56 protein-coding genes, 1 tRNA gene and 2 pseudogenes (2 of these 59 only partly in view) are annotated in these 57671 nt (G+C 59.3%); 34 read left to right on the top strand and 25 right to left on the bottom strand.

The window, feature by feature from the left end:
- From hslV to BST95_RS03800, 12 genes are all read left to right on the top strand, one after another.
- A protein-coding gene (gene hslV, locus BST95_RS03855; RefSeq protein WP_084198233.1) for an ATP-dependent protease subunit HslV crosses the window boundary here: on the top strand, positions 1-379 show its 3' portion. The gene continues 179 nt to the left of window position 1, outside the view; the window shows 379 of its 558 coding nt (coding positions 180-558); its start codon lies beyond the left edge, outside the window; it ends in the stop codon at positions 377-379.
- Positions 380-382: 3 nt separating this feature from the next.
- On the top strand, positions 383-1705 hold the full coding sequence (hslU, locus tag BST95_RS03850) for an ATP-dependent protease ATPase subunit HslU (RefSeq protein WP_084198232.1): 1323 nt from the start codon (positions 383-385) through the stop codon (positions 1703-1705).
- Positions 1706-1707: 2 nt separating this feature from the next.
- Complete coding sequence (locus BST95_RS03845) at positions 1708-2097, top strand: gamma-butyrobetaine hydroxylase family protein (RefSeq protein WP_084198231.1); 390 nt, start codon at positions 1708-1710, stop codon at positions 2095-2097.
- 57 nt (positions 2098-2154) lie between these two features.
- Positions 2155-2904, top strand: a complete 750-nt coding sequence (gene ubiE / locus BST95_RS03840) for a bifunctional demethylmenaquinone methyltransferase/2-methoxy-6-polyprenyl-1,4-benzoquinol methylase UbiE (protein ID WP_084198230.1) — start codon at positions 2155-2157, stop codon at positions 2902-2904.
- A 1-nt stretch (position 2905) separates the two neighbouring features.
- Positions 2906-3556: a ubiquinone biosynthesis accessory factor UbiJ gene (locus BST95_RS03835; protein WP_084198229.1), complete on the top strand. Its 651-nt coding sequence runs from the start codon at positions 2906-2908 to the stop codon at positions 3554-3556.
- Position 3557: 1 nt separating this feature from the next.
- A complete protein-coding gene (ubiB, locus tag BST95_RS03830; RefSeq protein ID WP_084198228.1) occupies positions 3558-5201 on the top strand; it encodes a ubiquinone biosynthesis regulatory protein kinase UbiB in 1644 nt (547 codons plus the stop codon).
- Positions 5202-5338: 137 nt separating this feature from the next.
- Positions 5339-5677 carry a phosphoribosyl-ATP diphosphatase gene (locus BST95_RS03825; protein ID WP_084198227.1) on the top strand — a complete coding sequence of 113 codons (339 nt, stop codon included), beginning with the start codon at positions 5339-5341 and terminating at the stop codon, positions 5675-5677.
- A gap of 22 nt (positions 5678-5699) precedes the next feature.
- Complete coding sequence (gene tatA, locus BST95_RS03820; RefSeq protein ID WP_084198226.1) at positions 5700-5900, top strand: twin-arginine translocase TatA/TatE family subunit; 201 nt, start codon at positions 5700-5702, stop codon at positions 5898-5900.
- A gap of 6 nt (positions 5901-5906) precedes the next feature.
- On the top strand, positions 5907-6212 hold the full coding sequence (gene tatB, locus BST95_RS03815; RefSeq protein ID WP_084198225.1) for a Sec-independent protein translocase protein TatB: 306 nt from the start codon (positions 5907-5909) through the stop codon (positions 6210-6212).
- Positions 6209-6961, top strand: a complete 753-nt coding sequence (tatC, locus tag BST95_RS03810) for a twin-arginine translocase subunit TatC (protein WP_066057165.1) — start codon at positions 6209-6211, stop codon at positions 6959-6961. Before tatB ends, tatC begins: the two co-directional genes overlap by 4 nt.
- A gap of 59 nt (positions 6962-7020) precedes the next feature.
- Positions 7021-8667, top strand: coding sequence for a mechanosensitive ion channel family protein (locus BST95_RS03805; RefSeq protein WP_229801742.1), 1647 nt, complete (start codon positions 7021-7023; stop codon positions 8665-8667).
- The gene (locus tag BST95_RS03800; protein WP_084198224.1) at positions 8664-10424 is read left to right on the top strand and encodes an ABC transporter transmembrane domain-containing protein; all 1761 of its coding nucleotides are present in this window, start codon (positions 8664-8666) and stop codon (positions 10422-10424) included. Before BST95_RS03805 ends, BST95_RS03800 begins: the two co-directional genes overlap by 4 nt.
- Positions 10425-11006: 582 nt before the next feature.
- Here BST95_RS03800 and BST95_RS03795 read toward each other — a convergent pair.
- The 6 genes from BST95_RS03795 to BST95_RS03770 form a co-directional block, all read right to left on the bottom strand.
- Positions 11007-12359 (bottom strand): NAD(P)(+) transhydrogenase (Re/Si-specific) subunit beta, encoded by a 1353-nt coding sequence (locus BST95_RS03795; RefSeq protein ID WP_084198223.1) that lies wholly within the window; start codon positions 12357-12359, stop codon positions 11007-11009.
- Positions 12360-12365: 6 nt separating this feature from the next.
- Positions 12366-12656, bottom strand: a complete 291-nt coding sequence (locus BST95_RS03790; RefSeq protein ID WP_066057156.1) for an NAD(P) transhydrogenase subunit alpha part 2 — start codon at positions 12654-12656, stop codon at positions 12366-12368.
- A gap of 2 nt (positions 12657-12658) precedes the next feature.
- The gene (locus tag BST95_RS03785; RefSeq protein WP_084198222.1) at positions 12659-13801 is read right to left on the bottom strand and encodes a Re/Si-specific NAD(P)(+) transhydrogenase subunit alpha; all 1143 of its coding nucleotides are present in this window, start codon (positions 13799-13801) and stop codon (positions 12659-12661) included.
- Positions 13802-14134: 333 nt separating this feature from the next.
- A complete protein-coding gene (locus tag BST95_RS03780) occupies positions 14135-16408 on the bottom strand; it encodes an ATP-dependent DNA helicase (RefSeq protein WP_084198221.1) in 2274 nt (757 codons plus the stop codon).
- Positions 16401-18041: a VRR-NUC domain-containing protein gene (locus BST95_RS03775; RefSeq protein WP_084198220.1), complete on the bottom strand. Its 1641-nt coding sequence runs from the start codon at positions 18039-18041 to the stop codon at positions 16401-16403. The genes BST95_RS03780 and BST95_RS03775 overlap by 8 nt, the downstream gene beginning before the upstream one ends.
- Positions 18042-18049: 8 nt before the next feature.
- Positions 18050-19216 (bottom strand): PQQ-dependent sugar dehydrogenase, encoded by a 1167-nt coding sequence (locus BST95_RS03770; RefSeq protein ID WP_084198219.1) that lies wholly within the window; start codon positions 19214-19216, stop codon positions 18050-18052.
- 173 nt (positions 19217-19389) lie between these two features.
- Between BST95_RS03770 and nhaC the strand changes: the two genes are divergently transcribed.
- The gene (gene nhaC, locus BST95_RS03765) at positions 19390-20847 is read left to right on the top strand and encodes a Na+/H+ antiporter NhaC (protein WP_082850167.1); all 1458 of its coding nucleotides are present in this window, start codon (positions 19390-19392) and stop codon (positions 20845-20847) included.
- Complete coding sequence (locus BST95_RS03760) at positions 20840-21289, top strand: acyl-CoA thioesterase (RefSeq protein WP_084198218.1); 450 nt, start codon at positions 20840-20842, stop codon at positions 21287-21289. Before nhaC ends, BST95_RS03760 begins: the two co-directional genes overlap by 8 nt.
- 4 nt (positions 21290-21293) lie before the next feature.
- Here BST95_RS03760 and epmA read toward each other — a convergent pair whose 3' ends face one another.
- Together epmA and efp are read right to left on the bottom strand one after the other, a co-directional pair.
- On the bottom strand, positions 21294-22247 hold the full coding sequence (gene epmA / locus BST95_RS03755) for an EF-P lysine aminoacylase EpmA (RefSeq protein WP_084198217.1): 954 nt from the start codon (positions 22245-22247) through the stop codon (positions 21294-21296).
- A gap of 7 nt (positions 22248-22254) precedes the next feature.
- Positions 22255-22827: an elongation factor P gene (gene efp, locus BST95_RS03750; protein ID WP_084198216.1), complete on the bottom strand. Its 573-nt coding sequence runs from the start codon at positions 22825-22827 to the stop codon at positions 22255-22257.
- 148 nt (positions 22828-22975) lie between these two features.
- Here efp and BST95_RS03745 point away from each other — a divergent pair, with 148 nt between their 5' ends.
- Complete coding sequence (locus BST95_RS03745; RefSeq protein WP_084198215.1) at positions 22976-24790, top strand: hypothetical protein; 1815 nt, start codon at positions 22976-22978, stop codon at positions 24788-24790.
- 5 nt (positions 24791-24795) lie between these two features.
- On the opposite strand, the gene serB is transcribed toward BST95_RS03745, so the two are convergent.
- Positions 24796-26013 carry a phosphoserine phosphatase SerB gene (serB, locus tag BST95_RS03740; RefSeq protein ID WP_066057134.1) on the bottom strand — a complete coding sequence of 406 codons (1218 nt, stop codon included), beginning with the start codon at positions 26011-26013 and terminating at the stop codon, positions 24796-24798.
- Positions 26014-26148: 135 nt separating this feature from the next.
- Between serB and BST95_RS03735 the strand changes: the two genes are divergently transcribed.
- Complete coding sequence (locus BST95_RS03735) at positions 26149-27369, top strand: hypothetical protein (protein ID WP_084198213.1); 1221 nt, start codon at positions 26149-26151, stop codon at positions 27367-27369.
- Between the two features lie 343 nt (positions 27370-27712).
- On the opposite strand, the gene parC is transcribed toward BST95_RS03735, so the two are convergent.
- Positions 27713-29965 carry a DNA topoisomerase IV subunit A gene (parC, locus tag BST95_RS03730; RefSeq protein WP_084198212.1) on the bottom strand — a complete coding sequence of 751 codons (2253 nt, stop codon included), beginning with the start codon at positions 29963-29965 and terminating at the stop codon, positions 27713-27715.
- Positions 29966-30011: 46 nt separating this feature from the next.
- Positions 30012-30809, bottom strand: coding sequence for a cyclic nucleotide-binding domain-containing protein (locus tag BST95_RS03725; RefSeq protein ID WP_066057128.1), 798 nt, complete (start codon positions 30807-30809; stop codon positions 30012-30014).
- A gap of 140 nt (positions 30810-30949) precedes the next feature.
- On the opposite strand from BST95_RS03725, the gene BST95_RS03720 reads away from it, so the two are divergent.
- Positions 30950-31423, top strand: coding sequence for a GNAT family N-acetyltransferase (locus BST95_RS03720; RefSeq protein ID WP_102106322.1), 474 nt, complete (start codon positions 30950-30952; stop codon positions 31421-31423).
- Here the strand turns inward: BST95_RS03720 and dtd are convergent.
- The 3 genes from dtd to thiI form a co-directional block, all read right to left on the bottom strand.
- Positions 31401-31838, bottom strand: a complete 438-nt coding sequence (dtd, locus tag BST95_RS03715; protein WP_084198211.1) for a D-aminoacyl-tRNA deacylase — start codon at positions 31836-31838, stop codon at positions 31401-31403. The two genes, BST95_RS03720 and dtd, sit on opposite strands and share 23 nt — an antisense overlap.
- A 5-nt stretch (positions 31839-31843) precedes the next feature.
- On the bottom strand, positions 31844-33655 hold the full coding sequence (gene typA / locus BST95_RS03710) for a translational GTPase TypA (RefSeq protein ID WP_084198210.1): 1812 nt from the start codon (positions 33653-33655) through the stop codon (positions 31844-31846).
- A 132-nt stretch (positions 33656-33787) separates the two neighbouring features.
- Complete coding sequence (gene thiI, locus BST95_RS03705) at positions 33788-35236, bottom strand: tRNA uracil 4-sulfurtransferase ThiI (protein ID WP_084198209.1); 1449 nt, start codon at positions 35234-35236, stop codon at positions 33788-33790.
- 249 nt (positions 35237-35485) lie between these two features.
- On the opposite strand from thiI, the gene BST95_RS03700 reads away from it, so the two are divergent.
- The 9 genes and pseudogenes from BST95_RS03700 to trmL all read left to right on the top strand — a co-directional run bounded on the left by BST95_RS03700 (position 35486) and on the right by trmL (position 44069).
- Positions 35486-36433 (top strand): serine/threonine-protein kinase, encoded by a 948-nt coding sequence (locus BST95_RS03700; RefSeq protein ID WP_084198208.1) that lies wholly within the window; start codon positions 35486-35488, stop codon positions 36431-36433.
- Between the two features lie 4 nt (positions 36434-36437).
- Positions 36438-37259, top strand: a complete 822-nt coding sequence (locus BST95_RS03695; RefSeq protein ID WP_169843842.1) for a PP2C family protein-serine/threonine phosphatase — start codon at positions 36438-36440, stop codon at positions 37257-37259.
- A gap of 247 nt (positions 37260-37506) precedes the next feature.
- A complete protein-coding gene (locus BST95_RS20310; RefSeq protein ID WP_240500259.1) occupies positions 37507-37998 on the top strand; it encodes a glutamine synthetase beta-grasp domain-containing protein in 492 nt (163 codons plus the stop codon).
- Positions 37926-38522 carry a glutamine synthetase gene (locus tag BST95_RS20305; protein ID WP_240500287.1) on the top strand — a complete coding sequence of 199 codons (597 nt, stop codon included), beginning with the start codon at positions 37926-37928 and terminating at the stop codon, positions 38520-38522. Before BST95_RS20310 ends, BST95_RS20305 begins: the two co-directional genes overlap by 73 nt.
- A gap of 278 nt (positions 38523-38800) precedes the next feature.
- Complete coding sequence (gene glnA / locus BST95_RS03685) at positions 38801-40207, top strand: glutamate--ammonia ligase (protein ID WP_084198206.1); 1407 nt, start codon at positions 38801-38803, stop codon at positions 40205-40207.
- A gap of 95 nt (positions 40208-40302) precedes the next feature.
- Entirely contained in the window at positions 40303-40830 is a 528-nt protein-coding gene (locus BST95_RS03680; RefSeq protein ID WP_084198205.1) for a DUF4124 domain-containing protein, read from the top strand.
- A 282-nt stretch (positions 40831-41112) separates the two neighbouring features.
- Positions 41113-42174 carry a nitrogen regulation protein NR(II) gene (gene glnL, locus BST95_RS03675; protein WP_084198204.1) on the top strand — a complete coding sequence of 354 codons (1062 nt, stop codon included), beginning with the start codon at positions 41113-41115 and terminating at the stop codon, positions 42172-42174.
- Positions 42167-43572 (top strand): annotated as a pseudogene (ntrC, locus tag BST95_RS03670) (nitrogen regulation protein NR(I)). Before glnL ends, ntrC begins: the two are co-directional and overlap by 8 nt.
- 32 nt (positions 43573-43604) lie before the next feature.
- Positions 43605-44069 carry a tRNA (uridine(34)/cytosine(34)/5-carboxymethylaminomethyluridine(34)-2'-O)-methyltransferase TrmL gene (gene trmL, locus BST95_RS03665; protein WP_084198203.1) on the top strand — a complete coding sequence of 155 codons (465 nt, stop codon included), beginning with the start codon at positions 43605-43607 and terminating at the stop codon, positions 44067-44069.
- Between the two features lie 56 nt (positions 44070-44125).
- On the opposite strand, the gene secB is transcribed toward trmL, so the two are convergent.
- From secB to BST95_RS03650, 3 genes are all read right to left on the bottom strand, one after another.
- The gene (secB, locus tag BST95_RS03660; RefSeq protein ID WP_066057092.1) at positions 44126-44593 is read right to left on the bottom strand and encodes a protein-export chaperone SecB; all 468 of its coding nucleotides are present in this window, start codon (positions 44591-44593) and stop codon (positions 44126-44128) included.
- A 37-nt stretch (positions 44594-44630) separates the two neighbouring features.
- Positions 44631-44813 (bottom strand): glutaredoxin domain-containing protein, encoded by a 183-nt coding sequence (locus tag BST95_RS03655; protein WP_477190173.1) that lies wholly within the window; start codon positions 44811-44813, stop codon positions 44631-44633.
- Positions 44814-44898: 85 nt separating this feature from the next.
- On the bottom strand, positions 44899-45318 hold the full coding sequence (locus BST95_RS03650) for a rhodanese-like domain-containing protein (RefSeq protein ID WP_066057086.1): 420 nt from the start codon (positions 45316-45318) through the stop codon (positions 44899-44901).
- A 208-nt stretch (positions 45319-45526) separates the two neighbouring features.
- On the opposite strand from BST95_RS03650, the gene gpmI reads away from it, so the two are divergent.
- The 4 genes and pseudogenes from gpmI to BST95_RS20300 form a co-directional block, all read left to right on the top strand.
- Positions 45527-47086, top strand: a complete 1560-nt coding sequence (gene gpmI / locus BST95_RS03645; protein WP_084198202.1) for a 2,3-bisphosphoglycerate-independent phosphoglycerate mutase — start codon at positions 45527-45529, stop codon at positions 47084-47086.
- 107 nt (positions 47087-47193) lie between these two features.
- Positions 47194-48243 (top strand): murein hydrolase activator EnvC family protein, encoded by a 1050-nt coding sequence (locus BST95_RS03640; RefSeq protein ID WP_084198201.1) that lies wholly within the window; start codon positions 47194-47196, stop codon positions 48241-48243.
- Positions 48244-48303: 60 nt separating this feature from the next.
- Positions 48304-49620 (top strand): S41 family peptidase, encoded by a 1317-nt coding sequence (locus tag BST95_RS03635; protein WP_066057452.1) that lies wholly within the window; start codon positions 48304-48306, stop codon positions 49618-49620.
- Positions 49610-50377: pseudogene (locus BST95_RS20300) on the top strand (divergent polysaccharide deacetylase family protein); the annotation flags it as partial. The gene BST95_RS03635 and the pseudogene BST95_RS20300, both read left to right, overlap by 11 nt.
- 72 nt (positions 50378-50449) lie before the next feature.
- On the opposite strand, the gene hisF reads toward BST95_RS20300, so the two are convergent.
- From hisF to hisB, 3 genes are read right to left on the bottom strand one after another with little or no spacing between them, the layout of a single operon-like run.
- Positions 50450-51223 carry an imidazole glycerol phosphate synthase subunit HisF gene (hisF, locus tag BST95_RS03625; protein ID WP_066057076.1) on the bottom strand — a complete coding sequence of 258 codons (774 nt, stop codon included), beginning with the start codon at positions 51221-51223 and terminating at the stop codon, positions 50450-50452.
- A 9-nt stretch (positions 51224-51232) separates the two neighbouring features.
- Positions 51233-51883 carry an imidazole glycerol phosphate synthase subunit HisH gene (gene hisH, locus BST95_RS03620; RefSeq protein WP_084198199.1) on the bottom strand — a complete coding sequence of 217 codons (651 nt, stop codon included), beginning with the start codon at positions 51881-51883 and terminating at the stop codon, positions 51233-51235.
- Positions 51884-51892: 9 nt separating this feature from the next.
- Positions 51893-52486: an imidazoleglycerol-phosphate dehydratase HisB gene (hisB, locus tag BST95_RS03615; RefSeq protein ID WP_084198198.1), complete on the bottom strand. Its 594-nt coding sequence runs from the start codon at positions 52484-52486 to the stop codon at positions 51893-51895.
- A 118-nt stretch (positions 52487-52604) separates the two neighbouring features.
- On the opposite strand from hisB, the gene mutY reads away from it, so the two are divergent.
- From mutY to BST95_RS03600, 3 genes are all read left to right on the top strand, one after another.
- Positions 52605-53657: an A/G-specific adenine glycosylase gene (mutY, locus tag BST95_RS03610; RefSeq protein ID WP_084198197.1), complete on the top strand. Its 1053-nt coding sequence runs from the start codon at positions 52605-52607 to the stop codon at positions 53655-53657.
- A 3-nt stretch (positions 53658-53660) separates the two neighbouring features.
- Positions 53661-53933, top strand: coding sequence for an oxidative damage protection protein (locus BST95_RS03605; protein WP_066057065.1), 273 nt, complete (start codon positions 53661-53663; stop codon positions 53931-53933).
- 78 nt (positions 53934-54011) lie between these two features.
- Positions 54012-54087: transfer RNA gene (locus tag BST95_RS03600), tRNA-Phe, on the top strand.
- A gap of 61 nt (positions 54088-54148) precedes the next feature.
- Here the strand turns inward: BST95_RS03600 and BST95_RS03595 are convergent.
- The 5 genes from BST95_RS03595 to BST95_RS03570 form a co-directional block, all read right to left on the bottom strand.
- The gene (locus tag BST95_RS03595) at positions 54149-54556 is read right to left on the bottom strand and encodes a GFA family protein (RefSeq protein ID WP_084198196.1); all 408 of its coding nucleotides are present in this window, start codon (positions 54554-54556) and stop codon (positions 54149-54151) included.
- Between the two features lie 187 nt (positions 54557-54743).
- Entirely contained in the window at positions 54744-55136 is a 393-nt protein-coding gene (locus BST95_RS03590; RefSeq protein ID WP_084198195.1) for an MAPEG family protein, read from the bottom strand.
- 370 nt (positions 55137-55506) lie between these two features.
- Positions 55507-55830 carry a hypothetical protein gene (locus BST95_RS03580; RefSeq protein ID WP_084198193.1) on the bottom strand — a complete coding sequence of 108 codons (324 nt, stop codon included), beginning with the start codon at positions 55828-55830 and terminating at the stop codon, positions 55507-55509.
- A gap of 101 nt (positions 55831-55931) precedes the next feature.
- Positions 55932-56384: a hypothetical protein gene (locus BST95_RS03575; protein ID WP_084198192.1), complete on the bottom strand. Its 453-nt coding sequence runs from the start codon at positions 56382-56384 to the stop codon at positions 55932-55934.
- Between the two features lie 154 nt (positions 56385-56538).
- A complete protein-coding gene (locus tag BST95_RS03570; RefSeq protein WP_084198191.1) occupies positions 56539-57399 on the bottom strand; it encodes an alpha/beta fold hydrolase in 861 nt (286 codons plus the stop codon).
- Positions 57400-57575: 176 nt separating this feature from the next.
- Between BST95_RS03570 and BST95_RS03565 the strand changes: the two genes are divergently transcribed.
- A protein-coding gene (locus BST95_RS03565) for a M20 metallopeptidase family protein (RefSeq protein WP_084198190.1) crosses the window boundary here: on the top strand, positions 57576-57671 show its 5' portion. The gene runs 1200 nt beyond the window's last position; the window shows 96 of its 1296 coding nt (coding positions 1-96); it begins with the start codon at positions 57576-57578; its stop codon lies beyond the right edge, outside the window.

Here is a 57671-nt window from a genome sequence, read left to right as displayed (position 1 = left end):
CACCCTGTTTGAGTTGTTTGAAGCGCAGCTCGAGAAACACCAAGGCCACCTGGTACGGGCGGCTGTCGAACTGGCCAAGGCCTGGCGCACAGAGCGCTCTCTGCGCCAACTGGAAGCACTGCTGGCAGTCGCCGACAAGGAAACATCGCTCATTATCACCGGCAATGGCGACGTCATCGAACCCGAGGACAACCTCATTGCCATCGGCTCGGGCGGTCCGTTCGCCCAGTCAGCCGCCCGTGCGCTACTCGACAACACCGAGCTCGAGGCCCGGGAAATCGTGGAAAAAGCGCTGGCGATTGCCGGCGACATCTGTATTTACACCAATCACAACCGCACCGTCGAAGAGCTCGACTGCGGCGATTCCAACCAGGCGTAACCCATGTCCAATATGACCCCCCGGGAAATTGTCTCGGAACTCGATCAACACATTATCGGCCAGGATGAGGCCAAACGGGCAGTGGCCATTGCCCTGCGCAACCGCTGGCGCCGCATGCAGCTGCCGGAAGAGCTGCGGGCAGAAATCACCCCCAAGAATATTCTGATGATCGGCCCCACCGGTGTTGGCAAAACCGAAATCGCTCGCCGCCTGGCCAAGCTGGCCAACGCGCCCTTTGTCAAAGTCGAAGCCACCAAGTTTACCGAGGTGGGCTACGTGGGCCGCGACGTGGAATCCATCGTTCGCGACCTGGTGGACGTCTCCATCAAGATGTTGCGGGAGCAGGAAATGACCCGGGTACGGTTCCGCGCCGAAGAAGCCGCCGAGGAACGCATTCTCGATATCCTCCTGCCACCCGCCAGGGACAAGGAAGGCAGCACCGGGGAAACTGCCCGGCAGTTACTGCGTAAAAAGCTGCGCGAGGGCGATCTGGATGAGAAAGAAATCGAAGTAAACGTCAATACTCCGTCCATGGGCATGGAAATCATGGCGCCTCCCGGCATGGAAGAGATGACCAACCAGCTGCAGAGCATGTTCTCCAATATGTCCAAGGGCCAGAGCAAAACTCAGAGGATGCCGGTGAAAGCCGCCTTTGCCGCCCTGTGCGACGAGGAAGCGGCCAAAATGGTTAACGAGGACGAGCTCAAGCAAAAGGCTGTTGATGCAGCCGAACAGAACGGCATCGTATTCATCGATGAGCTCGACAAGGTCGCCAAGCGCAGCGAAGGCGCCGGCGCAGATGTCTCTCGCGAGGGCGTCCAGCGCGATCTGCTGCCGCTGATCGAAGGCTCAACCGTCAGCACCAAGCACGGCATGATTAAAACAGATCACATCCTGTTCATTGCCTCGGGCGCTTTCCATCTGGCCAAACCATCGGACCTGATTCCCGAACTTCAGGGTCGCCTGCCAATACGCGTGGAACTGAACGCACTGACACCTGAGGACTTCGAACGCATCCTCACCGAACCCAGCGCCTCGCTGACCGAGCAGTATCAGGCACTCCTGCAAACTGAAGGCATGCACATTGAGTTCACCGCGGACGGCCTGCGCCAGATTGCCGAGACAGCCTGGCATGTCAATGAGAAGACCGAAAACATCGGCGCAAGACGCCTGCATACCGTTATGGAGCGCCTACTCGACGAAGCATCGTTTGGCGCGGCGGATGCCGGCTTGTCAGGCGAACCGCTGATCATCGACGCGCAGTACGTCAGCGACAAACTCGAAGTTCTGAGCGCCGACGAAGATTTGTCGCGCTTTATCCTCTAAACATGAACGACGCGACGCGCCCTGAGGGCATTCAACTGCACACCCGCTCCCGGGAACTGGAACTTTCCTACCCCGGGGGTGAAAGCTTTCGCCTGAGTTGTGAGTTCCTGCGGGTAATGTCGCCCTCTGCCGAAGTAAAAGGCCACGGCCCCGGCCAGGAAGTGTTGCAGGTCGGCAAGCTCAATGTGGCCATTACGGCTATCCGCCCGGTCGGCAACTACGCGCTCCAACTGGTCTTCGATGACGGTCACGACAGCGGTCTCTACTCCTGGGATTACCTGCACACACTGTGCCGCGATCGCGACCAGTTATGGCAGACCTACCTGGACGAGTTGAGTGAGGCCGGCGCCAGCCGCGACCCCGATGTACAGGTGGTCAAGCTCGAACTCTAGTGACCACTGACGGCGCCGGTGCTATCGAGGTACAATGCCCGGCCCTCAGGAGGATTCATGAGCGAGAAACAGAAAACCCACTTCGGCTACCGCGAAGTCGACACCGATGCCAAGGCCGGCATGGTGGCAAACGTATTCCACTCCGTGGCGTCGCGCTACGATTTGATGAACGACCTGATGTCAGGTGGCGTTCACCGTATCTGGAAACGCTTCACCATCGAGTTATCCGGGGTGCGCAAAGGCCACAGCGTGCTGGACATTGCTGGCGGTACCGGCGACCTGGCGGCGAAATTTTCCCGCATTGTTGGCGACGAAGGCCGCGTGGTACTGGCCGACATCAACGACTCCATGCTCAAAGTAGGTCGCGACAAACTGCTGGATACCGGCCACCAGGGCAATATCGAATTTGTCCAGGCAGACGCACAGTTCCTACCCTTCCCGGACGACAGCTTCGACTGCATTACCATTGCCTTTGGCCTGCGCAACGTGACCGCCAAGGAAACCGCCCTGCGCTCCATGCTGCGAGTCCTCAAGCCCGGCGGACGCCTGCTGGTACTGGAATTCTCCAAGCCGGACAACGAACTGCTCAGCAAGGCCTATGACACCTATTCATTCCGGGTACTGCCGCTCATGGGCAAACTGGTCGCCGGAGATTCCGACAGCTACCAGTACCTGGCCGAATCAATCCGCATGCACCCAGACCAGGACACGCTCAAGGACATGATGGAAGACGCCGGTTTCGCCAAGGTCGAATACCACAATATGACGGGGGGCATCGTCGCCCTGCACAAGGGTATTAAGGCCTGAGATGACCGGGGAAATTAATCCCACGATTCACACAGCGAGCATGGCCGCGCTGGAAGCCGCAGCCAATCGGGCGCTCGCGCTCGCACCGGAGGCGGCGGCGACGCTTGCGCCACTGGAAGACGCTGTCTTTGCCTTGCACTGCACGGCGCCACTGGTCGACGTCTACCTGCAGCCGCGCGCCGGCGAACTGCAGTTTATGGGCATCTACGATGGCCCGGTCACCACCAGCATCACCGGCGAGGCCAGTGACTTTGCTGAACTGGCCACCTCCGCCGACCCGGCAGCCACGCTGATCAACAGCAAGCTCGAACTGCACGGCGACAGCGCCCCGCTCATTGCGCTGCAAACCGCACTCGCCAGCCTCGACCTGGACTGGGAAGCGCCCCTGGTAGATGCCATGGGCGATGTCGCCGGTCACCAGTTAGCCGAGCTGCTGCGCGCCGGATTTACCTGGGGAAAACAGGCCGGCACCAGCTTCGAACGCCAGCTGGGCGAATTTATTCACGAGGAAGCGCGGCTGGCACCACCACGACTTGAGCTGGAAGATTTTTATGGCGATGTACAGGAGCTCGCGCTCCAGGTAGAGCGTCTGGAATCTCGCATCGCGCGTGCTAAGCGCAAACTGGCAACCGCGGCCAGGGAGCGCAACTGACATGTCCCGCGTCCTGCGCCTGACCAAAATTATCCGCACGGTCGGACGCTATCGGCTCGACGAACTCATCGATACCGAGCGCCTGCCCCGGGCGCTGCGCTGGGGCCTGAAACTATCACCCTGGCGATTAACCCCCAGCCCGGCCATGTCGCGGGGAGAGCGCCTGCGCAAGGCCCTGGAAGAACTCGGCCCGGTATTTATCAAGTTCGGCCAGATGCTATCGACCCGTCGGGATTTACTCCCGGAAGATATTGCCGATGAACTGGCGCGCCTTCAGGACAATGTGCCGCCCTTCCCCCAGGAGCAGTCCCTGGCCATTATCGAATCCGCACTGGGACGCTCCATCGATACGCTTTACGCAAGCTTCGAAGCGGCCCCAATGGCCTCCGCCTCCGTCGCCCAGGTACACGCGGCCACCTTGCACAGCGGCGAAGAGGTAGTGGTCAAGGTGGTCCGCCCCGATATTGAGCCGGTGATTCGCCAGGACATTGCGCTGTTGTATACCCTGGCCCGGCTCGTTGAACGCCATGTCCCGGATGGTCGCAGGCTTCGGCCGGTAGAGGTGGTCAACGACTATGAACTGGTCATTCTCGATGAACTCGACCTCGGACGCGAGGCCGCCAATGCCTCCCAGCTTAGGCGCAATTTCGAGGGCAGCAACCTGGTTTATGTGCCGAAGGTTTACTGGGATTACAGCTGTCGTGACGTCTTCACTATGGAGCGCATCTCGGGCATTCCTGTCACTGACATGGCCGCACTGCGCGAGCGCGGCGTCGACCTGAAAGTGCTGGCCGAGCGCGGCGTCGAGATATTCTTCACCCAGGTGCTGCGCGACAGCTTTTTCCACGCCGACATGCACCCGGGAAACATTTTCGTTGACGCTACCGACCCGGCCAATCCCAGCTACATCGCCGTGGACTGTGCCATTATCGGTGCGCTGTCGGAGTCAGATCAGTACTACCTCGCTCGCAATCTACTGGCCATTTTCCGCCGCGATTACCACGAAGTGGCCCAGTTGCACGTGGAGTGCGGTTGGGTACCGCCACACACCCGGGTACAGGATTTCGAATCCGCCATGCGCGCGGTATGTGAACCCATCTTTGAGCGCCCGATCAGCGAAATTTCCTTCGGAGAACTACTGATTTACCTGTTCCGCACCGCCCGTCGCTTCGACATGGAAGTGCAACCTTCACTGGTACTGCTGCAGAAGACACTGCTGAATATCGAGGGGCTGGGCCGCCAGCTCTACCCCGAACTCAATCTGTGGGATACCGCCATGCCATTCCTCGAGGAATGGGTGGCACAGCGCTATTCCCCCCAGTCGGTCATCCGCCGACTGCAGCGCCACGCACCGTCCTGGCTGGAGCAACTCCCGCAGTTACCCGATGTCGTCATCGACAACCTGCAGCACACCCGGGAGCTCGAGCAACGCTTCGACGCACAGCAGCAACACGTTCAGCAAATTCAGCAGGCCGCCCACAAATCCGTCCAGCGCCAGCGCCGCTACATCGTTGCTGGCCTTGCCGCTGGCGCCGCCGCATTAATGGCTGTGCCAGGCGCCTGGACTCAGCTTCAGCAGGCCCCGCTGGCCACCTGGTTACTGGCGGCCCTGGGCCTGGCTCTGCTGTGGCCGCGGGAGTCGTGACAAAGCGCACCCTGTGCCATAATGTTGCACCGTCTCCGGAAGGGGTGACATCAGCCTCCGGAAATTCGACGTGATACGAGAAACATGGACCGCTGCTAACGGCAAACACCAGCGGCAGCAAAGGTAGGAAAGCAGGCATGAGCGATGTACTGGCTGAATTGGCCACCACCCTGGAGCAACGCAAGAATGCCGCACCGGAAGAATCATACGTTTCCAGCCTGTACCACAAAGGCCTGAACAAGATTCTCGAAAAGGTGGGCGAAGAGGCCACCGAAGTCATTCTCGCGGCCAAGGACCTGGAAGCGGGTGGCAGCCGCAGCGAATTTGTCGGAGAAGTGGCCGACCTGTGGTTTCACAGCATGGTCGCCATGGCCCAGCTGGACGTCGATCACAGCGAAGTTATGGATTGCCTGGCACAACGATTCGGTATCTCAGGCCTGGACGAAAAGGCCGCGAGATCCGAGCAACAAGATTGACACAAGATAACGGGAGTTAGTCATGGGTTTAGGTGGTATCAGTGTATGGCAGTTGCTCATTATCCTCGCCATTCTAGTGATGTTGTTTGGCACCAAGCGCCTGCGGACGCTGGGTTCAGACCTGGGCAGTGCCGTCAAAGGCTTCCGCAGCAGCATGTCTGAGGACGACAAGGCGGACCCGCAGGAGCAGGCCGCGACCGAAGAAGAAGCCAAGGACAAGTAAGCCCCGATGTTCGACATCGGTTTTACCGAACTGGTCATCGTGGCCGTTGTCGGCCTGCTGGTGATCGGCCCCGAGCGGTTGCCGGGGGCTATCCGCACCGGCAGTGCCTGGCTGGCACGGATTAAACGTGGCTTCACCGACATCAAGCGTGAAGTCGAACAGGAACTGCACAACGACGCCGTCATGCAGGAGCTCAAGAAAACCCAGCAGCAACTGAGCGACGAGGCGACCAACATCAACGCTGACGTGCAGCGGGCAAGTCACGACCTGAACCCACTGGGCAGCGAAAAACCAACAGACAAAGCCGAATGAGCGAAGCGGATATCGACGACCAGCCCCTGCCGCTGGTAGCCCACCTTACCGAACTGCGCGACCGTATTCTTCGCGCGCTGCTGGCAGTACTCATAGTGTTTATCTGCCTGTTCCCCTTTGCCAACGAGATCTATGCCTTCGTGTCGGAGCCGCTGCGCGCGCTGCTGCCGGAAGGCGCAACCATGATTGCTACCGAAGTGGCATCGCCTTTTCTGACGCCGTTCAAGCTCACTCTGGTCACCGCCGTCTTTATCGCCATCCCCTACGTGCTCTACCAGATCTGGAGCTTTGTTGCGCCGGGCATGTACAAACATGAAAAGCGTTTCGCCATTCCCATGTTGGTGTCGAGCATTCTGCTCTTCTATGCAGGCGCGGCCTTTGCCTATTTCGTCGTGTTCCCCCTGATCTTCGCGTTTTTTACCAGCGTGGGGCCCGAGGGCATTACCATCATGACCGACATCAATAGCTACCTGAACTTTGTGCTCAAGCTGTTTTTCGCCTTCGGTATTGCCTTTGAGATTCCCATCGCCGCCGTCATCCTGATCTGGGCGGGCATTACCGACGCCGATAGCCTGGCCCGCAAACGGCCCTATATCATCGTCGGCTGCTTTATTTTCGGCATGCTGCTGACACCGCCAGATGTGATCTCCCAGTCACTGCTGGCAATCCCCATGTGGATTCTGTTTGAGTTCGGTGTGTTCTTTGGACGCTTTATCCAACAGCGCAATCAACAGCCGGACCCGACCTGACACAACACAAGCTCGCGCTTTGCGCTAACATGGGGCCTCAGGGAACAGGACCAAACCTCATGTGGAATATCAGCAAGTGCATGGCGATGCTCGCCATACTCATTTTCCCCGCCACACTCAGCTGGGCGCAGGGCGATGAGCCAGCGCCGGATGTCTCTGCTCGCGAGCTGATCGAGACCGCGCAGAAGTCTGAACAACTGGTAGAAGAGATCTCCTCGACCGACCCAAACGCCCTGGAAGATCAGGCCTCACCCCTCGCCGCCATGCTGGGCCTGCGCGAGGCCATGCGTAAACACGATTACGAAGCCGCGGGTAAATTCCTGGACCGCCGCTATATCGAGGACGAAATTGGCGATTTCACGGACGAGCAACTCCTGAGGGCACTCAGCTACGTCTGGAACCGCCAGAATATTCTCGACATCACCGCCATTAGCGACGCGCCGGAAGGCAAGCTCAACGACGGTCTGCCCAACTACCGCGACCAGATTGGCCTGGTGACCCTTAGCGATGAGGAGGTACCGATTTATCTCCAACGGGTACCGGACGGCAAAGGTGGTCGCATCTGGAAGCTGTCGAACGCGACCGTCGCCAAGATCCCCTTGATGTGGGACGAACTGGGCTTTAACGAAGCGGCCATCAAAGTGTCCAACTTCCTGCCCGAGTTCACTTTCATGGGAATGCAGAACTGGCAGGTCCTGGGCGCGGTGATCGCCTTTATACTCGCCTGGCCGGCCGCCGCCATCATCAGCTATGTACTGATGCGCATCGCACTGCTCATTCCCAACCGGTTCCCCCTGGGCATCAAGCGCTTCTTCAAGGGCTCCTTCCGGTTCTTCCTGTTTCTGCACCTGGTGCGCTATTTCATCGGCGAACTGGGCCTGTCGCTCACCGCACGCATTCTGATCGAATCCGCCGGCTTCGACTACATCGCCTGGACCGTGCTCATCATGGGGCTGCTGTCCCTCTTGCGCGACTACCAGATCCGCAAAATGCAGTATGCTGGCAATACCCACTACGTCGCCCTGCTCAAGCCCTTCACGACCATCGTCAAAGTTATGGTGGTCACCATTATTGCCCTGTACTGGGCCAAGCAGGCCGGCTATGACATGTCGACGATTCTCGCCGGCCTCGGCGTGGGCTCACTGGCAGTGGCCCTGGCAGCCCAGAAGACTCTCGAGAATGTGATTGGCGCAATCACCCTCTATACCGCCCGCCCGGTGAGCGCAGGAGATTTCTGCCGCTTCGGCGATGTCACTGGAACGGTAGAGGAAATCGGTTTGCGCTCTACCCTCATCCGCACCCTGGATCGCTCCATGGTGGTCATCCCCAACTCGGTATTCTCCTCGGTCGAAATCGAGAACTTCACCCAGCGTGATCGCATCCGCTTCTTCCGCCGTTACCAGATGATTCTGCCCTCGCGGGAACAGTTGGAGCACGTGCTCGAGGCCGTGCGGGAGATGATGAGCAAACACGAAAAGGTGCTGGCAGACACGGTCAGCGTGCGCTTTGAGAATATCCAGGCAGGCACAGCCATACTGCGCCTCGACGCCGGCGTAGACACGGTAATCTTCCAGGAGTTTCTCGTCGTGGCCGAAGAGCTCAACCTCGGCATCGTCGAAATCGGCGACGCATCCGGCGCCCGCTTCGACGGGCCGCGCCAGTTGATCGAGTTCGAACATCCCGAAGAGCAAGCCAGCGCCTCATGAATCGACCCAAGGGAGCCTTGAGCTCGCTGTTCCCCGTATTCCGACTGCTGTGGCCCTATAAAATTCGCCTGGTGGCCGCCAGCTTAGCGCTGTTGTTCACCGCCGGCGCGACACTCGCGCTGGGTCGCGGACTGCAGGTACTCATCGACGAGGGCATAGGTGGCGGCACCAGCGAGGACCTGCGAGCGGCGATTACCCTCATACTCACGATTGCCGTCGCCATTGCCGCGGGCACCTTCGTACGTTTCTACCTGGTGTCATGGCTTGGCGAGCGTGTCAGTGCCGACCTGCGCAAGGGGGTTTTCAATAATATCGTGCGCCTGCACCCGGGATACTTTGAAACCAATCGCTCCGGCGAAATCATGTCGCGCCTCACCACGGACACCACGCTGCTGCAGACCATTATCGGTTCCTCCTTCAGCATGGCGCTGCGCAGTGCCCTCACCACCTCGGGTGCGCTGGTGATGATGTTCATCACCAATCTCAAGCTCAGCCTATACATTGCCCTGGGCGTGCCGCTAGTACTCCTGCCCATTATTTTCTTTGGCCGACGAGTGCGACGCCTGTCAAACCAGAGTCAGGACAGTATCGCCAACGTGGGCAGCTACGCCGGCGAAGTCATTCAGCACATTCGCGTGGTACAGAGCTACACCCGCGAGCAGTTCGAAAGCGATGCCTTTGCCGGTGAGGTCGAAGACGCTTTCAAGGTTGCCCGGCGACGCATCCGCCAGCGCGCCCTGCTCATTGGCGGCGCCATCTTCATGCTGTTTGCGAGCATGTCTGCGATGATGTGGGAGGGCGGCCAGGATGTGATCAGCGGCCGCATGACCGGCGGTGAACTTGGCGCCTTCGTATTCTACGCGGTAATGGTCGGCTCGGGCTTTGGCACCCTCTCGGAAGTATGGGGTGAACTGCAGCGCGCCGCAGGCGCCGCAGAGCGGCTGGTAGAACTACTCAACACCCGCAGCCTGATTGCCGACCCGGGCGAGCAAGCTGTCCCGGACAACAATCGTCGGCCTGCGCTGACGCTCAACAATGTCTCTTTCAGCTACCCGACCCGCCCGGAAGTGTTGGCCCTCACGGACTTCAGCCTCGACATTCGCGCCGGCCAAAGCTTGGCGCTGGTGGGGCCATCCGGCGCCGGTAAATCGACGGTCATTGACTTACTGCAACGCTTCTACGACCCACAGCAGGGTCAGATCAGCCTGGACGGCAGAGACATCCGGGAACTGGGCCTGCAGCAATTGCGGTCCCATATAGCCCTGGTGCCCCAGCAACCGGCCCTGTTTACGGGCGATGTCCGCTACAACATTGCCTACGGCCGCCCCGACGCCAGTGACGAAGACATTTATGCCGCAGCCCGCGCCGCTCACGCCCACGAATTTATCAGCCAGTTACCCGAGGGCTACCAAAGTCACCTTGGCGAACAGGGCGTGCGCCTCTCGGGCGGCCAGCGCCAGCGCATCGCCATCGCCCGCGCCATTCTCAATGACCCGCAAATCCTGCTGCTGGACGAGGCCACCAGTGCTCTCGACACGGAAAGCGAGTACCAGGTGCAGAAGGCCCTTGAAGAGCTGATGCAGAACCGCACTACGGTCATCATCGCCCACCGGCTATCCACCATCCTCCATGCGGATCGGATTGCTGTGCTGGATCAGGGCAGGATTGTCGCTACTGGGCGACATGAGGAGTTGTTGGAATCCAGTGAGCTGTATGCACGGTTGGCCAGCTTGCAGTTTCGGGAGGCGACGGAGTAATTGTGATTCGCTGTGGGTTGGGTGAGGTCCGCTGCCGGGCGGCCTGCGAGCAGCTTACTCGTTTTGAGTTGGTTCAGGTGCAGGGCGGTCTGAGAACTGATAGCTTGGTTTGAATCCGCTGCAAGGCCATCCATGGCGCGCTTCGGCGTCCGCCATCCATGCCTGCCGACGATTTCAAACCAAACTATCAGCCCTCAGAGCTCGATTCACATCACCATCTCCAGAGCTTTTTTAGGCAGGAGGTATGAAGGGAGCAACCAAAGACAATGGCTCTGGTCTCCTACACCAAATTTGCGAATTAACCGCCGACAGTACGGTCATAGATCGCTCGCCAAGCGCTAACGCAACTCAAGTCACTGAGATGCCCAATACGGAGATTACGAACTATCGAGGTTTGGAGGCTGTTTAGCCTTTTGAAATCGTCGGGAGGCAGGGATGCCGGACGCCGAAGCGACCCCATGGATGGGCTCGTAGCTGTTTCAAAAGGCTTAAACAGTCTCCATGCCGGCGCGTAAAGAACACCACCAAAAAAAACGCCGACCAACAGGCCGGCGTTTTCATCAAAGAGTAGCGATTCGCAACTTAACCAAACTCGCGAACCAGCCCTCCGATAGACTCTTTCGCATCGCCAAACAGCATCCGCGTATTGTCCTTATAGAACAGAGGGTTCTCGATGCCGGCAAAACCAGAGGCCATGGAGCGCTTGAGGACGAAGACCGTGCGGGCCTGGTCCACGTTGATCACCGGCATGCCATAAATCGGGCTGCCTTCGCTCTCGCGTGCCGCCGGGTTCACCACGTCGTTGGCGCCGATCACGATGGCGACATCGACCGATTCCATCCGCGGGTTGATGTCGTCCATCTCCAGCAGTTGATCGTAAGGAACGTCGGCTTCCGCCAGCAACACATTCATGTGTCCTGGCATACGACCGGCCACAGGGTGAATACCGAAGTTCACTTCTGCGCCATTGGCTTCCATGATCTCAGTCAGTTCTTTCACCACGTGTTGTGCCTGGGCAACCGCCATGCCGTAGCCGGGGATGATGGCCACGCTGGAGGCAGCTTCGAGCACGTAGTAAGCGTCTTCGACAGAGATCGGCTTGATCTCACCTTCCACCTCGGTGGTGTCCTGCTTGCCAGAGCCGAAGCCGGAGAACAGCACGTTCGAGAGGGAGCGGTTCATCGCCTTACACATGATCTGGGTCAGGATGATACCCGCCGCGCCCACCAGGGAGCCGGCTACGATCAGGATGTTGTTGTTCACCGCGAAACCCGCCGCACAGGCCGCGAGGCCGGAGTAGGAGTTCAGCAGGGAAATCACAACAGGCATGTCGGCACCACCAATGGGGATAACCGCCATGATGCCGAACAGCAGCGACAGACCGATAACCACATACAGCCAGGTAGGATCGGCTGGGTTCATGCAGAACATCACTGCACTGCCAAGAATACCGACCACGATAGCGCCGTTCACGACCTGCTGGCCAACAAACATCAGCGGGGCCGAGGAGATTTTCTCACTCAGCTTGCCGTAGGCCACCAGTGAGCCAGTAAAGGTCAGGCCACCAATCAGGATGGACAGAACAATGGTCACCAGAGTGAAGGTACCGTTGTTCTCGGGATCCAGCGCAGCGGCGCCGACCAACAGGCTGGCGATACCGCCTGAGCCGTTGAAGAGGGCGACCATTTCCGGCATGGAGGTCATCTCAACCAGGCGTGCGGCGAGCGCGCCAACCACACCACCGATGGCAACGCCGATCAGGATCCAGGTGTAGTCGATGCCCTGGGACAGCAGCGCGGCGACAACCGCCACCAGCATACCGATGGAGGAGATCATGTTGCCGCGGCGGGCGGTGTCCGGTGAGCCGAGTTGCTTCAGGCCAAAGATGAACAGCGCTGCCGATACCACGTAGGCAAATTGGATTGCATTTTCCATGACCGCTTAGCCCTCCTTTTTCTTAAACATGGCGAGCATTCGGTCGGTTACCAGGTAACCGCCCACCACGTTAATGGAGGCAAAGGCCACGGCGGCAACGCCAAGCCATTTGGACAGGTCAGGATCGTCGACCGCGCCTACCAGGCCAACCGCGCCCACCAGGGTAATGCCGGAGATCGCGTTCGCGCCGGACATGAGTGGTGTGTGCAGGGTGGCCGGCACTTTGTTGATCAGTTCAAAGCCCAGGAAAATAGACAGCAACAGGATGAACGTCAGGAATACTTCTGCGGGAACCATGCTCAGCCCTCCCCTTCAATGATGTTCTTAATGGTCTCGTTAGTGATCTCACCACCATGGGTGATGATACAACCGGGCAGAATGTCGTCTTCGAAATCGACCTCGAACGCTTTCTGCTCTTCGCTCCAGTTGTCCTCGACGAGGTTAAACAGGTTGGAGGAGTACATCTGGCTGGCATCCCGGGCGACGTCGCTGGCCCAGTTACCGGTGCCGATAAGGGTGACGCCATCGCAATCCACGGTTTCGCCGGGCACGGAGCCCTCGACATTACCGCCGGTTTCCGCCGCCATGTCGACAATCACGGAGCCGGGCATCATGCCATCGACCATATCTTTGGTGACCAGTACCGGAGGCTTGCGACCGAAGACCTGGGCCGTGGTAATCACCACGTCGGACTTGGCGATCACGTCTTTCTGCGCCTGGCGCTGCATTTCCACCTGCTCTGGGGTCAGTTCCTTGGCGTAGCCACCGGCGGTCTCGCCGGTCTCGCCCAGGTCGATCTCCAGGAATTTTGCGCCCAGGGACTGCACCTGCTCGGCCACCACGGGACGGGTGTCGAAGGCAGTAACCTTGGCGCCCAGACGTTTGGCGGTCGCAATGGCCTGCAGGCCCGCCACGCCGGCGCCAATGACAAAAACATTGGCCGGCTTCAAGGTGCCTGCCGGTGTCATCATCATCGGGAAAATGCGCGGCAGGGCAGCCGCGGCTTTCATGACCATCACATAGCCGGCCAGGTTGGCCTGGGAACTGAGGGCATCCATTTTCTGGCTGCGCGTGGTACGGGGGATCATCTCCATGGAGATGGCGGTTATTCCCGCGTCCTTGAACGCATTCACAAGCGCGTGCTCGTTGAAGGGGTCCAGGTAGCTGATGTGAATGGCACCGCGCTTCATCAGCGCGATTTCTTCTGCGGTGGGTTTGTTCAATCGCAGCAACATGTCTGCATTAGCAAACAATTCACTGCGGTCAGCGGCAATGCTTGCCCCTACCTCGGTGTACTGCTCGTCTGTGAATCCTGAAGTGGTGCCCATTCCGGACTCCACGTGCAGGTCTGCCCCCATACGGACCAATTTCTTGGCCACGTCTGGCGTGATGGGAACCCGGTTTTCGCCCGGTTGAGTTTCCCTGGGTATCGCGATGCGCATAACGGTGTTTACCCCCGTTGCCTGTTTCTGTTTATGCACCGCGGCCTGATCTGGCCGACGGCACTTTCGGAGCGAGCCTCTTTGAGCCCTTGTCCCTACAACTTAATCACCCTCAATCAAGAGGGGGCGACCACTCTAGCACAGGGCAAATACCGCCGGAATAATGACCATTATTCACGACCTGAATTGACTTGCCCTAAACCATTGGCGAGACGCACCCTATCGCAGCCACGCAGGGAGTGGCCAATCTACCCGAGCTATTCGCTCAAACAATGACCTCGGGCCCAAATTAATAGACCGGAGAAATACTTGGAGAGAGGCTAACGGCGCCAATCAGCTGGGCTGGTGACGGTACTCCCACCAGGGTGGCAAAAGCTCGCGGTACTGCGACCAGGCATAGCGGGTATCAATTAACAGGGCGTGACCGCGATCGTCGGCGGTGCGCACGACCCGGCCAAGGGCCTGATCCACCTTCTGCATGCCGGGATAGAGATAGGCGTACTCAAAACCGCTGCCATAGTGGGCCTCATACCAGGACCGCAACAGCTCCCGCTCACGTCCCACCTGAGGCAACCCTACCCCGACAATAGCCACGCCCCGCAGTTGGTCACCGGGCAGGTCGATGCCTTCACCGAACGCACCCCCGAGAATACAGAACGCAGCGAGATTGCGCCGGGCGACAAACGCTGCAAGTAATTCCTCCCTGGCAGTGAGGTCCTGTCCGGGCTCCTGTTGCCACAGGGTTCGCTCACCCAGGTCGATGTGGCCCAGTGCATCGCGCATATAGGCATAGGAGGGAAAGTAGATCATGCAGTTCCCTTCGGTATTGGCCAGCCATTCCTGCAGAACCTGCACCAGCCGATCGAGGCTGTCAGCCCGGGCCCGGAAACGGGTATCCACCGCTGTCTCCAGCCGCACCTCCAGTTGTTCACTGGCAAAGGGGGAGTCCAGTCGCCGGCACACCGAATTCTCGGTAAGACCCAGAGTCTGGCGCATCCAGTGGGCCGGCGAGAGGGTGGCGGAGAAAGCCACCGCCGCGTGAGTGCGGGCGTGGCCGGCACTGAGTATGCGCGACGCATCCAGACAATTCAGCGCCAGCGCCAGGTTGCGGCCATCGGCATCACACTGCAGCTCGAACACAAAGTCCTCTCCCCAATAATCTGCCACGCGCAGCCAATGCAGCACATTGAAGTAGAAGTCACCAAGGGCTGATTCGCGCTGAAACAAGGTCGGCTGCTCGGCGAGCTGCTCACCCACGGCGGCGGTGAAATTCAGCAGCGCGAATTGCAACTTGTCTGACAGCTCCGGCCGGCAGTAGTAGTCCGGCTCTGGCCAGGGTTCTTTTTGCAGCACGAGAAACTGCCGATTAATCCGCTCCAAGGGACGCTTCAGCGACTTTGGCACGCCACGCTTAACGCGCATCAGCTGGGGCTTGGAGAGCGTCGCACTATACATACCGCGAGCTCGCTCGGGCAAATTGTGAGCCTCGTCCAACAACACTGTGAATCGCCTGCCACTGTGCTCAGCGAGTCGTCCGAGGCGCGGATAGAGGCTGTAGAGATAATGGAGGTCGGCAATCACCGCATCTACCCAGGGCAACAGATCGTCCGCCAACTGGTAGGGGCAGACCCTGTGCTCCCGGGCCACTTCCTCAATCGCCGCCCGGGACAGCGCGCCGCGCGCTATTGCGTCCTGGAGCGCGCCGGACAGACGATCGTAATACCCCTCCGCATAGGGGCAATCCTGTGCATGACATGCCTTACCCGGCGAGAAACAAATGCTGTCCTTGGCCGTCAGGCTCAGCCACGGCATGCTCAGGCCCGCACCTGCCATCAAAGTCAGACACTCCTCAGCCGCGCGGCGCCCTACCGTGCGTGCCGTCGCAAAAATAAGGCCGTCATGCTTACCCCGCTCCAGCGCGCGCAGGGCGGGATAGAGCACCGCCGCTGTTTTGCCAATGCCCGTGGGAGCCTCAACCATTAACTCACCACCGCGGTCGATGCACTTGTAGACCAATTCAGCGATATCGCGCTGGCCGGGGCGAAAGTCACCGTGGGGAAATGGCAGGTTGGTCAGTGAGGCGTCGCGTTGCCGGCGAATATCGGCCAGGGTTGCCAACCAGCCGCCGAAGGCCGCCAGGGTTTCTTCCAGAAAACTCGCCAGTTCGGCGGCGCTGTATTCCCGATCGACATACGTCTCCTCGTCGCGCTCTATATTCAGCCAGGTCAGGCGCACCTGCAGGCTATCGTGCCCCTCACTGCGGGCAATCAACGCCGCATAGATTGTAGCCTGGGCGATATGCAACCGGGTGACCGCCTCCGGAATGTCCGCCGGATCCACCCGGCAGGTTTTGATCTCCTCCACCTGCGCCGCCTGGGCGTCAAAACCATCGGCACGCCCTCGCACCAGCAGATTGAATCCAGGGAAAGCCTCGCGCATTTCCACGGCGTATTCAGGTTGATAAGACGCCGGGCGACGCCGGTAAATTCGCTGATGACCCTCGATACCCTGGGCCGCTGTAGGTGAAGGGGTAAAGCGATGATCGATATCACCCCGCCGGTGGCAAAACGCCGCCAGGTCACGCACGCTGACTGCGATTTCAATCATGGTTCCAGGTCACCCAGGCCACCTGCGCCGGAATATCGTGGCTCGCAAAAAAGCGCAGCCAACGCTTCTGGCTATCCTGCAGCGTATCCCCCGGCGCCTTTACCTCAATCATGCAGTACTGGCCCGGACTCTCACCTAATGCCAGTAAATCAGGGAAGCCCCGGCGGTTTTCGCCGGGATCGAACAGCATCCGCCGCCAGATCGCCAGCAAGTGCTCTCGCGGGATAATGCTTGCTGCCCGGGTTATCAGCTGCTCGTCGACATAGCGCCAATTCACCCAGCGACACTGATAACCCTGATAGCGGCACCAGGCCGCGGACAATTCAGCCGAGAGATCCGTGGTGGCCAGCTCATCGAGTCGTGCCGCCAATAACGCCTCGCGACGCTCGGCAAATCCCTGCTCATACATATCTGCCGGCACGGATTGGAACGGATGATGAAATGCGCCGGGTAATGGCGCGAAAATCTGCTCCCAGAATGCGAGCCCGAACAGGCTGTTCATCAGCTGGTTTTCCACGTAGTACACATCGGGCCAATTCGCCGCCAGCGCATTGGCTGCCAGCAACTCGACGCTCTGGTTGTCGCGCGTCAGCGCCAGCTCAATACGGGCGAAATTGTCGCGGGGTCGGCGCTGACTCGCCCCCGTCAGGGCACGCTGCAAACGCGGCATAATGCGCTGCGCTGCATCGCGCTCCTCCTCACCCCAGGGTTGTTCAATAATCGTCTCGCAGATTTCTGCGGCCTGCCCATAGCGCTCTGCGCGCTCGTGAATACGGGCACTGCGTTCTCTGGCAGGATGCAGATCGCTACGTGCGTATAGGGCCAGCGCCGCCTCGCCCTCGCCGGCCCGTTCCAGGTCGCGCGCCAGGCTGTTACAAAGCCGGGCATATCGCCTTAACGAGCTCGAGTAGCTCGGTGAAAAATCCAGCGCAAGCGCGGCCAGCGACGGCAGGTCGATTGCGTCGATCGCGCCCTCGCGCAACGCCCACCAGGCGTCGGCAATGGCAGCACAGCCGAGGTATTCATCCAGTGCACCGCGGTCACAGAACAGACGCTGGCTGCGATCGACGGTATACGGGTAGTGGCGCGCAACCCCAAGATCACTGAGCACAAAATCCGTCAGGCCCTGATGGCGATTGCCAAAGAACAGTAGCGAGAGCACCTCAACGATGTCTGCCCCGACCGGGCCAATCACCCGACCCGCGGTGAACAACGCCACCGGTATAGGCTCATCTTCAGGCAGCGCCGCCAGCAATTCTGCTTTGCGCAGTTTGTGGTCAAGCCCCATTGCTTGCGCCAGCGACTGGCGCGAGAACAGCGAGCCCGTTTCCGCAACCGACAACACGTTTGTCTCGACCAACAGGCCTGCACTGAGCAATGCTTCCACTGCCGCCGGCAGCGCATTCAGCTCTGGGTAATCGAGCTGTTCCTCGCGGAACCAGGGACCAACTCGCGAGATCAGCCGCACATAGAGGCATTGGGCATCGAAGGCCAATGCCCGGTAGGCGCTGACAAATGCCTGCTCGGCGGGCGCGAGCAGGTCCTCGTAGTTGCGCTCAACCGTATCCAGCAGGCGCAGGAAGTTGTCCCGATAGTAATGTGGCGCCAGTTCAACCGGGGCAGTAGCGTCCATACCCGCTGCTAGTCGATCTCCACTCGGATCAGGCGGCTGCGGTCTGCCAACAGGTAAATCAGGCCGTCGGGGCCCACCTGTACATCGCGAATCCGCATGTCGGAATTGCCCAGCAAGCGGGTCTCACGCCCCACCCCCTCGCCGTCAAGTTCGAGACGATTGAGGCGCTTCAGGCGCAGGCCTGAAACCAGCAGTGAAGGCTGCCACTGGGGGTAGTGGTCGCCGACGTAGAAGTCTATGCCACCTACACCAAGGGACGGCGTGTAGTAGACCAGTGGCTGCTCCAAGCCTTCTTTGTGGGTGCCCTCACCAATTTTGCCGCCGCCATATTCCTCGCCATAGGTGATCACCGGCCAACCATAATTGGCGCCGGCCTTGAGGATATTGATTTCGTCGCCACCCTGGGGGCCGTGCTCGGCCACCCAGATCGCACCGGTGACAGGGTTCTTGGCAATACCCTGGGGGTTGCGATGGCCGTAGCTGTATATTTCCTGACGAGCACCTGCCTGGCCGACGAAGGGGTTATCCTCCGGGGTTCCGCCACTCTCGGTAAGCCGCATGACCTTGCCGTTGTGGGTAGACAGGTCCTGGGCCAATTTGCGATTGCCGCGATCGCCAACGGTGATATAGAGGTAGCCGTCATCTAGCAGTAACCGGGAGCCATAGTGGCGGCGTTCGTTGTATGCGGGCAGCGCAGTGAACAACACCTCAAGTCCTTCCAACTGCTCGCCGGCCAGGCGGGCGCGGGCAACCCGGGTGGTGGAGCCGCCGTCCAGGGCAATGCTGTAGCTCAGGTAGATCAGGCCGTTGTCACTGAAATCAGGGTGTACGAGGACATCCAGCAGCCCCCCCTGGCCCTCAGAGAAGACCTCGGGCAGACCGCCGACGTCAACGGTGCTCCAGTCAGCGGGGGTGACGATCTTCAACACCCCCTCTTTTTCTGTGAGTAGCAGCCGGCCGTCGGGCAGGAAATCCATACCCCAGGGCTCACGCAGCCAGGTGAGCAACGTCTTGGCCTGCAACCCGGTCGGCTGTCCCGGCCCGGATTGCTCCGCCGCCCCCTCCAACAGGGGCTCGGACTCGCCCGCACCGCCTTCAGTGGCAGTGCATGCAGAAATGAAGAACAGACACGAGAACGTTGCCAGGACAACAAAAACGCGGCGCAAATAACTCATAGTTGACTTCCAAAGGCGGTACATTTGGTGCAGCCGCCAATGGTACGTGATCACATCGCCAATGTCAGAACCCTGTCAGCAAACTGTACCAACCGGCTCAATTAGGGCATTCTGCGCTACTTCACCCGTTCAGGTACAACACATTGACAGACAGCAGCCCCGATCGCATACAAATGAAGGCATGGATGGCCCTCACGCCCATTGTTTTCCTGGTGGTATTACTGGCCTGTTCGGTCTACCTGTTCGGCGCGGATTCGTCCTATGGCGCCAACCAGATCGCCCTGGTGCTGGCGACCTGCGTCGCCGCGCTGGTCGCCAAATTTAACGGCCAGGGCTGGAAGGAAGCCCAGGAGGGCATTGTTAACGGCATTGGGGTAGGCCTGGGTCCGACCCTGATTTTGCTGTCGGTAGGCATGCTGATCGGCACCTGGATTCTGTCTGGCACTGTGCCGGCGATGATTTACTACGGTGTGCAGATTCTTAACCCGTCGGTGTTCTACGCCGCCAGTGCGGCCATCTGCGCTATCGTGGCGATCAGCATCGGCAGTTCCTGGACCGTCGCCGGCACCCTGGGCATTGGCCTGATGGGCATTGCCGGCAGCTTCGATCTCTCCCCCGCCATTACCGCCGGTGCAATTATTTCCGGTGCCTACTTCGGCGATAAACTGTCGCCCATGTCGGACACCACCAACCTGGCGGCGGCGGCAACCGGGGTGGACCTGTTCGACCATATCCGCCATATGCTTTGGACCACAGTGCCCGCCTTCACACTGGCACTGGTGCTGTTCGCGTTAATCGGCAGTGGCAGCGGCGGCGCCACGCCGGAAGAGATCGCCGCGCTGCAATTGGCGCTGAGCGAACAGTTTTCGATTGGCCTGCACCTGCTCCTGCCGCTGGTGCTGATGCTGGCGCTGGTGTTCAAACGCTTCCCCGCCTACCCCGCGGTGGTCATCAGTGCGCTGGTTGGCGCGCTGTTTGCCATCGTATTCCAACCGGAGCAGGTCGCGCGCCTGGCGGGCGATACCGCGGGCCTCTCAGCATTTTTTGTCCAGTTCAAAGGAGTCTGGATCGCGCTCTTCCAGGGGTATGAGTCCGCCAGCGGCAATGAGTTTCTCGACGCGCTACTCAGCAAGGGCGGCATGAGCAGCATGCTCAACACGGTGTGGCTGATCATCAGTGCCCTCGGATTCGGCGGCGTTCTCGAACGCACCGGCATTCTCGCCTATCTGCTCGACCTGGCCCTGCGCGGCGTCAAGAGTGTGGGCTCGCTCATTACCACCACGGTGCTGACCTGTATTGGCACCAACATCCTCGCGGCAGACCAGTTCATCGCTGTCGCCCTGCCGGGACGCATGTACAAGGATGAGTTCGCCAACAAAAACCTGTCCCGATTGAACCTGTCCCGCACCCTGGAAGACTCGGCCACGCTGACATCGGCCCTGATCCCCTGGAATACCTGTGGCGCCTATATGTCTGCCACCTTGGGGGTCGCCACATTTACCTACGCACCCTACGCGTTCTTCAATCTCGCCTGCCCCATCATCGCCATCATCTACGGCTACCTGCACTTCGCCCTGAAACCTGCAAGCTACGATGAGGAGATCCGCGAGCCTGAAGGTGCCCATGGCTGATTTTCCCTGGGATCACCCCAATCCCCATACGCTGGAACTCACCGTCGGCCCGGACCATATAGATGGACTAAAGCACACCAACAATGCGGTCTACGTGCAGTGGTGTGAACAGACGGCCTGGTCACACTCCGCCGCGCTGGGGCTGGATCTGGCCTGCTATCAACAGCTGGATCGTGCCATGGCCGTCATCCGCGGCGAATACGACTACCTACAGGCCTCAAGGGAGGGCGATGAACTGGTGGTAGGCACCTGGATTGTGTCCTGGGACGGGCGCTTGAGTATGGAGCGCAACTTTCAAATCCTGCGCAAGGGCGACGCACAAACGTTGCTGCGAGGCGTTGTGCGCTTCGCGTGCATTGAGCTCAGCACCGGCCGACCGCGACGCCTGCCCCGCGAATTCATAGAGGGCTACGGACCGGCGGTACTCGAGAGTACTCCCTGAACGCCTAACTGCGCTGCCAGTCGAAACACAGGACCTGGCGAATATCATCGATGCCGGTGGCGAGCATTAACAACCGATCCAATCCCAGAGCCACACCGGCACACGCCGGCATTCCCCGCTCCAATGCCTGCAGCAGGTATTCATCGAGGGGCCGCTCAGTCAGCCCCAGCCCCCTGCGCCGGGCATTGTCAGCCTGAAAACGCCGCCGCTGTTCTGCAGGGTCGGTCAGCTCCCAGTAACCATTGGCCAGCTCTACACCATCGACATAGGCCTCGAAGCGATGACCTACATTAACGCTGTCGACACGGCCAATCCGCGCCAGCGCGGCCTGGCTGGCGGGGTAGTCATAGACGAAACACATTCCGCGATCGGCGAGATCAGGTTCAACCAGGTGACTCATTAACACGTCCAGCCACATATCCCGGTCACCACTGAGATCGCCGAGGTCGAGCGTCTCCCTGGCCCTGCTCTCAAGTTCGGCATCGGTCGCGGTAAAGGGGTCGAGCGACAGCGTTTCCAGGAACAACGCCCGGTAACTGAAGTAGTGAGCTGCACGACCCGGCAGGCAGTGATGCAGGAACGCCTCCACCTCAGCCATAAGCTGGTGGTGATCCATGCCGGGCCGGTACCACTCCAACATTGAGAACTCGGGATTGTGGCGCGAGCCCGCCTCGCCGTCGCGAAAGGCCCGGGCAATCTGGAAGATCGCACCGCTCCCCGCCGCCAGCAGGCGTTTCATGGCGTATTCAGGTGAGGTCTGCAGGTAGCGCGGCGCGCTCAGCGACTGGCCACGCTCAACCATAAGGGGTTCTATCGAGGGGTCGGTCACACCACTGGAACAGAGCAGCGGTGTCTCCACTTCGAGTACCTGGCGGTGCTCGAAAAATTCGCGAATCTGACGGTACAACCCTGCCCGGGCGCGCAGGACCTCCGTCAGGGCTGCATCAGATTCGCTCAAGCGCAGATCAGGACTTGCTAGCCCGGCCCTGGTATTCACCGGTGCGGGTGTCCACGCGAACAACCTCACCTTCGCTGAGGAACAGCGGTACCTTCACCACCGCACCCGTGCTGAGTTTGGCGGGCTTATTGCCGCCCTGGGCGGTGTCGCCCTTGAGACCAGGATCGGTTTCAACAATTTCCAGCTCGACAAAGTTGGGCGGAGCAACAGACAGCGGCGCGCCGTTGTACAGAGTGACCTCACACTTGTCCTGTTCCTTCAGCCACAGGTGTGAATCACCCACGGCTTTGGCATCGGCCTGGAACTGCTCAAAGGTGTCGGGCTCCATAAAGTGCCAGAATTCGCCGTCGGTGTAGAGATACTCCATCGTGCGGTCCATCACGTCGGCGCCTTCGAGGGATTCACCGGATTTAAACGTCCGCTCCCAGACCCGACCGGTGTTCAGGTTACGCAGCTTGACCCGGTTGAATGCCTGACCCTTACCGGGCTTTACAAACTCGTTATCGAGGATAGAGCAAGGTTCGCCATCGAGCATGACCTTCAGACCCGAGCGGAATTCGTTGGTGGAATAGTTCCCCATGGTGCTTGTCCATTACGGTTAAAAAAAGGGCGCTAATAATACCGCAACGGGCGCCCCTTGGGGAGCATCCCCGGTCAGCTGGCGAGGACCGTGGTTTACGACCATAATGGTTACTCAGGTGGCAATCTGCAGTGGGCAAGGAGGGCCTATGGCCAGCGAGACACCAATTCGTCTGCAACTGCCTGCGCAGGACCTGGCAGAATTATCTGTGTTCGCCGCCCGGGAGGAAAGCGCACACCAATGGGCAGCACAACTGCCCGTGGCCAACCCGGAAGTAGTCGCCAACAGACTCGCCTCTGCACTGGAACAACTGTGCCGCTGTCGGCTGCAACCGGAGCTGCGCTTCAGCCTGCTGGAAGCACTGCAATCCAATTTGCAAATCGCCTGTACCAGCCTCTCCCGCCGCTTTCTCAACCAGCCGCTGGTCATGCCCGAAGAACCGAGACGCGTGGCGGCCTTGATCGACCGCTTATACGCCCTCTCGATTTCCGCCTATAACTGCACCGCTGTAGAGGCACTGCAGCAGCGCGACAGCGTCCGCGGCATCAACCCGGCGCGGCTGGTCTGCGAAGCCCTGCTACGAGCCCTGCAGTACTGCGGCAGGAAAAGATTGCTGGAGTTCCAGCTGCACAAACCTATGGAGCCCCATGGCTGGCTAACCATGCACCAGCTGTACGCCCTCGGCGAGCGCCAGGAGCTGGCGGAGATTGCACTGCCGGGCCCGGGTGACACCCAGATCAGTATTCGCCAGTGTTATCTGGTGGCCATGCTTACCGGTTGCTGCAAACCCAATCAATTGCGCCAGGCCGATCTGGCGATTGTGCACCAGGCACTATTGCAGTGGTCGGACCTGGTCGAGATTGGCGGTGAGGACGGCCTGTTCCTGGTCGATCTGGACCACGACCAGCCACCGCTCTACGCCTCACTATTTCGCGACACCATCCCCGCCACAGCGCGCAAGGTCAACACCGCGCCGCTGGTGGCGCACATGAAAAACCTGCAGGCATCCAGTCAACGCTCAGGCGTCACCCTCGATGACGGCACCAACCTTACCCAGGGTCTAATCTCGCACATGATCGACGCACTGGGCTCAGTCAGTGTGCGCAATTTCGTCCGCAAACCGGCCAAGGGGCCACTGGCCGTCAGCATTGGCTTGAGCGCGGCCCACTATCACGCCGCAGGCGATCGCAGTTTTCCCGAAGCGGTGTATGGAAGCGAGTATCTAAACCATCCCACCGAGCGCCGGGAGACCACGCCCTTTGGCGAGCAAAGTGGTAGTGATGTCTGGAGCAGGGCCAACCCGGAGACTGATTTCGAGCGACAACATAGCGACTCCGAAGCCGAGGCCTATCTCGACCACCAGGTGCAATTGGACGCCCGCTCTGCCGCCGCCATCCTCAGTGGCGACGACGACCCGCAGCTGGAGCGCAACTACCCGCTGTATATGCCCATGATGGTCAACGCCAGCCCCGGCGGCTATTGCCTCGATTGGCAAGAGGAACTTCCAGCGGAGCTGAAAGTGGGCGATCTGGTCTCCGCCCAGGAAGGTCAGCATGACCAGTGGGTGCTCGCGGTCATACGCTGGATCAGCCAGCTTGAAAATAAGCGCACCCTCATGGGCATCGAGTTGCTGAGCCCACAGGTCAAAGCCTATGGCGCAGTGACCCGCAGCAAAACTGGCGAAGAAACTGAGCCTCAACGCGCCCTGCTATTGCCTGAAATCAACCTGGTCGGGCAACCGCAAACCCTGATCACGCCGCGCACGAGCTTTCGGGAAAACCAGAAGATCACTCTGCAGCGCCCCGGTGAGGAACTGCACCTGCAGCTCAACCGGCAATTGGCCGCCACAGGCAGTTTCTCGCAATTTGATTTTCGCTACGTGCGCATGCTTGGTGACGTCATCGCCGATGACACCAGCGGCCTGGTGGACTCAGCCTACGACTCTGTGTGGAGTAATATCTGAGCGACTCAGTGATCGCTCTGGTAGCGATCGCTAAAGCCCAGCAAATAGAGAATGGCGTCAAGGCCAAGCGTGGAAATGGATTGCTCGGCCGATTGCTTCACCAGTGGCTTGGCCCTGAATGCGATGCCCAGGCCCGCAGCACTGAGCATGGGCAAATCGTTGGCGCCATCACCGACCGCGATTACCTGCTGCAAATCCAGGCCTTCCTGTTCCGCCAGCTGACGCAATAAAAACGCTTTGCGCTCGCCATCGACAATTGTGCCGGTGACCTTGCCGGTGACCTGACCATTCTCGATATCCAGTTCATTGGCATGCACATAGTCAATGCCGAGGCGTTGCTGCAGGTAACGGGCAAAATACGTGAAGCCGCCTGAAAGAATGGCGGTCTTATAGCCCAGCTTGCGCAGTGTGCTGATCAGGTGTTCGGCACCCTCGGTAATGCGCAGCTCTCCCGCAATCCGCTCGAGGGCCTCTTCGCCTAAACCCTCGAGCAAGGCAACCCGAGCCCGGAAACTCTCAGAGAAATCCAGCTCACCGCGCATCGCCCGTTCAGTGATTTCACTGACCTGATCACCCACACCGGCGTGAACAGCCAGCTCGTCAATCACTTCGGCCTCGATCAGGGTTGAGTCCATATCAAACGCGACCAGGCGCCGATTGCGACGGAACATATTGTCTTCCTGGAACGCCAGGTCGACATCCAGCGCCCCGGCGACCTCCAACAAATCGCGCCGGAAAGCACTGGAATCAGCGAGCGGACCACGCACCGAGAATTCCACACAGGCCTTACTCAGGGCGGGCAACTCACCCAGCGGAATACGCCCGGACAGGCGGTTAATGCTGTCTATATTCAGGTTGTGCCGCGATACAACCTCGGTCACTCGGGCCAATTGATCCGCAGTAATCTTGCGCGCCAGCAGCGTAATGATATAGCGCGCTCTACCCTGGGCCTGGATCCACTCGTCGTAGGCCACGCTCGCCACAGGGCTTACTTTCACCCGCATGCCCTGGGCTTCAGCCTGGGCATCCACGGCAGCGGTAACCGCCTCGCGATCAACGCCAGCGGGAAGTTCAATCAATATGCCCATGGACAAGGTGGCGTGAATCACTGCCTGGCCAATATCCAGAATATTAACCCGGTGTTGCGCCAGAATGGCAGTAACGCCAGCAGTGACGCCGGGGTGATCTTCGCCGGAGATGGTAATCAGCAGGATTTCGCTCAAGGGACTGTCCAGGGTCTGTGAAAGCGCCGCTATTCTAACCGTTTGCCCGCAGCACTGAAAACTTCCACGACAACCCGGACACATCCGGGCGGGCTGGTTTATACTGGTCCGCGACCATTAGCAGACAGCGACGCCGTGATAGAACGCCTCAATAACGCACCCCTCGGCCAACAGCTCGCCACCTTTACCGCTGGCCTCTGTCTGGCGGTCAGCCTTGCCCTCGTCGCCCTGGGGAGCATTTCCAGCAAACACCTGCAGAGACAGCAGCAGGCAGAGTTCGGCAATGCCCTGGCTCACCAGATTGCGCGCCGAATCAGCACCTCCCTGGAAACCGGCGACCTGCTCAGCGTCTCCGCCTCACTGCAGCGTTTCGTAGAGACCTCGTCTGCCGCACGGGTCGCTATCTTCGACGTGGAGGGCAAAGCCCTCGGGCAGGCAGGCGATGCTGCCGGCCAGAACCTGTTCGAGTATCGCGCACCTCTGCGCATCGAATCCGACATTGCCGGTGAAGTAGTCATTACGGTTAACACCGACTCCGCCAGCGCCGCCCACCTGCGCTTCGTGCTGAGCCTGCTGGGGCTCGCCATTCTGCTGAGCCTGACCCTATACGGCGTTGGCCTGCACCTGGGCAAGCGTGTCGGCGCCCGGGTATCGTCACTGTCCAAACAGATTGCCCTGGAAGGCCAGGGCCCCACTCCACCCAATACCAATGAGCTGGACCTCCTCGCGCGCCGGGTGGACGACCTGCCCATGGAATTGCTGCGCACCAACAGCGAGCCGGTGGCCAGCGACGAGAACTACCGCACTACGGCGGTGTTGTATCTGCAGCTGGACAGCCTGATGGCCTATGTGGATACCCTCGACGAACAATCTCTGCACCGCTATACGGATCGCCTCCATCAGGTCGTCTATGCCTCGGCAGGCTTTTACGGCGGCGAAATCCAGGTCACCCGCCAGTTTGCCCTGGCAGTGTATTTCTCGGGCCGGGGCAATGCGGGCAGCGCTCCTTTCCGCGCCGCCTCCTGCGCCTGGCTGATACACGCGGTGGCCGCGGAGCTCGAAAAACACATGCCACTGTCCCTGAATATTTCCATCGCCGCATCCCTGAGCGAGCTGGGCGTGGGCGACCACAAGGACATCTACCCGGGGCTGTATATGCAATCGACCCTGGATGAACTGCAGCAGGTCTGCGCCAGCAAGCCCCAAAAATTCTGCTGTCACCGGCGGTGTGTGAAGATACTGACGTTGCGGGCCGCATTCAGCAGCAGGCAACTGAGGTCATGGACTACACGATGGTGGAAGGGTTTGCTGGGCCTTATGACGATCTGCTCGAGCGGCAGCTACAACTCATTCTGAAGCGACTGCTCAATCCTGCCTTGTTGTAGTGCTCCTGCAATCCGGTCTGGAAGTCGGTTGAAGCTTCCTGAAACCGCTGCAAGGCCATCCATGGCGCGCTTCGGCGTGCGGCATCCATGCCTCTCGACGATTTCAGGAAGCTTCAACCGACTTCCAAACCTCGACTCAGTTCTCAACTGGGATATCCAAAACTGTCACTCCTGGTGATAACGGAATCGAGCGCCGGGGCTGGGCTGAAAGGGTTTTCGCACCATCAGGTCGTGCTTATGATTTGTGGAGACGGCGGAGGGCTTTCAGCCCAGCCCTGGCGCGGGTAGCCAAAGCCTACCCGCAATTGGGGGGGTCAGCCCTCAACCACCATGGCATCCACCTTCTGGAACCCACGCGGCAGCTTGTTACCGCGCCGCCCGCGCTCACCTCGGTAGTGCTCGAGGTCAGAGAACTTCAGCTTGTGGTGACGTTTGCCGGCGTGAACCACCAGCGTATCGCCTGCCCTCAACACCTGCACCGAGACCACCCATTCCTCACGGGCCTGTACCCGGGCCGGCGGAATACCAATGATCTTGTTGCCCTTGCCGCGTGCCATCTGCGGCAGATCGGCCAACGGGAACACCAGCAGGCGGCCCTCATTGGACACTGCGGCCACCCAGGCACCCTCAGTCTCACCAATGGCAGCCGGTTGCATGACCTTGCCACCTTTGGGCAGAGACAGGGCGGCTTTACCGGCCTTGTTCTTGGTCTGAAGATCGCTGAGCTTGCCGACAAAGCCATAGCCCGCGTCGGAAGCGAGCAGATACAGCTGTTCGTCACCGCCGGTCATCATGCCCTCGAACGTGGCACCGGACGGTGGGTTAATGCGCCCGGTCACCGGTTCGCCCTGGCCTCGGGCCGAGGGTAGATTGTGGGACGGGACGGTATAGGCCCGGCCGGTGGAATCCAGTATGACGGTGGGCTGGTTACTGCGGCCTCGCACCGACATCTTGTAGCCGTCGCCAGACTTGTAGGAGAGTGTGGTCGGGTCGATTTCATGACCCTTCGCCGCACGAATCCAGCCCATTTGCGACATAACCACGGTAATCGGGTCGGAGCTCATCAGCTCCAGTTCGCTGAAGGCCTTGGCCTCGTCGCGGGTTACCAGCGGCGAGCGACGGTCATCACCGTATTGTTCTGCCACGGCCAGCAGTTCTTTCTTAATCAGCGTCTTGAGGCGCGCCGCGCTGCCGAGAATCTTCTCGAGGTTATCGCGCTCTTTTTCGAGCTCATCCTGCTCGCCGCGAATTTTCATTTCCTCGAGCTTGGCGAGGTTGCGCAGCTTCAGTTCGAGGATGGCTTCTGCCTGGATGTCGCTGATGCCAAAGCGATCCATCAGGGCCTGCTTGGGCTTTTCCTCGGTGCGAATAATGTGGATGACTTCGTCAATGTTTAGGAAGGCCACCAGATAGCCTTCCAGAATGTGCAGGCGACGCAGCACTTTCTCGAGGCGGAATTCGAGCCGGCGGCGAACCGTGTCGGTGCGGAAAGACAGCCACTCCTTGAGGATACGGTCCAGGCCTTTTACCCCGGGACGACCATCGATGCCAATCACATTCAGATTGACCCGGTAGCTGCGCTCCAGATCCGTGGTGGCAAACAGGTGATTCATCACCCCTTCAATGTCCACCCGATTAGAGCGCGGCACAATCACCAGGCGCGTGGGGTTCTCGTGGTCGGATTCATCGCGCAAGTCAGCCACCATGGGCAGCTTCTTGGCCTGCATTTGCTGGGCAATCTGCTCCAGCACCTTGGAACCGGACACCTGATGCGGCAGGGCACTGACGACAATGTCGCCGTCTTCCTTCTCCCAGCGGGCACGCATTTTTAACGCACCGCGACCGCTCTCGTACATGGCCAGAATATCTTCACGAGGCGTTATGATTTCCGCTTCGGTGGGGAAGTCCGGTGCCTGCACGAATTCGCACAGCTCACTGACAGTGGCCTTGGGATTTTCCAGCAGGTGTACGGTGGCAGAGACTACTTCATTAAGGTTGTGCGGAGGCACATCGGTCGCCATACCTACAGCGATGCCGGTGGTGCCATTGAGCAGCACATTCGGCACCTGGGCCGGCAACACCGAGGGTTCCTCGAGGGTGCCGTCAAAGTTGGGAACCCAGTCGACGGTGCCCTGGCCCAGTTCGCCCAGCAGAACATCGGCATAGGCGGTGAGGCGCGATTCGGTATAGCGCATGGCCGCAAAGGACTTGGGATCGTCCGGCGAGCCCCAGTTACCCTGGCCATCTACCAGCGGGTAGCGGTAACTGAAGTCCTGCGCCATGAGCACCATGGCCTCATAGGCAGCGCTGTCTCCGTGGGGATGGAATTTACCGATAACGTCGCCCACGGTGCGGGCTGACTTCTTGAATTTCGCCGAGGCCTTCAGGCCCAGCTCGCTCATGGCGTAGACGATGCGCCGCTGTACCGGTTTCAGGCCATCGCCCACATGGGGCAAGGCCCGGTCGAGAATCACATACATGGAGTAATCCAGGTAGGCCTTCTCGGTATAGCTCTTGAGCGACACCTGTTCGATGCCGTCGTCGTCGATTTCTATTATGTCTGACATGATGTTCCGTTTGTTGCTTGGGTTCGCCCGCGCTGCGGGCGATGGGTCAGCCCCGTAATCCGACCAACTGCTCGTTGAGATTAACGATGGAGTTGGCCATATCGATCAGGAGGCTGTGAATAGTGGCCGGGTTGCGCTGAATCAGCTCCGTGAATTGCTCTTTGGGTACTTTCACCACTGAACAGGTCGTTTTGGCCCGCACGGTGGCACTGCGGTCTGCTTGAGTCAGCGCCGCCATGGCGCCAAATATTTCACCGTCGACAATCCGCCCTACCGGCACATCGTCGACGATGACTTCTGCCGTACCGACAGACATGTTGAATACATAGTCGGCACGATCGCCCTGGCGAATAATGATTTCACCCGGCTCATAAATCTCGAAACCCGGTGTCGCACCGGCGTCGGCTTCGACGCTGCCTGAGGTGATTCTCAGCATCAATCCAGAGTAGGTAATCAGCAGGCGTGTCCACAGCCGGATGGCCGCCGGGTCTTCAAACACCTGGCGCATGAACTCGAGGGCGGAGTAGGCCGTCAGACGGGCACCGGCGTCACTGCCAAAGTACACCGCGGCCTCTTCTTCCTGGTTGCCAGCGATATCCGGGAGGAGAATTTCGCCCTGTTCCATCACGTAAATCAGCTTGCCCTGATAGCGAGCGGTGAGCGAACCGCGCTCGATGACATAGAACTGGTTGCCGTCGAATCCGCGGAAGTTGCCGCGGTCAGTCGGGCCCACTTCCATAGGAATGCCCGGCATATTCACCGCTTCGAGTAAGGCGGCGACCAACTGCTTGTACTGACGGCCGAGAATGGTGAAATCCTGGGAGAGCTCTGCTTTCGCCAGCATCTAATAACCTCTTGCGGAGGGGGCGTGGTATACCCCGGATATTGTGTTGTTCTAAGGTGACCGGGCTATGCCTGCCACGCGATGAGGCCTATAGTAGCAACTTCTCAGCGCGGCGAGAACTTCACCGGGCGACTATTGCAATGGATACGAACGTGACCCCCGACTGGCAGACTGTGGGCTTTGACGAGCTCAATACCCGGCAACTCTACGAGATTCTGAAACTGCGGCAGGAAGTGTTTGCCGTGGAGCAGACCAGTATTTACCTGGATGTCGACGGCCTGGACCAGGAGGCCATGCATATCAGCTTGTGGGAGGGGGATGAGCTGCTGGCCTACGAGCGCTGCCTGCCCCCTGGCCTGCAGGAAACCGAGAGCACCATCGGTCGGATTGTGGTGGCCCCGGCCGCCCGGGGGCGGAATCTCGGGCGTGAGCTGGTACGCCGCGGGGTCGAGCACAATCTGGCCCGCTGGCCCGGTCACAATATCCGCATGCACGCCCAGGCCCACCTGGAGAAGTTTTATAACGCCTTTGAGTTTTACACCGAGGGAGAGGAGTACATCCTCGACGGTATCCCGCACCTGGAAATGGTGTTCAAAGCTCCAGCAGGAACGTGACCGGTCCGTCGTTGGTAAGGCTCACCTGCATATCGGCCCCAAAGGAACCGGCCGCCACGTCGGCATGCTTGTCCCGCAGCATCTGCAGCGTCAGGTTATAGAGGCCTTCAGCCTCTGCCGGCGGCATGGCCGAGGAAAAGCTCGGGCGGGTACCCTTGCGTGTATCGGCGGAGAGTGTGAACTGGGAGACGAGTAATATCCCTCCACCGGTATCTGCCACCGAGCGGTTCATGCGGCCTTCATCGTCTGCAAACACCCGATAGCCGAGCAGCTTATCCAGCAGACGCTGGGCCTTGGCCTCGTCGTCGCCTTTGTCGAGGCCGAGCAACACCAGTAGCCCGGCCCCGATTTCGCCTACTGTCTCACCGCCGACCTCGACCTTGGCCGTGGACACACGCTGTAGCAGGGCTTTCAAGCGGATCAGCCGCGAGAGGCGCGCTTGCGCTCGTGCTCCTGCAACAGCTTCTTGCGCAGGCGAATACTCTCAGGCGTCACTTCCACCAGCTCATCGTCTTCGATGAATTCCAGCGCCTGCTCCAGAGTGTGCTTAACAGGCGGGGTAAGGGTAAGGGCTTCGTCAGAACCGGATGCGCGCACGTTGGTCAGCTGCTTGGCCTTGGTGGGGTTAACCACCAGGTCATTGCTGCGGCTGTGCAAGCCAACAATCTGGCCTTCATATACCTCGATATTGGGATCGATGAACAGGCGACCGCGGTCCTGCAGGTTGAACAGGCCATAGGCCAGGGTCTTACCCTTCACCATGGACACGAGAACACCATTGGTGCGGTGGATGATCTCGGCATTCTTCACCGGCCCATAGTGATCGAACACGTGGGTCATGATGCCGCTGCCGGAGGTCATAGTCAGGAACTGGGAGCGGAAGCCAATCAGGCCGCGCGCCGGGATTATAAATTCCAGCCGCACTCGACCCTTGCCGTCCGGAACCATGTTTTCGAGCTCCGCGCGGCGCAGGCCCAGCTCTTCCATCAGTGAGCCCTGGTGCTCCTCTTCACAGTCGATGACCAACTGCTCGTAGGGCTCCTGCAACTCGCCGTCGATTTCTTTCTGAATCACTTCAGGGCGGGATACGCCCATCTCAAAGCCTTCGCGGCGCATGGATTCAATCAGTACCGACAGGTGCAGTTCGCCGCGGCCGGATACCTTGAACTTATCGGGGCTGTCACCCTGCTCGACACGCAGGGCAACGTTGTGAATCAACTCGCGATCAAGGCGCTCCTTGATGTTGCGCGAAGTGACGTACTTGCCTTCCTTTCCGGCGAAAGGTGAATCGTTCACCTGGAAGGTCATGCTCACAGTGGGCTCATCCACGGTCAGCGCAGGCAGAGCCTCAACCGCGTCCTGATCACACAGGGTGTCAGAGATATTGAGGCCATCGATACCGGTAATACAGACGATATCGCCCGCTTCAGCGCTGTCGACATCGACCCGCTCCAGGCCCAGGTAACCCATCACCTGCAGCACCTTGCCCTTGCGATACTCACCGTCAGCACCGGCGATTACCACCTGGGTGTTGGGGGTCAGCTTGCCGCGGGTAATGCGGCCCACGCCGATAACGCCGACGTAGCTGGAGTAGTCCAGGGCACTGATCTGCATCTGCAGGGGGCCCTCGGTATCGACTTCCGGTGAAGGTACCTTTTCAACAATGGTCTCGAACAGAGGCTGCATATCAGCCGACATGTCCTCGTGATCCAGGCCCGCAATACCTTCGATGGCAGAGGCATAGATCACTGGGAAGTCGAGCTGCTCTTCGGTGGCACCGAGGCGGTCAAACAGGTCGAACACCTGATCGATCACCCAGTCGGGGCGCGCGCCGGGGCGGTCAACCTTGTTGACGACCACAATCGGATTCAGGCCCTGCTCAAATGCTTTGGATGTCACAAAGCGGGTCTGCGGCATGGGGCCATCAACGGCGTCCACGAGCAGCAAAACGGAGTCCACCATAGACAGCACCCGCTCAACTTCGCCGCCAAAGTCGGCGTGCCCGGGAGTGTCCACAATATTGATGTGGTAGTCGTTCCACTCAATGGCCGTATTTTTGGCCAGAATGGTAATACCGCGCTCTTTCTCCTGGTCATTGGAGTCCATGATGCGCTCAGCGCCTTCATTGCGGCGGTCCAGGGTGCCTGATTGCTGCAATAGGCAATCCACCAGGGTGGTTTTACCGTGGTCAACGTGGGCAATGATCGCGATATTACGTAGTTTATCTCTCAAGGGTCTCACCTTTAGCCCGCACTTCAGCGACCGCAGCGCACGTGTTTGTGTCGCTTGGCCCTGCAGAGGGGGAATCAGCTAGGAAATCGGCGGCGGATTATACACCAGCGCCGCCAATAAATGCTGGTAGTTTTACGGGGCGTAAACCTTGACGTTCAAACACCCTGATTCCACCAGATGGCTGGCATGCAGGCGACTCATGACGCCCTTGCCACAGTACAGCATGTAGGTCTTGTCCGGATGAAGGCTATCGCCCTTGCTGTGCAGCTCGTAAAACGGGATCTTCTCCACCGGTACATGGACAGCCAGCGGCGCGAGCTCTTCCTCGTCCGGGTGGCGAATATCGATGATGACGCTTTCAGCCAACGGTACGGACAACACCTCAACCTCGGTGCGCTCCAGTTCTTCCTCGGCGAGCCGATCGATGCGCGTGCGGCTGGCGTTCGTCACCGCCCGCTCGAGAATCGACATGTCGAAGCACTCCTCTTCCGCGCGAACCCGCTCCAGGCGTGCACGCGTGGTCGGATTCACCGAAATAACGCCACAGTACTCCGGCATACTGGCAGCGAACTCGCCGGTGCCAATGTCATTCGCCGTGCGCACAATATCTCCCTTGTCCGTAGCCACCAGCGGTCGCAGGACCAGGCGCTCACTCACCTCGTCGATCACCGACAAGTTGCGCAGGGTCTGGCTGCTCACCTGTGCCACAGCCTCACCTGTCACCAGCGCATCAATTTCCAGCTCTTCGGCAATCTGGTTAGCCACACGCAGCATCATGCGCTTGAGAATCACGCCCATCTGGCTGTCTTCGACACGGGTCAACAGTTCTGCAACCACCTCTTCAAAGGGCACACTGATGAACAACACGCGCTGGTTGCACCCGAACTTCTGCCACAGGTACAGGGCCACTTCCTTCACGCCGATCTCGTGATCGCGCCCACCCAGGTTAAAGAACAGGAAATGACTGCGCATGCCGCGCTTCATGGTCAGGTAGGTCGCCACGGGGGAGTCAAAGCCACCGGAAATCAGTGAGATCACCGGGTCGGTACTGCCCACCGGGAAGCCGCCAAGCCCACGATGCCGCTCTTTAATCACAAATAAGGTCTTGCGGCTGATCTCAAGCTCAACCGGCACCTCAGGCTGTTTGAGCTTCACCCCCGCGGCCTCGGTGCGGGCCAAAAGCGCCCCACCGACCTTGCGCTCTACCTCCACGGATTTGAAGGGGTGGTCGCCATTGCGTTTGCAGCGCACGGCAAAGTTTTTGCCTTTCAGCCGGTCTGCATAAATGGGCAGCACGTAGTCGACGATGTTATCGAGCTCCGGCAAGGGGAATTCAGCCACTTCGAGAATGTAGGAGATGCCTGCTACATTGCGCATGGCACCCACCATTGCCGCAATCTGCTGGGGGTCCTGTAGCTCGGTGTGAACCTGCAGCTTGTCCCAGCCGTGCTTGATAACTACATCCGGATCATATTCGCGCACGACCGCATTCAGATTGTAATGAAGCTTGGCCACCAGGCGCTTGCGCACGGGCCTGCTCTTGATCGTAATTTCAGAGAAGAATTTGACGACGAATTTCATGGGATCGGTATGGCCATACGGCGCTGCTGGGTCGGGCCAACCCCTATGGGGCGGGCAAAATGGGCGCCGATTATAGCGCCAAAGGGTACCCGCTGCAGCGAGTGTAAACGCCAACAATTGCCGATTTTTTGCACAGTCGGAACCGGGCTAAATTCCTCGTGATCGCGATGCTTGATCCGCCGGGATATGGGTATACTGCCAAAGCCATGAACCGGCCAGAGTAAAACACGCTGTTACACGGAGTGACTAATGCCTGAATTTCAGCAGCAGAGGAATGCTGAGCACGCGCTTTATGCGGAGGAGATGGATGCCCCTCTGCCGACCACACTCAACCCCAAGACCCGCTACGCCTATTTCTCGACTATTGCCAAGGGCGGTAAGTCGCTGATCAAGTCCTGTCGCGACCTGCACCTGCGGCGCACCGTCTGCTACAAGACCCTGCGGCCGGAGTTCATCGACGATCCCATCGAGAATAAACGTCTATTGCGTGAGGCGCGAATATCCGCCGCCCTGCAGCACCCCAATACGATGCCGACTTACGAACTGGGTCGAGACAACCGGGGCAACCTCTACTTCACCATGAAGCTCGTTCACGGGTATACCCTGCGCGAGGTACTGGAGTACCGCGAACGCTACGACCTCACTCAGCTGATGGATGTACTTGTTCAGGTAGCACAGGCACTGGGTTACGCCCATTCCATGGGCGTTCTGCACCGCGATATCAAGCCCGACAATATTCTTATCGGGCCCTACGGCGAAGTGCTATTGCTCGACTGGGGGCTGGCCAAGGTCTGGCACCAGGGCGCGCTCCGGGCCGATGACGAGGATAACGAGGAGGCTGAAGGCGACCCCGGCATGACCGGCGAAGGCAAACTCCAGGGTACCGTGATGTATATGTCACCGGAACAAATTGCGCGCGACCCGGGCATTGGCTTCAGCTCCGACGTATACAGTCTTGGCGCCCTGCTGTACGAAACCTTGACGGGCACAACGCCTTTTCAGGGCGATGTCGTCCACAAGCTCCTGGACCAGATTCGCGACGATATTCCCCCCGACCCGCGCAGTGTCTGTAAGCACCCCATCCCCGACGTGCTCGCCGAGCTGGCCATGCAATGCCTGCAAAAAGACCCCAATGATCGCCCCGAATCCGCCGACCGAATGGTCAGGGTGCTGCGCGACGATTGGCTCAAGGATTGAACGCTTGCGGATTGCCTCTGACGTGACCGATACCCAATTACAAGACATCGCCCAACTCGCCGACCTCGAGGAAGCCAAAGCCAGAGCCGGGGGAGCAGCCGCAGCCTCTCTGCGCTGGGAGAGTGCCAGCCACACGGATATTGGCCGCGTCCGCCCGGTGAACGAGGACGCCTTTCTCGATTCGCCGGAGCAGCGCCTGTGGGTCGTAGCCGACGGCATCGGCGGGCAGAGCCGCGGCGACTATGCCAGCAGCAAGGTAGTCGCAGAACTACGTGCTTTCCCACACCAGCACGCCGCACTTGCCAATCTCCAGGATTTGGAAACACGGCTGCAATCTGCCCACGAAAAGTGCCGCACCGCCTTCCGCCAGCACCGCCCCGGTACCACGGTGGCGGCAATGCTCGCTCATGGCAATCACTGCTTTTTCCTGTGGGCAGGTGACAGCAGAGCCTATCGCCTGCGCAATAACGAACTTGAACAATTGACGTGCGATCACAGCCTGGCCCAGGAAAAATTCAGCCGCGGCGAACTCACCGAGGAAGAACTGGCCACCGACAAGTCTGCCCACGTGCTGACCCGCACCGTTGGCGCCCACAAAACGCTGTCACTGGATATGCTCTTCACCGCGGTCGAACCAGGGGATCGCTATTTGCTATGTAGCGACGGTCTGTACAACCCCATCGATGCCGAACAACTGGGCGGTCAGCTGGGCCAAGGGTCGCCGGAGGCGGCCTGTATCTCCCTTGTCGACCTGGCCCTGGCAGGCGGCGGGCCCGACAATATCACGGTGATTGTCATTGACGCGCAAGCCTCTGAATCAGACTAATGCACTAAAATGGTGCAATAGCGGTCCTCAATGCATTTAAATGGTGCGAATATGTCATAGAACTGCCCTGCCTCTTCCCCACAAAGAAGCAACACCCATCGTAAGCCGCTCTTTTTAGGGGCATTTCTTCCGATTGGTGCAGGCGGACAAAAGTTGGAATGGAATTTGCTTTCTCAGGGGCTGCGAGAGTCGAGCAGCCGCTAAGGCGCTCTTCAAAGATCAATCCTTAGTACAAGAGATACGCAAGATGAAAAGTAAGTTGGAATACATTTGGCTCGATGGCTACACCCCCACTCAGAGCCTGCGCAGCAAGACCATGGTTCGCGAAAACTTTGGAGGCACCCTGGAAGAATGCCCCATGTGGTCTTTCGATGGCAGCTCCACTGAACAGGCCGACGGCAGCGACTCCGATTGCCTGCTGAAGCCGGTTGCCATCATCCCCGATCCGGATCGCAACAACTCCTTCCTGGTTATGACCGAAGTACTGAACGCTGATGGCTCTGCCCACGTATCCAACGGCCGCGCCACCATTGATGAAGCAGATGACGACGACGAGTACTGGTTCGGCTTCGAGCAGGAATACTTCCTGTGGGACACCGAAACCAACCGCCCCCCGGCTTCCCCGCCGGCGGTTTCCCTGACCCTCAGGGCCCCTACTACTGCTCCGTGGGAGGCAAAAACGCTTTTGGTCGCGCCATCATCGAAGAGCACCTGGACCTGTGCCTGGAAGCCGGCCTGAACGTTGAAGGCATCAACGCTGAAGTAGCCGCTGGTCAGTGGGAATTCCAGATCTTCGCCAAGGGCGCCAAGCGTGCCGGCGACGAAATCTGGCTGGGCCGCTACCTGCTCGAGCGCACCGCCGAAAAATACGGCTACGCTATCGAGTGGCATCCCAAGCCCCTGGGCGACACCGACTGGAACGGTTCCGGCATGCACGCCAACTTCTCTAACGCCGCAATGCGCGACAGCGGTGACGAAGCTGTCTTCCACAAGATCTGTGACGAGTTCGGCAAGAACATCGAGCGCCACATCAGCGTTTACGGTGCCGACAACCACCAGCGTCTGACCGGTAAGCACGAGACACAGTCTATCGACGAGTTCAGCTACGGCGTATCTGACCGCGGCGCGTCTATCCGTATCCCTGTGGGTACTGTAGAAGACGGCTGGAAAGGTCGCCTGGAAGACCGTCGTCCTGCGTCTAACGCGGATCCCTACAAGGTGGCCGCTGCCATCGTTAAGACCTGCAAGGAAGCGGAAGCTTAATCGCACGCCACCTTCGATCGGGCCCGGCACTCGCCGGGCCTTATTTTTTCACCCCTCTTACCGATATTTCCTCCCCGACGTACCCACAGCGCTAACTTGACATCGCATCCCAGAGAGGCGATAACACGTCCGTCCACAATAGTGCCGCTCGCGGGCAGTATCATGCCCTAAGCCATAAAACTTCTTAGTTTCAATTAGTTGCCGCCAAAATTCGCTCGCTGCAGCTCTTCTAAGGCCGGCCGTCAATGGCTTGCCGACAATCCCATGGAGGAAAACCGATGTCAGAGAACACTCTGAACCTGATCCGAGACAACGAAGTACGCTGGATCGACCTGCGCTTCACTGATACCCGCGGCAAAGAACAGCACGTCACCATCCCCGCCACTGAAGTCGACGAAGATTTCTTCGAAGGCGGCAAAATGTTCGACGGCTCGTCGATCTCCGGCTGGAAAGGCATTAACGAGTCCGACATGATTCTGATGCCTGACGACGATGCGTCGGTGCTCGACCCTTTCACCGACGACGTGACCCTGATTGTCCGCTGTGACATCGTTGAGCCCTCTACCATGCAGGGCTATGAGCGCGACCCCCGCTCCGTGGCCAAGCGCGCCGAGGAATTCCTCAAGTCCACCGGCATCGGTGACACCGCGTTCTTCGGCAATGAGCCCGAGTTCTTCGTATTTGACGATGTGAAGTGGAAGGTCGATATGTCCGGCGCCCACTACGCGATCTCTTCCGAAGAGGCCGCCTGGTCTTCTGCCGAACACTACGACGACGGCAACATTGGCCATCGCCCCGGTGTGAAAGGCGGCTATTTCCCGGTACCGCCCGTCGACTCACTGCACGACATCCGCGCAGCTATGTGCGGCGCCATGGAGCAAATGGGCCTTGAAGTCGAAGTGCATCACCACGAGGTGGGCACTGCCGGCCAATGTGAGATCGGCATTCGCTTCAACACCCTGGTCAACAAAGCCGACGACACCCAGATCCTCAAGTACTGCGTGCACAATGTGGCCCACGCCTACGGCAAAACCGCCACGTTCATGCCCAAGCCCCTGGTAGGCGATAACGGCTCCGGCATGCATGTACACCAGTCCATCGCCAAGAACGGCGAGAACACCTTCGCAGGTGACGGCTACGCGGGCTTGTCAGACACCGCCCTGTACTACATCGGCGGCATCATCAAACACGCCCGGGCGCTGAACGCCTTCACCAACGCCTCAACCAACTCCTACAAGCGCCTGGTACCGGGCTTTGAGGCTCCGGTCATGCTGGCCTACTCGGCCCGCAACCGCTCTGCATCGATTCGGATTCCCTACGAGCCCAGTCCCCGCGGCAAGCGCATTGAAGTGCGCTTCCCCGACCCCACTGGCAACCCCTACCTAGCGTTTGCCGCCATGTTGATGGCTGGTATCGACGGCATCCAGAACAAGATTCACCCCGGCGATGCCGCCGACAAGGATTTGTATGACCTGCCTGCCGAAGAGGCACTGGCCATCCCCACTGTGGCCTCCAGCCTGAACCAGGCTCTGGAAGCACTGGATGCCGACCGTGAATTCCTGACCGCCGGCGGCGTGTTCACTGACGACATGATCGACGGCTACATCGCGCTCAAGTGTGAGGAGATCGAGAAGCTCGACATGACCACCCACCCGGTGGAATTCGAGATGTACTACTCCGTGTAAGTACCCGCCAAGCACTGAAAAGGCCCGCTTTCGTGGGCCTTTTTTTTACCTTTCTGCTAGGGTTAATAGATCGCAATCACCCGCGGGATAACCCTATGAAGAGATCCGCCCTTACGCTCACGATTCTGGCACTGGCGTCTGCCCAGGCCTGGTCGCAAATCTATAAAACCGTCGACGAGAACGGCAACGTCAGCTTTACCGACACCCCGCCGCCGGATTCCAACACCGAGCAGGTGCAATTGCAGCAGACCAACAGCACTGCCCCGCCACCCGATATTCCGGCTTACGGCACCTCTGCTACCGCCGCTGATACCAAAGCTGATGAATCGGCAGTACCCGTGGCGACAATCACCGCACCAGAACAGGAAACCACGATACCCATGGGGCCTGGGAATTTCAGTGTCAGTGCCACGGTCAGCCCAGCACTGAGTAAAGGCCAGGCCATGCAACTACTCATGGACGGCGAGCCACAGGGCGAGCCACAGGCTGCCGGTTTCTGGGATCTCACCAATGTATTCCGCGGCGCCCACGACCTGGAAGTCACCGTGGTCAGCCCCGACGGCGAGACGCTGTCCACCTCCGAGCCCTTGCGTGTCTATGTCATGCGCCCATCCATAAACTGATCGATGCCTCCTTCGCCCTGAAGTGGACATACCCCATCAAAGAGTGCACCATATTGGTGCACGCAGTCATTAAGCCCCACCCCCACCGACACCGTTTGATCACTGCGTAAACCCAAAACCACTGAAAATCCGCCGAGAGTGAGCGGTCACATACCTGCGATGCACTAATTTCATGCATCCGAGCAATAAATTACTGCTTAGGGGCCAAAGTGGCGCTATTTTTGCTTTCGGTATATCGAATACAGTCGGCAACAACACGGACGTGCCGCTTCAGGACAGCAAATGCAGATTACGCGGGACATACTGGACAACCTCAGCACCTCAATTATCGCGCTCGATGGCGAGCTGAAGGTGATCTCGCTCAACAGCTCATGCCAGGACTTGCTTGAGTCATCGGAGGGCCGAGCGCTCGGACAGCCCGTCGCCAAGTTGGTGGCCAACGCCGGGGCGCTCGTCGAAGCCCTGGAGCGGGTGCGCAACGAACGCAGCCCCACGTCACGGCGGGGTATGCCGCTATTGCTGCTCAGCGGCAAGGAAATCCAGACCGACCTGATCATGACGCCGGTGGGTGACGGCAGAGGCGACGTGAACCTGCTGCTGGAGTTGCAACCGGTAGACCGGCTGCTGAAGATCAGTCGCGAAGAGAGCCTGGTCAATGCCCAGGCCATTACCCAGGAAATGATTCGCGGCCTGGCACACGAGATTAAGAACCCGCTTGGCGGCGTCCGTGGCGCGGCCCAGTTACTCGCCCGCGAACTCCCCGATGAAGGACTGGCGGAGTACACCAACATTATCATCCGCGAGGCCGACCGCCTGCGCGACCTGGTTGATCGACTACTGGGACCCAATCAACAGCTGAAGAACAAGCCGCTCAATGTGCACGAGGTGCTCGAGTACGTGCGCAACCTGATTGTCGCCGAGTCCAACAACCAGCTGACACTGGCCAGGGACTACGACCCAAGCCTGCCGGAAATTTTTGGCGACCGCGCCCAGCTCGTGCAGGCGGTTCTCAACATCGTTCGCAATGCGCTGCAGGCCTGCGACGAAACAGTGCAGGCGAAAATTACCCTGCGCACACGCCCGCAACGCCAGTTCACGATCGGCACCACCCGCCATCGACTGTTGTGCCGTATGGACATAGAAGACAACGGCCCGGGCATACCGGCCGATATGCTACAGACCATCTTCATGCCTATGGTGACCGGTCGCGCCGAGGGCACAGGCCTGGGCCTGACGATTGCCCAATCGATCATTACCCGCCACGGCGGCCTGCTCGAGTGCAGCAGCGAGCCGGGCAAAACCCTATTCAGCATTTACCTACCAATGGAAACCCAACATGTATAAGCAGGCCAAAGTCTGGATCGTGGACGACGACAGCTCGATTCGCTGGGTTCTGGAGCGCGCCCTGAACCAGGCCGGTATCGACAACGAGAGTTTCGCCGACGGCGATCAGCTACTCCAACGTCTCGCCAACGACCAACCCGAGGTGATTATCAGCGATATCCGCATGCCGGGCATTGACGGCCTCGAACTGCTGGGCCGCATCAACAGCTCTCACCCGGAGCTGCCTGTCATCATTACCACGGCCCACTCCGACCTGGACAGCGCCGTGGCTTCCTACCAGCAGGGGCCTTCGAATACCTGCCCAAGCCATTCGACCTGGATGAAGTCGTCGCGATTACCGAGCGCGCCCTGGCGCACGCCCGCGAAACCCGCCACGACCCCGCGCCACTGGCTGAGCTGCCCCAGACCGAAATCATTGGCGAAGCGCCGGCCATGCAAGAAGTCTTCCGCGCCATCGGCCGTCTCGCCCACAGCAATATCACCGTACTGATCAACGGCGAATCAGGCACCGGTAAAGAACTGGTGGCCCATGCCCTGCACCGGCACAGCCCCCGGGCAGCCAACCCCTTCATTGCCCTGAATATGGCGGCAATCCCTCGCGAACTGATGGAGTCTGAATTATTCGGCCACGAGAAAGGCGCGTTTACCGGTGCCAATAACAAGCGCGAGGGCCGCTTCGAACAGGCCAACGGTGGCACCTTGTTCCTCGACGAGATCGGCGACATGCCGGCGGAAACCCAGACCCGCCTGCTGCGGGTACTGGCCGATGGTGAGTTCTATCGCGTCGGTGGCCACACCCCGGTCAAAGTCGACGTACGTATCATCGCCGCCACCCACCAGGACCTCGAGGCACTGGTGCGCAAAGGCGACTTCCGGGAAGACTTGTTTCACCGCCTGAACGTCATTCGAATCCACATTCCGAAACTCGCGGAACGCCGCGAGGATATTCCGCGCCTGATGCAGCACTTCTTTAACCGGGCCGCAGAGGAACTCGGTGGCGAGCCAAAGATTCTGCTGCCGGAGACCCAGGATTACCTGAGCTCACTGGAGTGGCCGGGCAATGTGCGGCAGCTGGAAAATACCTGTCGCTGGATAACCGTCATGGCCTCCGGCCGCGAGGTGCACCTGGCAGACCTGCCCCCCGAGCTGAGTAAAGATGTGGCCGAGCAGGTCACCGAACGCGGTGACACCGACTGGAAGGATCTGCTGCAGCGCTGGGCCCGCAACGAGCTGATTCAGGGCAAGGACCACATCCTGCAACAGGCCACCCCCGCCTTCGAAAGAGTCATGATCGAAGTCGCCCTGCAGCATTCACAGGGGCGCAAACGCGATGCCGCGGAGTTGCTCGGCTGGGGGCGCAATACCCTGACCCGAAAAATGAAAGATCTGCAGATGTAGCCTGTGCGACGGGCCGCCGGTAGTATGCGGCCATGCTGCACATTGTCCTGTACCAACCTGAAATCCCGCCCAATACCGGCAATATCATGCGCCTGTGTGCCAACACAGGCTGCGCCCTGCACCTGATCGAACCACTGGGTTTTGATCTCGATGAGAAAAAGCTGCGCCGGGCGGGGCTGGACTATCGCGAATTTGCCGAGGTTGAAACCTACCCCCAGCTCGACGATTTTGTAGCGGCCTATCCGGATGCCCGGCTCATGGGCATGACCACCAAGGGCTCCACCGCCTATCACCAGGTGACATACCAGACGGGTGACGCGCTGCTGTTTGGGCCGGAAACCCGCGGCCTGCCCGCTGAGATCCGCGATGCGCTGCCCGCCGGACAGCGCATTCGCATACCGATGCGCGAGAACAGCCGCAGCCTCAACCTGAGCAATGCTGCGGCCATCGTCACTTATGAGGCCTTGCGCCAGCTGGGGTTTGAGGAGCTGGGCTAAGCGCCCACAAAAAAGGGGCCAAAAGGCCCCTTTTCATCAGCGAAAGTGCGTTGCTCTTAGTGAGCAGGCGCCTCCGCTTCACCGGCTTGTGCTGCCTGAGCCAGCGCCTGCTGGTACAGAGCATCGAAGTTAACCGGCGCCAGCATGACGGGCGGGAAACCGCCTTTCACGCACAGGGTGTCGATGGCTTCACGCGCGTAGGGGAACAGAATGTTCGGCGACGCGGTACCCAGAACACGGCGCAGTTCTTCGCCTTCAAAGCCCTGGATGTTGAAGATACCTGCCTGCTGTACTTCCACCAGGAACGCAGTCTCTTCCTCGATTTTAGTGGTCACGGTGATAGACAGAACCACTTCGAAGTTGCCTTCATCGTCTACCTTATCGCTCTTGGTGTTCAGGTCAACATTGACCTTGGGCTGCCAGGGCTTGCGGAACACTTCCGGCGTGGAAGGAGACTCAAAAGAGATATCCTTAGTGTAGATGCGCTGCATCTGGAATTGGGGTTGAACCTGTTCGTCGGCCATGTTGCCGTCCTCCTTCGGTTTTATCTGTTAACGGCGCTTATGACACCAGTTGAAGTAATTCATCGAGCTTGCCCTGCCGTTCGAGCAGAGCCAGATCGTCGTAGCCGCCTACATGGCGATCACCGATCCATATTTGCGGCACCGTGCGGCGGCCGCTCTTTTCCATCATTTCCCTGCGCAGCTCCGGGTTCGCGTCCACACCAATGTCGGTGTATTCCACGTTCTTGCTGTCGAGCAGGAATCGGGCCGGATGCAGTAGGGGCAGAACCGGGTGGTATACAGCGTGACTGCATTACTCATGCGCTTTATCCGTTATTAACCACAGGCAACTGGAGATTCTTCCACTCCATCATGCCGCCGGTCATGATATTCACCTTGGCATAACCCTCAGCATTGAGCTTTTTGCCCACTGCGCCAGCGGATTGTCCCATCTTGCATACCAATACAATGGGTTTGTCGCGGTAGTTTTCAAGGAGGCCGGTGTTATTCATGAGCTTGGTCGTGGGCACATGCATCGCATCGACGATATGTCCCGCGCGAAATTCCGCGGTATCGCGCAAATCCACGAACACGCCGTCTTCGGCGTTGACCAGGTTAATTGCCTGCTGTGGTGTCAGTGAGGTGCCTGATTTGCGGGTTTCGTGCATGAACAACATGATCACGACAGCCAGCAAGGCCGCCACCAGCAACCACTGCTGGGCCAGAAATTCGAAAAATAGAGCCATGGCTTTACTTCAATAAGTGCGCTGTGAACCCGCGCCGGACCAGGCCTGCGGGGGAATGCCAAAAGGCCGCAAGTATACAGCTTCATCCCCCCCGCAACCAGCCCCGGTAATCCTTGGCAAAACCAGCAACTGTGGGGCCCCCGGCGGTGCGCACAGCGAGCGGACAGGGTAAAATGCCGGCCTTTGATCTCCCACAGCCGGACCACCCATGAGCAATAGCCAGAAACAGCCCACCGTACTGATCATTCTCGATGGCTGGGGCCATCGCGAAGAGATTCAGGACAACGCCATCGCCAACGGCAACACCCCTGTGTGGGACCGCCTGTGGCGCGATGCGCCGCATACCCTGGTGTCTGGGTCCGGGCTCGATGTTGGTCTGCCCGCAGGCCAGATGGGCAACTCCGAGGTGGGCCATATGAGCCTCGGCTCGGGCCGGGTGATTTACCAGAACATTACCCGCATCGACCAGGCCATTAGCGACGGCAGCTTCGATACCAACCCAGCCTTCACCACGGCTATCGACAAGACTGTCGAAGGCGGCGGCGCCGTGCACCTGTTCGGTCTGCTATCACCGGGCGGTGTGCACAGCCATGAAGACCAGATATTCGCCGCCGTGCGCCTGGCGTCCAAACGCGGCGCCACCCGGGTGTACCTGCACGCCTTCCTGGATGGCCGCGACACACCCCCGCGCAGTGCCGGACCCTCGCTGGAAAAAGCCGATGCTCTGTTTGCCGAGCTCGGCTGTGGCCGGGTCGCCAGCCTCTGCGGACGCTACTACGCCATGGACCGCGACAACCGCTGGGAGCGCATGGAAGATGCCTATCGCCTGCTGACTGAAGGCAGTGCCAACCACAGCGCGGCAAGCACCGCCGAGGGATTGGCAGCCGCCTATGAGCGCGATGAGACAGACGAATTCGTATTGCCCACCGTCATCCAGGCACAGGGTGAGGCATCTGCCGCCATTGCTGACGGCGACTGTATACTGTTTATGAATTTCCGCGCTGACCGCGCCCGGCAGATGACCCGCGCCTTCACCGAGGCGGATTTCGATGGCTTTGCCCGTGCCAGCATTCCCAAGCTGACCGCGTTTGTGACCACGACTGAATACGCCGCCGACATCGACGCCCCCGTGGCCTTTCCACCGGAGGCCCTCAGCAATGTGCTGGGCGACTACCTCGCCCAGCGCGACATGACCCAGTTGCGAATCGCTGAAACCGAGAAGTACGCGCACGTCACCTTTTTCTTCAGCGGCGGCCGTGAAGAGCTGTTCCCCGGTGAAGACCGCGAACTGATTCCCTCGCCGGACGTGGCCACCTACGACCTGCAACCCGAAATGAGTGCCCCGGAGCTGACCGACAAACTCACTGCTGCCATCCGCTCCGGCAAGTACGACCTGATCGTGTGCAACTATGCCAACGGCGATATGGTCGGCCACACCGGCGTGTACTCCGCCGCCGTCAAGGCCGTTGAGGCACTGGACCACTGCCTCGGCCAGGTGGAAGCCGCCCTGCAGGAAGTCGGTGGCCAGGCACTGGTAACCGCCGACCACGGCAACTGCGAGCAGATGATCGACTACGACTCGGGCCAGAACCACACCCAGCACACCACCGAGATGGTACCGCTGGTTTACATGGGGCCGCGCGACCTCGAGCTGGACGGCAAAGGCGGCATTCTCGCCGACATTGCCCCCACCCTGCTCGACCTGATGGGCCAGCCCCAGCCCGCCGAAATGACCGGGCGCAGCCTGGTGACAGGTGACGCACACTGAATCACCGACCCGCAAGCCGGTGGCTCACCGGCCTCCTGCTGGGGCTGGCGATAGCTCTATCGCCAGTTGCCTGGGCACAATCCGACGAGGAGCGCGCCAAGGCCCAGATGAAGGAGCTCAAGGCCGACATCTCGCGTATTAATCGCGAGATCAGCTCCGCCAACTCCCGCCGCAACAAACTGCAGAGCCAGCTGCGCGAAGCAGAACTCGAGCAGGCCAGAATCCAGAAGGCCCTGGATGGGACCCAGGCCGACATTCGAAAACAGGAAGCACAGCTGGACGCATTGCGGGCCGAACAACAGACGCTGCGATCCGCGCTGGACGAGCAACAGTCGCGCATTGCGGTGGAGTTGCGAACTGCCTGGCAAATGGGCCAGCAGGGGCAGCTGAAAGTGTTGCTCAATCAGGAGAGCCCCGACACCGTGGCACGGGTCATGGGCTACTACCGCTATTTCTTCCGCGCCCGCAACGAATTGCTCGAAGAGTACCGCCAGACTCTGGAGCAACTCGCCGCCAATGAGGCCAAGATCGACACCACCATTGCCACCCTGGAGCAGCGCTCCAGCGAACTGACCCGCCAGCAGGAACGGCTGGTGGCAGCGCAGGCAACCCGACAGCAGGCGGTCAACCAGCTCAATACCAGCATTGCCGACAAGGGCACCCAGCTGAAAAAGCTGGAGCAGGACCAACAGGAACTGCAACAACTGATCGACGCCATTGAAAAAGCGGTGGTCAATCTGGAAGTGCCTGAGAACTACCAGGCCTTTAAAGCGGCCCGGGGCAAGATGCCCTGGCCCGTATCAGGGCGCGCCAGCCACCGCTTTGGCAACGCCCGCAACCAGGGCAAGATGAAGTGGCAGGGGGTAAAAATTCCGGGCAAGGCCGGGACAGAGGTCAAGGCCATTCACCACGGCCGGGTGGTCTACGCCGACTGGTTACGGGGCATGGGCCTGCTGCTGATTATCGATCATGGCGACGGCTATATGAGCCTCTATGCCCACAACCAGACGCTATTGCGCGAGGTGGGCGAATGGGTGACCGCCGGCACGGCCATCAGCACTCTGGGCGATAGCGGTGGCCTGGAACGTCCGGCGCTGTATTTTGAGATCCGCCACAACGGCAAACCGACCAATCCTGCCAAATGGTGCCGCCGTTAGGCAATGGGTTACACTACCGGGCCATAGGGATATGTGGCCCTGCGCCACCTGGCAGTTACGATGGCCTTTAAGAACACTCCAAGATTACTCGCGAGCGCCTGTTGTGCACTTTTTTTGACGCTTCCGGCGCACGCCGCTGTAGAAGAGAATGCGGCGCTGCCGCTGGACGACCTGCGCACCTTCGCTGACGTCTACAACCAGATTCGGGTGGGTTACGTCGAGGACATCGACGATAGCACCCTGCTCGAATACGCCATTCAGGGCATGCTCATGGGGCTGGACCCTCACTCTGTGTACCTCACCAAGGACGCCTTCCAGGATTTACAGGACGCCACCAGCGGCGAGTTCACCGGGCTGGGCCTCGAAGTGGGCATGGAAGACGGCTACGTGAAAATCATCTCGCCGATCGACGGTTCACCCGCCTCCGAGGCCGGCCTGCAAAGCGGCGATGTCATCCTCAAGCTGGGCAATGCGCCAGTGAAAGGCATGAGCCTGCAGGAAGCTATCGAACTCATGCGCGGCCCCGCGGGCACCTCCATCGAATTGAGCATTGGCCGCCCCGGAGAAAGCCAGCCCTTCGAAGTAACCCTGACCCGTGATGTCATCAAGGTCGCCAGCGTACGCCAGCGCTGGCTTGAGCCCGGCTACGGGTATATCCGCATTGCCCAGTTCCAGAGCGCTACAGGCGACGACGTGGCCGAGGCCCTGGACAAGCTGATGAACGAGCAGGATCTCAAGGGCCTGGTACTCGACCTGCGCAACAACCCCGGCGGCGTGTTGCGCTCCAGCGTCGACGTGGCCGGCTTGTTTATGGACGGTGGCACCGTGGTGTACACCGAGGGCAGGCTGCCCAACTCCGATCATCACTTCGACGCCAAGGCCACCGACACCACCGCCGGTGCACCGCTGGTCGTACTGATTAACGCAGGCTCTGCATCAGCCTCGGAAATTGTCGCCGGCGCCCTGCAGGATCACAGCCGCGCAGTCATTATGGGCACCCGCAGTTTCGGCAAGGGCTCGGTGCAAACCGTGCTGCCGATCTCCGAATCGCGGGCCGTCAAACTGACCACAGCGCTCTATTTCACCCCCAACGGCCGTTCAATCCAGGCCGAGGGGATTGAACCGGACATCGAGGTGGAACGCGCCCGCGTCACCGCATATGAAAGCTCCCGTCGGGTATCCGAGGCCGATTTGTCCGGCCATCTGGATAACGCCAACGGCAACAGCAAGAAGAAAGCTGCGAAGAAACCTGCCAGTGAACTGCTGGCCCGGGACAACCAGCTTTACGAAGCGCTGACCCTGCTCAAAGGCATTAATATTTTGGGCATGCGGGCACAGCCCTCCGCCACTGACACGGCGGAGCAGGGTGAATCCTGAACGCCTGACAACCCTACTCGCCCTGCTAATCGCGCTGCTGGCCCTCCCCGGCCAGGCAGCGCCGCACTGGGCTGACGCCTGCCAGAGTCCACCGCCCACCGCCTTTGCCGCATCACAGCCGCGGGCCACCGTGGTGTTGATTATCGACGACATCGGCCATCAGTGGCGCAACGGCATGGCCATGGTTGAGCTCCCCGGCAAGGTGAACCTGGCGGTATTGCCGCACACCCCCCACGGCCGGGATCTGGCCGAGGCCGGCTTTGCCGCTGGCAAGGAAATCCTGTTGCACGCCCCCATGAGCAACCATCGCGGCATGGCACTCGGCCACGGGGGTCTGACCCCAACCCTGGCCCGGGACGACTTTGATCGCGCCCTCACTGCGGCCATCGAAGACATTCCGCACCTGCGCGGTGTGAATAACCATATGGGGTCAGAGCTCACTGAAATGCCCCTGCAAATGGGCTGGGTCATGCAGACACTTCTCCGGCGTGAGCTGTACTTTGTCGACTCGCGCACCACCAGTGACAGTGTGGCCGCGCGCACTGCGGCCGCCTACAACGTGCCACACTTATCGCGCACAGTTTTTCTGGATAACGAGCGCAGTGCCGAGGCTATCGGCCAGCACTTTGAGGAACTGGTCACCCTGGCAGAGCAGCGTGGCCTGGCGGTGGGCATTGGTCACCCCTACCGTGAAACAGCGGACTTCCTGCAACAGGCGATACCGGCGCTGGCATGCCGGGGCATAGCGCTGGCACTGGTGTCTGAGGTATTGGAAGAACAAGGTTCGCGCACTGCGCTGGCCGCCGACGCGAAGCCGGCGACGCTGCCATCAGAGGCGGACTTCGATCCCGCGCTCGGCCATATAGGCCTTGGCTTCGGGCACAGTGTGCTCACCGAAGTGGAAGATGCTGGCGGCGAGCACGGCGTCGGCACCGCCGAGCGTAATGCCCTCCACGAGGTGATCGAGATTCCCGACGCCACCTGAGGCAATCACTGGAATCTCGACAGCGTCGGTAATGGCGCGAGTCACGCCCAGCTCAAAACCGTTTTTGGTCCCGTCGCGATCCATGCTGGTCAGCAGAATCTCCCCGGCCCCGAGATCCGCCATCTTGCGCGCCCAGGCGACAGCATCGATACCCGTGGGCTTGCGCCCGCCATGCGTGAAAATCTCGTAGCGCGGCTCGCCGTCAACGTCGTCCACGCGCTTGGCATCAATCGCCACCACAATGCACTGCGACCCAAAACGCAGGGCTGATTCACGCACCAGTTCCGGGTTGTGAATGGCGGCGGTGTTAATGCTGACCTTGTCGGCCCCGGCATTGAGCATGGTGCGGATATCGTCCACGGTGCGAATACCACCGCCCACGGTCAGCGGGATAAATACGTTCTCCGCAATCTGCTCTACCGTATGGACAGTGGTGTCGCGGCCCTCGTGGCTGGCGGTAATGTCGAGGAAGGTGATCTCGTCGGCGCCTTGTTCGTTGTAGCGAATCGCCACTTCCACGGGGTCGCCGGCGTCACGGATATCGACAAAATTGACGCCTTTCACCACACGCCCGTTCTCGACATCGAGACAGGGAATAATTCGTTTCGCCAGACCCATAACGACTCCTCAGCGCTGGCCGTCCCAGGCCAGGAAGTTTTTCAGCAATTTGAGGCCCGCAGTGTGGCTCTTCTCGGGGTGGAACTGGGTGGCGAACAGGTTGTCGCGGGCCAACGCGGCATCGGCGGCGACGCCATAGTCCAGCGCCCCAACCACCAGCTCGCGGTCATTGGCTTGTACATAGTAGCTGTGGACGAAATAAAACCGCGTGCCGTCTTCAATGCCCTGCCAGAGCGGGTGATCGCGGGTTTGGCGCACCTCGTTCCAGCCCATGTGCGGCACTTTCAGGCGCTCGCCATCGACAGAGGTCAGCGGGTTGCCAAAGTAACGCACCTGGCCGTCGACCAGGTTCAGGCAGTCAACGCCGTTGTTTTCCTCGGAATGACCCAGAAGCGCCTGCATACCCACGCAGATAGCCAGCACCGGCTTGTGCTGTTCCAGCAGCGCATCTGCCAGCAGTTTGTCACATTCGAGGCGGCGGATTTCCGCCATGCAATCGCGCATGGCACCCACACCGGGAAAAACTACCCGGTCGGCCTGGCGAATCTGCTCGGCATCGTGGGTAACCACGACTTTGTCAGCGCCCACATGCTCGAGTGCGCTCGCTACCGAGTGCAGATTACCCATGCCGTAATCGATAACGGCAACGACACCACTCATGGAATTACCTCAGAGTACGCCTTTGGTGGATGGGGTGACACCGGCCATCCGCGGATCTTCGGACAGGGCCATGCGCATGGCGCGACCGAAGGCTTTGAAGATCGTCTCGGCCTGGTGATGGGTATTGTCACCACGCAGGTTGTCCACGTGCAGGGTGACTGCGGCGTGGTTCACAAAGCCCTGGAAGAACTCCATGAACAGATCCACGTCAAACCCGCCTACGGTGGCGCGGGTGAACTCCACGTTAAACGTCAGCCCGGGGCGGCCGGAAAAATCGATCACCACCCGTGACAGCGCTTCATCCAGCGGGCAATAGGCGTGGCCGTAGCGCATGATGCCTTTCTTGTCGCCCACCGCCTGAGCAAAGGCCTGGCCCATCGTGATACCGATGTCTTCCACCGTGTGGTGGTCATCGATGTGCAGATCGCCCACCGCTTTGATATCGAGATCCATGAGACCGTGGCGCGCAATCTGGTCGAGCATGTGCTCGAGGAACGGAATTCCCGTGTCCAGATTAGCCACACCGGTACCGTCCAGGTTCACCGCAGCGGTGATCTGAGTTTCCAGTGTGTTGCGTTCTACAGCGGCCTTGCGCTCAGCCATGGTGCTCTCCCAAGCAGAATTAACGGGGCCAACCCCCGCATCGGGCGGCCATTATAAGGGAACAAGTGCTTGAATTCACTGGCAGAAATACCCCTCCACCGGTACCCTTGCGGGCACCATGTCGACACCCGAATTCGCGCAAAAAGTCCTCACCTGGTTCGACCAGCACGGCCGTCATGACCTGCCCTGGCAGGAAGACACCACCCCTTACCGGGTGTGGGTATCGGAAACCATGCTGCAGCAAACCCAGGTGAAAACCGTCATCCCCTACTTTCACCGCTTTATGAACGCCTTCCCCACCGTGGAAAACCTGGCGGCCGCGGAAGAAGATGAAGTCCTGCACTTGTGGACCGGGCTGGGCTATTACGCGAGGGCGCGCAATCTGCACAAGGCCGCGCGCCAGGTGGCGCAGGAACTGGACGGCGTGTTCCCGGATTCAGTAGAGGGTCTGGAAGCCCTGCCCGGCATCGGCCGCTCCACCGCCGGCGCGGTTCTCAGCATTTCAAGTGGCCAGCGGGCCACCATTCTCGATGGCAACGTCAAACGGGTGCTGGCGCGCTACGCGGCCGTGGCCGGCTGGCCCGGCAAAACGGCGGTGCACGATGAGCTCTGGCGTATTGCCGACCGCTACACACCGCACGAACGCTGCGCCGACTACACCCAGGCGATGATGGACCTGGGCGCCACGCTCTGCACTCGCACCCGGCCAAGCTGCCCGCAATGCCCGCTACAGACCGAATGTGAGGCCCATGCCCTGGGCCGTGAGACAGATTTTCCGGGCAAGAAACCCAGGAAAGTCATCCCGGTGCGCACCACCCGCTTTCTCATGCTGCGCAATGCCAGCGGCGATGTGTGGCTGGAAAAAAGGCCCTCACCAGGGATATGGGGCGGCTTGTGGTGCTTCCCTGAATCCCCCGACCTCACGCCAGAAGCCAGCGTGCTCGATCTCACTGGCCTGGCACCGGCATCTATCGAGCCGTGGCCCGTGTTCCGGCATACCTTCAGCCACTACCACCTGGATATCGAGCCGCTACTGGTCCAACTCGATGCCAGCCCGGCTGCAATCATGGAAGCAGACCGGCAGCTCTGGTATAACGTGCGCCAACCGCCCCAGATCGGGCTCGCGGCACCCGTGGTCGGGCTGCTGCAACAATTGACCGCCCAGGAGTAAGCGATGTCCCGCACCGTATTCTGCAAGAAGTACCAGGAAGAGCTGGAAGGCCTGAATGCGCCGCCCTACCCCGGCCCCAAGGGTCAGGAGATCTTCGAAAACGTCTCCAAGAAAGCCTGGCAGGACTGGCAGGAACACCAGACCATGCTGATTAATGAGAAGCACTTGTCACTGGTCGACCCCGAAGCGCGCAAATACCTGCAGCAGGAAATGGACAAGTTTTTTGCCGGTGAGGACTACGACAAGGCCGAGGGTTACGTACCCCCCTCAGAGTAGGCCCAGAAGCCCCGGAAATACCCTTGACTCCGGGGATTCATACAGGTTTAATACGCGCCTCTCGCGAATAGCGACTTGGCCCGGATAGCTCAGTTGGTAGAGCAGGGGATTGAAAATCCCCGTGTCGGCAGTTCGATTCTGTCTCCGGGCACCATATTTTGAAAAAGCCTCGTCAGTCATGACGGGGCTTTTTTGTTTATCCCAGCCAGAAGCCCCTACTCCCGATCAGCCGGATGGTTTACACCATCATAAGTCGGGATTCCCTCGATCTTTAAAGGGTTGATTCCTTCCAGGCACGCCACATTAAACCCGTACTGCTCAGGGTTTGATCTGCGCTGGTGGTGGGTGTAGATGCCGCAATGGCTGCAGAAATAATGTTTCGCCGTGCAGGTATTGAACTGATACAGGGTCAGCGCATCTTCGCCACGAAGAATATTAATGCCCGACAGTGGCACCGAGGCTGCGATAGCGCCCCGGCGGCGGCACAGGGAGCAGTCGCAGCGGCGCACATCCACCAGGCCGTCAGGTAGGCTCAGCTCAATTTCAACAGCGCCGCAGTGACAACTCGCTGTGTGCCTGGCCTTAATTTCGACGCCATCGACTTCTTTGAAGTTAAGGGGCATATATCACTCCTTTTGTTGCTAGAGTCTCAGCGGCTACGACCGATGGCGGGCCTCATCTACTATTTACTATTACTCGCCTGTGTAACTGTGTCAGCTATTCACAGGTCCAGCGAGAACCTCAGCGAGTCCTTGTGTTGATTACCGTTCTCCATCACCGGATCGGCATAGTGTAGGCTGAGCTGCCCATTCATTTGAAAAGTTGCATAAATATAAGGATGCCACCCGCCCAAGATGTAAACCAAACGAGTGTACGTAGATAGGTGATACCCGCCGTATAGACGGCTACATAGACAACCCTGCTCCAAAAGAAAATAGTCGAACCAAGAGCGGTCATCTCATTGGCTTTACCTGAGATATGAGCCACGATCACTAAAATAGCAAATGCTGTGAGGCTTTCCATGAGATTGGAGTGAGCCTGAACTGCACGTTGCGTCCAAGGTGGAACAGCTAACTCAGTATCGCGGTTTCCTGCACTCCAACTAAAACCGCCTGGCTGTAATGATCTGCCTGCTCCATAAATGAAAGGCATAAATAAGCCAATGAAAGCTGTAAAGATAAGCATCCATAGATCAGTAGTCATAAATCCCTCAAATAGTAAATTTTGAGCCTAACCGCTAGGTATATGAGAAAGTCAGTGTGCTTTAAAGATCCTTTTCAATGTGAAGGGCAGCTTTGTGAACGTTATCTGCCCTCAAACTTACCTCATTCCCCATGGGCAGCTAAGGGGCCATAAGCGGACGTTGTTCAGTACGTGGCACCACGCGACACTCCCGCTCCTGTCCCTATGTGACCACCCATAGCCATAATGAACATCAGTACTAGAATAGCCACAAATATCAAGACAGGTATAAGGTTCCTCTTGTCAGCCCACCTGGGCTTAGCACTGGCTCGCTCTGCGTCCACTTTACGCTTGCGCTTCATGTGCATGTCATCCTTGGGGCCAAAAGCTGTCATTTCTGGATGACCAGGTCGCCCTGTTGAAGTCTGATTGATCTTCCATCAAATAAAACTTCCTCCCAATTCTCAGGCCTATGTGACTCACAATCATGTGCAACGACATAATTGTCATAATTTGGATCACCAGTACCTGGCAGCGTAAAGAACTTGGAGCCACCCGTTATGCCGTAACTCTCGCATAGTTCTAATTGCTGAATAGCAGTGTCAATTCTATTGATTAACCCTATGTGTTCAGCCCTGTCGGCTATCGAGCCAAGTGCCTCAGTGGATTGAAGCTCGACCAGATAGTCTTTCAGCTTATCAATGGCAGGGTTCATCGAAGCCTGCCATCCGGGTGAGGAAAGAAAATTGTGTTACATGCATCGAAAATCCTTTTCAACGTGAATGGCAGCTCTGGGGCCAAGACCTGCCGCTCACTTTAGTCTGAACAGCCATAGTTTCCTACCCACTTGGGCTTACTCCAATCACTACACCGCAGCTGTCGGGCGTGCTCTGGATCTTGCTCAATCGCGTACTCGAAAATCTCCATCAGTTCCGAGTCCTCCTGCCATTGCTCTATTGGGAACTTTTCGTTCTGAACGGCCATGATGCGGATGTGCGAGTAGATCTTCCTCACTTGCTCATCACCAAGGTCGTAACGCTTAGCAAGTTGGTGTAAGTCCTTCGTGCTGTACGCTTCCCAGCTTGCAATGTGATTAGCAGCTTCGTCATCTAAACCGAGTTGCAAGTAATGGAGAATGCTTATAGTGCGGACCTGCTGATGAAGCAGATACGTACTCATCGGTACAGTCGCTTCGCCTTCCCCTTCAGCGTGCAGAGAAGAAGAGAACAAGACCTGAATTGTGAGAACCAATCCGAATAACAGCCGCATTGTTTCACTTCCTTGTTGAAATCCAGCGATGTCCGCTTTGTGGACGAAAGCGGACCTTCACAGGTTGTGTCCTCTTGCCCAAAGTCAGGCAATAGCTATTCACGCTGATGTAGTGGCAGACACTAGCGTGCTCCGTAGATCACGACAAATATCGTTATCGATTAGCGTCAATCATCTCCAGCACTGCCTGCAGCACCTCCTCAGGCGCCTCAACCTGCGGGTAGTGTCCCACATTAGGGAGGCGCACCGTGTCGGGGTTTGGAATCAGTGCCTCGTAACGGTCCACAAGATGCCCGCCGGAGACAGGATCCAGCACGCCGTCGGTCAGTCGTATCGGGATAGTTGCCTGCTGCAGTGCCCCTACCCAACGCTCTCGATTGGCGCGGCGCTCGGTCATATAATGAATTAACCGGTGCATGACCTTGTGGCCGTCCTTGTACTGCATCATCTCCCAGAACTCGTCGATCTCCTGCTCGCTGGGAGGTGTGTTTGGACCAAATACTTTGGTGAGATTCTTGGCAAGTGTGCCGCGCTTCATGAACTTGACCAGCAGCCCACCCAGCGGGCTTACCAATACCTTTTGCATGAACACCGCATGATGGGTCTCGGGAAACAAACCACCGTTAAGGAGATTGAGTGTTTTCATCTGGAACGCCAGTGAGCCATCGTTCTGACGCGCCAACAGTTCCTGCGCCACCGTGTCACCGTAGTCGTGGGCCAGTACGTGGCAGCTGCTTCCCTCAAGTTGGGCCAGCAAAGTGCAGTAGATATCGGCCTGGGTGAATATGCTGTAAGGCTGTTGCGGCTTATCACTGTAGCCAAAGCCGAGCATGTCCAGGGTAATGCAGCGAAACCGTGAGGTGAGCTCAGGCCAGATCTTGATCCAGTCCCAGCTGGCGGTGGGGTAGCCATGAATCAGCAGTAAGAGTTCACCCTCACCTTCGACTCGATAGAAGATCTGGTGCCCTGCGTGCTCAAAATACTGGCCGCTGTCGCGCCACTGGTGAAGGTTCATGTAGCTATACCTGCCAAGTCTGTTGTTTTATTCTGGGTGTCAGTACATTGCCGTCACTGACAGCGTGTTCAGCTGCAGCAGCATACCAATAAAACTTCGCTGCGAGGAGCGCGTTCACTCAAGCAGAGGTTTGCGGCTCAGTCCACAGCTATTCACCCAACGCCAGAGGGAAGACTATGCAGAATATCTACAAGCTCCTGGGAGCACTGGTGCTGGGCAGCGCATTGCCCCTCCAGGCAGCGCCACTGGACAACGCAGCACTCGTAGCGCAC

This window comes from Halioglobus japonicus, from assembly GCF_001983995.1.
Classification (GTDB): Bacteria; Pseudomonadota; Gammaproteobacteria; order Pseudomonadales; family Halieaceae; genus Halioglobus; species Halioglobus japonicus.
Note: the sequence above shows the minus strand (reverse complement) of the source record. Positions and strands in the feature narration are given on the sequence as shown.

Coding starts and splice junctions, on each gene's coding strand:
- hslU (WP_084198232.1), top strand. CDS start 383: ATGTCCAATATGACCCCCCGGGAAATTGTCTCGGAACTCGATCAACAC.
- BST95_RS03845 (WP_084198231.1), top strand. CDS start 1,708: ATGAACGACGCGACGCGCCCTGAGGGCATTCAACTGCACACCCGCTCC.
- ubiE (WP_084198230.1), top strand. CDS start 2,155: ATGAGCGAGAAACAGAAAACCCACTTCGGCTACCGCGAAGTCGACACC.
- BST95_RS03835 (WP_084198229.1), top strand. CDS start 2,906: ATGACCGGGGAAATTAATCCCACGATTCACACAGCGAGCATGGCCGCG.
- ubiB (WP_084198228.1), top strand. CDS start 3,558: ATGTCCCGCGTCCTGCGCCTGACCAAAATTATCCGCACGGTCGGACGC.
- BST95_RS03825 (WP_084198227.1), top strand. CDS start 5,339: ATGAGCGATGTACTGGCTGAATTGGCCACCACCCTGGAGCAACGCAAG.
- tatA (WP_084198226.1), top strand. CDS start 5,700: ATGGGTTTAGGTGGTATCAGTGTATGGCAGTTGCTCATTATCCTCGCC.
- tatB (WP_084198225.1), top strand. CDS start 5,907: ATGTTCGACATCGGTTTTACCGAACTGGTCATCGTGGCCGTTGTCGGC.
- tatC (WP_066057165.1), top strand. CDS start 6,209: ATGAGCGAAGCGGATATCGACGACCAGCCCCTGCCGCTGGTAGCCCAC.
- BST95_RS03805 (WP_229801742.1), top strand. CDS start 7,021: ATGTGGAATATCAGCAAGTGCATGGCGATGCTCGCCATACTCATTTTC.
- BST95_RS03800 (WP_084198224.1), top strand. CDS start 8,664: ATGAATCGACCCAAGGGAGCCTTGAGCTCGCTGTTCCCCGTATTCCGA.
- BST95_RS03795 (WP_084198223.1), bottom strand. CDS start 12,359: ATGGAAAATGCAATCCAATTTGCCTACGTGGTATCGGCAGCGCTGTTC.
- BST95_RS03790 (WP_066057156.1), bottom strand. CDS start 12,656: ATGGTTCCCGCAGAAGTATTCCTGACGTTCATCCTGTTGCTGTCTATT.
- BST95_RS03785 (WP_084198222.1), bottom strand. CDS start 13,801: ATGCGCATCGCGATACCCAGGGAAACTCAACCGGGCGAAAACCGGGTT.
- BST95_RS03780 (WP_084198221.1), bottom strand. CDS start 16,408: ATGATTGAAATCGCAGTCAGCGTGCGTGACCTGGCGGCGTTTTGCCAC.
- BST95_RS03775 (WP_084198220.1), bottom strand. CDS start 18,041: ATGGACGCTACTGCCCCGGTTGAACTGGCGCCACATTACTATCGGGAC.
- BST95_RS03770 (WP_084198219.1), bottom strand. CDS start 19,216: ATGAGTTATTTGCGCCGCGTTTTTGTTGTCCTGGCAACGTTCTCGTGT.
- nhaC (WP_082850167.1), top strand. CDS start 19,390: ATGAAGGCATGGATGGCCCTCACGCCCATTGTTTTCCTGGTGGTATTA.
- BST95_RS03760 (WP_084198218.1), top strand. CDS start 20,840: ATGGCTGATTTTCCCTGGGATCACCCCAATCCCCATACGCTGGAACTC.
- efp (WP_084198216.1), bottom strand. CDS start 22,827: ATGGGGAACTATTCCACCAACGAATTCCGCTCGGGTCTGAAGGTCATG.
- BST95_RS03745 (WP_084198215.1), top strand. CDS start 22,976: ATGGCCAGCGAGACACCAATTCGTCTGCAACTGCCTGCGCAGGACCTG.
- parC (WP_084198212.1), bottom strand. CDS start 29,965: ATGTCAGACATAATAGAAATCGACGACGACGGCATCGAACAGGTGTCG.
- BST95_RS03725 (WP_066057128.1), bottom strand. CDS start 30,809: ATGCTGGCGAAAGCAGAGCTCTCCCAGGATTTCACCATTCTCGGCCGT.
- BST95_RS03720 (WP_102106322.1), top strand. CDS start 30,950: ATGGATACGAACGTGACCCCCGACTGGCAGACTGTGGGCTTTGACGAG.
- thiI (WP_084198209.1), bottom strand. CDS start 35,236: ATGAAATTCGTCGTCAAATTCTTCTCTGAAATTACGATCAAGAGCAGG.
- BST95_RS03700 (WP_084198208.1), top strand. CDS start 35,486: ATGCCTGAATTTCAGCAGCAGAGGAATGCTGAGCACGCGCTTTATGCG.
- BST95_RS20310 (WP_240500259.1), top strand. CDS start 37,507: ATGAAAAGTAAGTTGGAATACATTTGGCTCGATGGCTACACCCCCACT.
- glnA (WP_084198206.1), top strand. CDS start 38,801: ATGTCAGAGAACACTCTGAACCTGATCCGAGACAACGAAGTACGCTGG.
- BST95_RS03680 (WP_084198205.1), top strand. CDS start 40,303: ATGAAGAGATCCGCCCTTACGCTCACGATTCTGGCACTGGCGTCTGCC.
- glnL (WP_084198204.1), top strand. CDS start 41,113: ATGCAGATTACGCGGGACATACTGGACAACCTCAGCACCTCAATTATC.
- trmL (WP_084198203.1), top strand. CDS start 43,605: ATGCTGCACATTGTCCTGTACCAACCTGAAATCCCGCCCAATACCGGC.
- secB (WP_066057092.1), bottom strand. CDS start 44,593: ATGGCCGACGAACAGGTTCAACCCCAATTCCAGATGCAGCGCATCTAC.
- BST95_RS03650 (WP_066057086.1), bottom strand. CDS start 45,318: ATGGCTCTATTTTTCGAATTTCTGGCCCAGCAGTGGTTGCTGGTGGCG.
- gpmI (WP_084198202.1), top strand. CDS start 45,527: ATGAGCAATAGCCAGAAACAGCCCACCGTACTGATCATTCTCGATGGC.
- BST95_RS03640 (WP_084198201.1), top strand. CDS start 47,194: ATGAAGGAGCTCAAGGCCGACATCTCGCGTATTAATCGCGAGATCAGC.
- BST95_RS03635 (WP_066057452.1), top strand. CDS start 48,304: ATGGCCTTTAAGAACACTCCAAGATTACTCGCGAGCGCCTGTTGTGCA.
- hisF (WP_066057076.1), bottom strand. CDS start 51,223: ATGGGTCTGGCGAAACGAATTATTCCCTGTCTCGATGTCGAGAACGGG.
- hisH (WP_084198199.1), bottom strand. CDS start 51,883: ATGAGTGGTGTCGTTGCCGTTATCGATTACGGCATGGGTAATCTGCAC.
- hisB (WP_084198198.1), bottom strand. CDS start 52,486: ATGGCTGAGCGCAAGGCCGCTGTAGAACGCAACACACTGGAAACTCAG.
- mutY (WP_084198197.1), top strand. CDS start 52,605: ATGTCGACACCCGAATTCGCGCAAAAAGTCCTCACCTGGTTCGACCAG.
- BST95_RS03605 (WP_066057065.1), top strand. CDS start 53,661: ATGTCCCGCACCGTATTCTGCAAGAAGTACCAGGAAGAGCTGGAAGGC.
- BST95_RS03595 (WP_084198196.1), bottom strand. CDS start 54,556: ATGCCCCTTAACTTCAAAGAAGTCGATGGCGTCGAAATTAAGGCCAGG.
- BST95_RS03590 (WP_084198195.1), bottom strand. CDS start 55,136: ATGACTACTGATCTATGGATGCTTATCTTTACAGCTTTCATTGGCTTA.
- BST95_RS03580 (WP_084198193.1), bottom strand. CDS start 55,830: ATGAACCCTGCCATTGATAAGCTGAAAGACTATCTGGTCGAGCTTCAA.
- BST95_RS03575 (WP_084198192.1), bottom strand. CDS start 56,384: ATGCGGCTGTTATTCGGATTGGTTCTCACAATTCAGGTCTTGTTCTCT.
- BST95_RS03570 (WP_084198191.1), bottom strand. CDS start 57,399: ATGAACCTTCACCAGTGGCGCGACAGCGGCCAGTATTTTGAGCACGCA.